The 55,028-nt window shown below is 69.2% G+C and carries 56 protein-coding genes and 2 tRNA genes (1 of these 58 running past the window's edge); 28 read left to right on the top strand and 30 right to left on the bottom strand.

Going from position 1 to position 55,028, the window contains the following annotated elements; all coding sequences use genetic code 11:
- The 10 genes from infB to QQJ79_RS04605 all read left to right on the top strand — a co-directional run.
- Positions 1-1,477 carry part of the coding region annotated (gene infB, locus QQJ79_RS04650; RefSeq protein ID WP_284221617.1) for a translation initiation factor IF-2 on the top strand (this coding region is incomplete at its 5' end). 568 nt of the annotated region lie to the left of the window's left edge, so 1,477 of the 2,045 annotated nt are shown.
- Between the two features lie 92 nt (positions 1,478-1,569).
- Entirely contained in the window at positions 1,570-2,082 is a 513-nt protein-coding gene (locus QQJ79_RS04645; protein WP_284221616.1) for a hypothetical protein, read from the top strand.
- Between the two features lie 58 nt (positions 2,083-2,140).
- Positions 2,141-2,821 carry a hypothetical protein gene (locus QQJ79_RS04640; protein ID WP_284221614.1) on the top strand — a complete coding sequence of 227 codons (681 nt, stop codon included), beginning with the start codon at positions 2,141-2,143 and terminating at the stop codon, positions 2,819-2,821.
- Positions 2,818-3,522 (top strand): DUF2459 domain-containing protein, encoded by a 705-nt coding sequence (locus QQJ79_RS04635; RefSeq protein WP_284221612.1) that lies wholly within the window; start codon positions 2,818-2,820, stop codon positions 3,520-3,522. The genes QQJ79_RS04640 and QQJ79_RS04635 overlap by 4 nt, the downstream gene beginning before the upstream one ends.
- A gap of 61 nt (positions 3,523-3,583) precedes the next feature.
- Positions 3,584-4,054 carry a 30S ribosome-binding factor RbfA gene (rbfA, locus tag QQJ79_RS04630; RefSeq protein WP_284221610.1) on the top strand — a complete coding sequence of 157 codons (471 nt, stop codon included), beginning with the start codon at positions 3,584-3,586 and terminating at the stop codon, positions 4,052-4,054.
- Positions 4,051-4,608, top strand: coding sequence for a hypothetical protein (locus QQJ79_RS04625; RefSeq protein ID WP_284221608.1), 558 nt, complete (start codon positions 4,051-4,053; stop codon positions 4,606-4,608). The genes rbfA and QQJ79_RS04625 overlap by 4 nt, the downstream gene beginning before the upstream one ends.
- On the top strand, positions 4,608-5,558 hold the full coding sequence (truB, locus tag QQJ79_RS04620) for a tRNA pseudouridine(55) synthase TruB (RefSeq protein WP_284221606.1): 951 nt from the start codon (positions 4,608-4,610) through the stop codon (positions 5,556-5,558). Before QQJ79_RS04625 ends, truB begins: the two co-directional genes overlap by 1 nt.
- 27 nt (positions 5,559-5,585) lie before the next feature.
- Complete coding sequence (rpsO, locus tag QQJ79_RS04615; protein ID WP_284221604.1) at positions 5,586-5,855, top strand: 30S ribosomal protein S15; 270 nt, start codon at positions 5,586-5,588, stop codon at positions 5,853-5,855.
- Between the two features lie 236 nt (positions 5,856-6,091).
- Positions 6,092-8,323 (top strand): polyribonucleotide nucleotidyltransferase, encoded by a 2,232-nt coding sequence (gene pnp / locus QQJ79_RS04610; RefSeq protein ID WP_284221603.1) that lies wholly within the window; start codon positions 6,092-6,094, stop codon positions 8,321-8,323.
- A 188-nt stretch (positions 8,324-8,511) separates the two neighbouring features.
- Positions 8,512-9,564: an alpha/beta hydrolase gene (locus QQJ79_RS04605; RefSeq protein WP_284221602.1), complete on the top strand. Its 1,053-nt coding sequence runs from the start codon at positions 8,512-8,514 to the stop codon at positions 9,562-9,564.
- 3 nt (positions 9,565-9,567) lie between these two features.
- Here the strand turns inward: QQJ79_RS04605 and QQJ79_RS04600 are convergent, their stop codons facing one another.
- Together QQJ79_RS04600 and QQJ79_RS04595 are read right to left on the bottom strand one after the other, a co-directional pair.
- On the bottom strand, positions 9,568-10,122 hold the full coding sequence (locus QQJ79_RS04600; protein WP_284221600.1) for an ActR/PrrA/RegA family redox response regulator transcription factor: 555 nt from the start codon (positions 10,120-10,122) through the stop codon (positions 9,568-9,570).
- Between the two features lie 70 nt (positions 10,123-10,192).
- The gene (locus QQJ79_RS04595; protein ID WP_284221598.1) at positions 10,193-11,704 is read right to left on the bottom strand and encodes an ActS/PrrB/RegB family redox-sensitive histidine kinase; all 1,512 of its coding nucleotides are present in this window, start codon (positions 11,702-11,704) and stop codon (positions 10,193-10,195) included.
- 55 nt (positions 11,705-11,759) lie between these two features.
- On the opposite strand from QQJ79_RS04595, the gene QQJ79_RS04590 reads away from it, so the two are divergent.
- Positions 11,760-12,386 (top strand): SCO family protein, encoded by a 627-nt coding sequence (locus QQJ79_RS04590; protein ID WP_284221595.1) that lies wholly within the window; start codon positions 11,760-11,762, stop codon positions 12,384-12,386.
- 24 nt (positions 12,387-12,410) lie between these two features.
- On the opposite strand, the gene QQJ79_RS04585 is transcribed toward QQJ79_RS04590, so the two are convergent.
- Positions 12,411-12,779, bottom strand: coding sequence for a DUF6768 family protein (locus QQJ79_RS04585; RefSeq protein ID WP_284221593.1), 369 nt, complete (start codon positions 12,777-12,779; stop codon positions 12,411-12,413).
- Positions 12,779-13,330: an RNA polymerase sigma factor gene (locus QQJ79_RS04580; protein WP_284221591.1), complete on the bottom strand. Its 552-nt coding sequence runs from the start codon at positions 13,328-13,330 to the stop codon at positions 12,779-12,781. The genes QQJ79_RS04585 and QQJ79_RS04580 overlap by 1 nt, the downstream gene beginning before the upstream one ends.
- 170 nt (positions 13,331-13,500) lie before the next feature.
- Here QQJ79_RS04580 and QQJ79_RS04575 point away from each other — a divergent pair, with 170 nt between their 5' ends.
- Both QQJ79_RS04575 and QQJ79_RS04570 read left to right on the top strand, forming a co-directional pair.
- Positions 13,501-14,781 carry a polyhydroxyalkanoate depolymerase gene (locus QQJ79_RS04575; protein WP_284221589.1) on the top strand — a complete coding sequence of 427 codons (1,281 nt, stop codon included), beginning with the start codon at positions 13,501-13,503 and terminating at the stop codon, positions 14,779-14,781.
- The gene (locus QQJ79_RS04570) at positions 14,747-15,457 is read left to right on the top strand and encodes a M48 family metallopeptidase (protein ID WP_284221587.1); all 711 of its coding nucleotides are present in this window, start codon (positions 14,747-14,749) and stop codon (positions 15,455-15,457) included. Before QQJ79_RS04575 ends, QQJ79_RS04570 begins: the two co-directional genes overlap by 35 nt.
- On the opposite strand, the gene QQJ79_RS04565 is transcribed toward QQJ79_RS04570, so the two are convergent.
- Both QQJ79_RS04565 and QQJ79_RS04560 read right to left on the bottom strand, forming a co-directional pair.
- Positions 15,454-17,577 (bottom strand): transglycosylase domain-containing protein, encoded by a 2,124-nt coding sequence (locus QQJ79_RS04565; protein WP_284221585.1) that lies wholly within the window; start codon positions 17,575-17,577, stop codon positions 15,454-15,456. The two genes, QQJ79_RS04570 and QQJ79_RS04565, sit on opposite strands and share 4 nt — an antisense overlap.
- Positions 17,578-17,694: 117 nt before the next feature.
- A complete protein-coding gene (locus QQJ79_RS04560; RefSeq protein ID WP_284221583.1) occupies positions 17,695-18,654 on the bottom strand; it encodes an alpha/beta fold hydrolase in 960 nt (319 codons plus the stop codon).
- 116 nt (positions 18,655-18,770) lie between these two features.
- Between QQJ79_RS04560 and QQJ79_RS04555 the strand changes: the two genes are divergently transcribed.
- Positions 18,771-19,892, top strand: a complete 1,122-nt coding sequence (locus QQJ79_RS04555; RefSeq protein ID WP_284221582.1) for an aromatic ring-hydroxylating oxygenase subunit alpha — start codon at positions 18,771-18,773, stop codon at positions 19,890-19,892.
- Between the two features lie 143 nt (positions 19,893-20,035).
- Here QQJ79_RS04555 and QQJ79_RS04550 read toward each other — a convergent pair whose 3' ends face one another.
- Positions 20,036-20,698 carry a TetR/AcrR family transcriptional regulator gene (locus tag QQJ79_RS04550; protein ID WP_284221581.1) on the bottom strand — a complete coding sequence of 221 codons (663 nt, stop codon included), beginning with the start codon at positions 20,696-20,698 and terminating at the stop codon, positions 20,036-20,038.
- A gap of 219 nt (positions 20,699-20,917) precedes the next feature.
- Positions 20,918-22,753 (bottom strand): cation:proton antiporter domain-containing protein, encoded by a 1,836-nt coding sequence (locus QQJ79_RS04545; protein ID WP_284221580.1) that lies wholly within the window; start codon positions 22,751-22,753, stop codon positions 20,918-20,920.
- Between the two features lie 153 nt (positions 22,754-22,906).
- Between QQJ79_RS04545 and QQJ79_RS04540 the strand changes: the two genes are divergently transcribed.
- A complete protein-coding gene (locus QQJ79_RS04540) occupies positions 22,907-25,045 on the top strand; it encodes a M13 family metallopeptidase (protein WP_284221578.1) in 2,139 nt (712 codons plus the stop codon).
- A 307-nt stretch (positions 25,046-25,352) separates the two neighbouring features.
- Here QQJ79_RS04540 and hisS read toward each other — a convergent pair whose 3' ends face one another.
- The 5 genes from hisS to QQJ79_RS04515 form a co-directional block, all read right to left on the bottom strand.
- Positions 25,353-26,852, bottom strand: a complete 1,500-nt coding sequence (hisS, locus tag QQJ79_RS04535) for a histidine--tRNA ligase (protein WP_284221577.1) — start codon at positions 26,850-26,852, stop codon at positions 25,353-25,355.
- Between the two features lie 100 nt (positions 26,853-26,952).
- The gene (locus QQJ79_RS04530; protein ID WP_284221575.1) at positions 26,953-28,203 is read right to left on the bottom strand and encodes a DUF418 domain-containing protein; all 1,251 of its coding nucleotides are present in this window, start codon (positions 28,201-28,203) and stop codon (positions 26,953-26,955) included.
- Positions 28,204-28,297: 94 nt separating this feature from the next.
- On the bottom strand, positions 28,298-28,867 hold the full coding sequence (locus QQJ79_RS04525; RefSeq protein ID WP_284221573.1) for a phthalate transporter: 570 nt from the start codon (positions 28,865-28,867) through the stop codon (positions 28,298-28,300).
- A 10-nt stretch (positions 28,868-28,877) separates the two neighbouring features.
- A complete protein-coding gene (locus QQJ79_RS04520; protein WP_284221569.1) occupies positions 28,878-29,756 on the bottom strand; it encodes a 3-hydroxybutyryl-CoA dehydrogenase in 879 nt (292 codons plus the stop codon).
- Positions 29,757-29,848: 92 nt separating this feature from the next.
- The gene (locus tag QQJ79_RS04515) at positions 29,849-30,169 is read right to left on the bottom strand and encodes a YggT family protein (protein WP_284221567.1); all 321 of its coding nucleotides are present in this window, start codon (positions 30,167-30,169) and stop codon (positions 29,849-29,851) included.
- A 169-nt stretch (positions 30,170-30,338) separates the two neighbouring features.
- Between QQJ79_RS04515 and QQJ79_RS04510 the strand changes: the two genes are divergently transcribed.
- Both QQJ79_RS04510 and trhO read left to right on the top strand, forming a co-directional pair.
- Positions 30,339-30,414 (top strand) — tRNA-Ala (locus QQJ79_RS04510).
- Between the two features lie 62 nt (positions 30,415-30,476).
- Positions 30,477-31,433, top strand: a complete 957-nt coding sequence (trhO, locus tag QQJ79_RS04505; protein WP_284221566.1) for an oxygen-dependent tRNA uridine(34) hydroxylase TrhO — start codon at positions 30,477-30,479, stop codon at positions 31,431-31,433.
- Here the strand turns inward: trhO and QQJ79_RS04500 are convergent, their stop codons facing one another.
- The 5 genes from QQJ79_RS04500 to chvI form a co-directional block, all read right to left on the bottom strand.
- On the bottom strand, positions 31,434-31,706 hold the full coding sequence (locus QQJ79_RS04500; protein ID WP_284221565.1) for an HPr family phosphocarrier protein: 273 nt from the start codon (positions 31,704-31,706) through the stop codon (positions 31,434-31,436).
- Positions 31,703-32,107, bottom strand: a complete 405-nt coding sequence (locus QQJ79_RS04495) for a PTS sugar transporter subunit IIA (RefSeq protein WP_284221564.1) — start codon at positions 32,105-32,107, stop codon at positions 31,703-31,705. Before QQJ79_RS04495 ends, QQJ79_RS04500 begins: the two co-directional genes overlap by 4 nt.
- Before the next feature lie 87 nt (positions 32,108-32,194).
- A complete protein-coding gene (locus tag QQJ79_RS04490; RefSeq protein ID WP_284221562.1) occupies positions 32,195-32,626 on the bottom strand; it encodes an HPr kinase/phosphorylase in 432 nt (143 codons plus the stop codon).
- Positions 32,623-34,263, bottom strand: a complete 1,641-nt coding sequence (gene chvG, locus QQJ79_RS04485) for a two-component sensor histidine kinase ChvG (RefSeq protein ID WP_284221560.1) — start codon at positions 34,261-34,263, stop codon at positions 32,623-32,625. Before chvG ends, QQJ79_RS04490 begins: the two co-directional genes overlap by 4 nt.
- Positions 34,232-34,936 (bottom strand): two-component response regulator ChvI, encoded by a 705-nt coding sequence (chvI, locus tag QQJ79_RS04480; RefSeq protein ID WP_284221558.1) that lies wholly within the window; start codon positions 34,934-34,936, stop codon positions 34,232-34,234. Before chvI ends, chvG begins: the two co-directional genes overlap by 32 nt.
- Positions 34,937-35,110: 174 nt before the next feature.
- On the opposite strand from chvI, the gene QQJ79_RS04475 reads away from it, so the two are divergent.
- A complete protein-coding gene (locus tag QQJ79_RS04475) occupies positions 35,111-36,829 on the top strand; it encodes a hypothetical protein (protein WP_284221556.1) in 1,719 nt (572 codons plus the stop codon).
- Positions 36,830-37,063: 234 nt separating this feature from the next.
- On the opposite strand, the gene QQJ79_RS04470 is transcribed toward QQJ79_RS04475, so the two are convergent.
- The 4 genes from QQJ79_RS04470 to QQJ79_RS04455 form a co-directional block, all read right to left on the bottom strand.
- A complete protein-coding gene (locus QQJ79_RS04470) occupies positions 37,064-37,396 on the bottom strand; it encodes a TFIIB-type zinc ribbon-containing protein (protein ID WP_284221554.1) in 333 nt (110 codons plus the stop codon).
- 80 nt (positions 37,397-37,476) lie between these two features.
- Complete coding sequence (locus QQJ79_RS04465; protein WP_284221553.1) at positions 37,477-39,342, bottom strand: DUF885 domain-containing protein; 1,866 nt, start codon at positions 39,340-39,342, stop codon at positions 37,477-37,479.
- Positions 39,343-40,027: 685 nt separating this feature from the next.
- Positions 40,028-40,636, bottom strand: a complete 609-nt coding sequence (locus tag QQJ79_RS04460) for a DUF6655 family protein (RefSeq protein ID WP_431307570.1) — start codon at positions 40,634-40,636, stop codon at positions 40,028-40,030.
- Between the two features lie 2 nt (positions 40,637-40,638).
- On the bottom strand, positions 40,639-41,079 hold the full coding sequence (locus tag QQJ79_RS04455; RefSeq protein ID WP_284221549.1) for a VOC family protein: 441 nt from the start codon (positions 41,077-41,079) through the stop codon (positions 40,639-40,641).
- 152 nt (positions 41,080-41,231) lie between these two features.
- On the opposite strand from QQJ79_RS04455, the gene QQJ79_RS04450 reads away from it, so the two are divergent.
- From QQJ79_RS04450 to QQJ79_RS04435, 4 genes are all read left to right on the top strand, one after another.
- Complete coding sequence (locus QQJ79_RS04450) at positions 41,232-41,807, top strand: YqaA family protein (RefSeq protein WP_284221547.1); 576 nt, start codon at positions 41,232-41,234, stop codon at positions 41,805-41,807.
- Positions 41,808-42,028: 221 nt separating this feature from the next.
- The gene (locus QQJ79_RS04445; RefSeq protein ID WP_284221545.1) at positions 42,029-42,562 is read left to right on the top strand and encodes a disulfide bond formation protein B; all 534 of its coding nucleotides are present in this window, start codon (positions 42,029-42,031) and stop codon (positions 42,560-42,562) included.
- Entirely contained in the window at positions 42,540-43,148 is a 609-nt protein-coding gene (locus tag QQJ79_RS04440; protein ID WP_284221544.1) for a demethoxyubiquinone hydroxylase family protein, read from the top strand. Before QQJ79_RS04445 ends, QQJ79_RS04440 begins: the two co-directional genes overlap by 23 nt.
- A gap of 71 nt (positions 43,149-43,219) precedes the next feature.
- On the top strand, positions 43,220-43,504 hold the full coding sequence (locus QQJ79_RS04435) for a hypothetical protein (RefSeq protein ID WP_284221542.1): 285 nt from the start codon (positions 43,220-43,222) through the stop codon (positions 43,502-43,504).
- A 68-nt stretch (positions 43,505-43,572) separates the two neighbouring features.
- On the opposite strand, the gene cobT is transcribed toward QQJ79_RS04435, so the two are convergent.
- Together cobT and ppa are read right to left on the bottom strand one after the other, a co-directional pair.
- A complete protein-coding gene (gene cobT / locus QQJ79_RS04430; RefSeq protein ID WP_284221540.1) occupies positions 43,573-45,444 on the bottom strand; it encodes a cobaltochelatase subunit CobT in 1,872 nt (623 codons plus the stop codon).
- A gap of 37 nt (positions 45,445-45,481) precedes the next feature.
- Positions 45,482-46,048 (bottom strand): inorganic diphosphatase, encoded by a 567-nt coding sequence (gene ppa / locus QQJ79_RS04425; protein ID WP_284221537.1) that lies wholly within the window; start codon positions 46,046-46,048, stop codon positions 45,482-45,484.
- 168 nt (positions 46,049-46,216) lie between these two features.
- Between ppa and QQJ79_RS04420 the strand changes: the two genes are divergently transcribed.
- Complete coding sequence (locus QQJ79_RS04420; RefSeq protein ID WP_284221535.1) at positions 46,217-46,903, top strand: DUF599 domain-containing protein; 687 nt, start codon at positions 46,217-46,219, stop codon at positions 46,901-46,903.
- Positions 46,904-47,110: 207 nt separating this feature from the next.
- On the opposite strand, the gene QQJ79_RS04415 is transcribed toward QQJ79_RS04420, so the two are convergent.
- Positions 47,111-47,977 (bottom strand): N-formylglutamate amidohydrolase, encoded by an 867-nt coding sequence (locus QQJ79_RS04415; protein WP_284221533.1) that lies wholly within the window; start codon positions 47,975-47,977, stop codon positions 47,111-47,113.
- 116 nt (positions 47,978-48,093) lie between these two features.
- Between QQJ79_RS04415 and cpdR the strand changes: the two genes are divergently transcribed.
- Positions 48,094-48,450 carry a cell cycle two-component system response regulator CpdR gene (gene cpdR, locus QQJ79_RS04410; protein ID WP_284221531.1) on the top strand — a complete coding sequence of 119 codons (357 nt, stop codon included), beginning with the start codon at positions 48,094-48,096 and terminating at the stop codon, positions 48,448-48,450.
- 157 nt (positions 48,451-48,607) lie between these two features.
- A tRNA-Val gene (locus QQJ79_RS04405) sits at positions 48,608-48,682 on the top strand.
- A gap of 58 nt (positions 48,683-48,740) precedes the next feature.
- Here QQJ79_RS04405 and QQJ79_RS04400 read toward each other — a convergent pair.
- Both QQJ79_RS04400 and QQJ79_RS04395 read right to left on the bottom strand, forming a co-directional pair.
- Complete coding sequence (locus tag QQJ79_RS04400; RefSeq protein WP_284221526.1) at positions 48,741-49,190, bottom strand: SRPBCC family protein; 450 nt, start codon at positions 49,188-49,190, stop codon at positions 48,741-48,743.
- 64 nt (positions 49,191-49,254) lie between these two features.
- On the bottom strand, positions 49,255-49,590 hold the full coding sequence (locus QQJ79_RS04395; protein WP_284221525.1) for an ArsR/SmtB family transcription factor: 336 nt from the start codon (positions 49,588-49,590) through the stop codon (positions 49,255-49,257).
- Positions 49,591-49,704: 114 nt separating this feature from the next.
- Between QQJ79_RS04395 and QQJ79_RS04390 the strand changes: the two genes are divergently transcribed.
- Entirely contained in the window at positions 49,705-49,947 is a 243-nt protein-coding gene (locus QQJ79_RS04390) for a hypothetical protein (RefSeq protein WP_284221524.1), read from the top strand.
- A 10-nt stretch (positions 49,948-49,957) separates the two neighbouring features.
- On the opposite strand, the gene QQJ79_RS04385 is transcribed toward QQJ79_RS04390, so the two are convergent.
- Positions 49,958-50,659, bottom strand: a complete 702-nt coding sequence (locus tag QQJ79_RS04385; protein ID WP_284221523.1) for a glutathione S-transferase N-terminal domain-containing protein — start codon at positions 50,657-50,659, stop codon at positions 49,958-49,960.
- Between the two features lie 128 nt (positions 50,660-50,787).
- On the opposite strand from QQJ79_RS04385, the gene QQJ79_RS04380 reads away from it, so the two are divergent.
- Positions 50,788-52,188: a methylmalonyl-CoA mutase family protein gene (locus tag QQJ79_RS04380; RefSeq protein WP_284221521.1), complete on the top strand. Its 1,401-nt coding sequence runs from the start codon at positions 50,788-50,790 to the stop codon at positions 52,186-52,188.
- Positions 52,185-54,341: a methylmalonyl-CoA mutase gene (gene scpA / locus QQJ79_RS04375; RefSeq protein ID WP_284221519.1), complete on the top strand. Its 2,157-nt coding sequence runs from the start codon at positions 52,185-52,187 to the stop codon at positions 54,339-54,341. The genes QQJ79_RS04380 and scpA overlap by 4 nt, the downstream gene beginning before the upstream one ends.
- Here scpA and QQJ79_RS04370 read toward each other — a convergent pair.
- Positions 54,338-54,748: a DUF6491 family protein gene (locus QQJ79_RS04370; protein ID WP_284221517.1), complete on the bottom strand. Its 411-nt coding sequence runs from the start codon at positions 54,746-54,748 to the stop codon at positions 54,338-54,340. The genes scpA and QQJ79_RS04370 overlap by 4 nt on opposite strands.
- Before the next feature lie 26 nt (positions 54,749-54,774).
- Positions 54,775-55,028, bottom strand: a 254-nt coding sequence (locus QQJ79_RS04365) for an FAD-dependent oxidoreductase (RefSeq protein ID WP_348521772.1), incomplete at its 5' end; no start/stop codon positions are given.

Genomic DNA, 55,028 nt, shown 5'->3' with positions numbered 1-55,028 from the left:
CCACGGCAAGACCTCGCTGCTGGACGCCCTGCGCACCACCGACGTCGCCTCGGGCGAGGCCGGCGGCATCACCCAGCACATCGGGGCCTATCAGGTCCGCCTGCCCAACGACGACCGCGTCACCTTCCTCGACACGCCCGGCCACGCCGCCTTCTCGGCGATGCGGGCGCGCGGGGCCAATGTGACCGACATCGTGGTTCTGGTCGTGGCCGCCGACGACGGCGTCATGCCCCAGACCATCGAGGCCATCCAGCATGCCAAGGCGGCCAACGCCCCGATCATCGTGGCGGTCAACAAGATCGACAAGCCGGACGCCAATCCGCTCAAGGTCGTCAATGAACTGCTGCAGTACGAAGTCATCGCCGAGAGCCTGGGCGGCGACACCCAGATCATCGAGGTTTCGGCCAAGAACCGCACCAACCTGGACGGCCTGATCGACGCCATCCTGGTGCAGGCCGAGATGATGGACCTGAAGGCCGACCCGGAACGCTCCTCGGAAGGCGTGGTCATCGAGGCCAAGCTGGACAAGGGCCGCGGTCCCGTCGCCACCGTTCTGGTCAAGCGCGGCACCCTGCGCCGCGGCGACATCGTCGTCGCCGGTTCGGCCTGGGGCAAGGTTCGCGCCCTGCTCAACGAGCGCAACGAACAGCTGACCGAGGCCGGTCCGTCGGTCCCGGTCGAGATCCTCGGCCTGAACGAGGCCCCCAGCCCCGGCGAGCCCCTCGCCGTCGTGGAATCCGAAGCCCGCGCCCGCGAGCTGACCGAATACCGCGACCGCGTGAAGCGCGAGAAGGCCACGGGCGGCATCAACCAGGTCAGCCTGGTCGACATGATGTCCAAGCTGCAGTCCAAGAAGGTCTCGGAATTGCCGGTCCTCATCAAGGCCGACGTCCAGGGCTCGGCCGAGGCCATCGTCGGCGCGCTCGAGAAGATGGGCAACGAGGAGGTCCGCGCCCGCACCGTCTATTCGGGCGCCGGCGGCATCACCGAGAGCGACGTCCAGCTGGCCAAGTCGGCCGGCGCGCCGATCCTCGGCTTCAACGTCCGCGCCTCGAAACAGGCCCGCGACCTGGCCGAGCGCGAAGGCGTCGAGATCCGCTACTATGCGATCATCTACGACCTGCTCGACGACATGAAGGGCGTGCTCTCGGGCATGCTGGCCCCGCTGCAACGGGAAACCTTCCTGGGCAATGCGGCGGTGCTGCAGGTGTTCGACATCTCCAAGACCGGCAAGATCGCCGGTTGCCGGGTGTCCGAAGGCGTCGTCCGCAAGGGCGCCAAGGTCCGTATCATCCGCGACGACGTCGTGGTTCTGGAACTGGGCACCCTCACGACGCTCAAACGCTTCAAGGACGAGGTCAACGAGGTCCCGTCGGGCCAGGAGTGCGGCATGCATTTCCAGGGCTTCCAGGACATCAAGGCCGGCGACTACATCGAGTGCTTCACCGTCGAAGAGATCAAGCGCACGCTGGACTAGGTTCGCACGAACCCCGTCTCCCTCCCCCTCCGGGGGAGGGAGACGGGGTCAGTCGCCGTCATTCCGCCCCATCCGCTGTGGATGAGTTCGCCATGCGCCCTTTCCTGATCCCCCTGCTCGCCTTCTCCGCCGTCGCCGGACCGGCCGCGGCCGAGACGCGCTATCTGGCCTATGACGCCTCCGACCGCGTCACCCAGGCCATGACGCGCGGCATCACGCTGGAGGCCGACCGCGGCCTGTTCGGCGCCATCAGCGTGCGGCGGATCATCTCGACCTCCAACCGCGGCTCGGCCGACATCCGGCGCGGCGGTCCCGACGCTGTGCGGCAGGCCCTGCCCGCCGGCTCGCGGGAAGCCTCGGTCTATACGATCGCGCCGGAAGGCGGCGGCCGGAGCCTGAGCCGGGCCCTGTGCCCCGGCGCGGACGAGGCCTGGATGGTGCTGGGCCGGGTCCGGCTGGGCCGGCCCATGACCGTGCACGCGGTCGGCCGCTGGCCGGACGGCGGCTACCGGCATTGCGTCCGGCTGGCCTACAATTGGCGCGGCGAATGGGCCATGCCGCCCGCGAGCGGCCCCGGCGACGACGTCCGCCTCCCCACTCCCTGAAGCACCTGTGGCGCGATAGTCATTCCCGCCGCTGCAGACACCCGCTAGGGTTGCGGCCATGACGGTCGCCGGGATCCGCAGCACCCCCCGCCAGACGGGTTTGAAGAGCCTCGCCGGCGGGCTGGCCTTCCTGTGCCTGGTGCTGTTCCTGCTGGCCATCGAACAGAAGCAGGCCGTGGCCGCCTGGGCCGCGATCCGCGACGATGCGGCGCCCGCGGCCGGGCGCGTGGCGGACTGGGCGGGGCGACTGGTCTCGGGCGAAGGCGACGGCATGACCGGCCTAAGGGCCGCCCTCGCCGACGACGGCAACCCGCTGGTCGCGGCCCCGACCGACGCGGTCCTGGCCGGCGAGTTCGGCCCGGCGGACGAGACGACGCGCGCGGCCCTGGGCGGCGCGACCTTCGCCGGCGCCATGGTGCGGTTCGACACGGGCGACAGTTACCGCACCTCGCCCCTGCGGATCGCCGCCGGGCGCGAGCCTTTCGTCTTCGGACAGACCTTCGCCGACCGGCTGGAAGCCCCCGCCGACGCCCAGATCGAGCTGCGACGGATCCTTCCCGTCTCGCGCGGCGAGCCGGTGAAACCCTCGGCGCTGTGCGGCGGCGAAACGCCGGGCCTGATCGCCCTGCTGCATCGTCGCGACCGGGTCGATCTGATGCTGTTCCGCTCCCCGGCCCGTCTGGGACCGGACGCGCCGGTCGCCACCCTGTGCGGCGCGTGGCGGCTCAAGGCTCGATGAGGCGCCGCTTCGAAGGATACGGCCTCGGGCCTCTGGTCGCCGCCATGGCTCTCGGCGCCGCGGCCGCCCTCTGGACCTGGACCGCGCCGGGCGATCCCGCCCTGTGGCCCGCGACCGACGCCGGGGTCGAGGTGCAGGTGCTCGACAACGGTTTCCACACCGATCTGGCCGTGCCGCGCGCCCTGCTCGAGGCGCGGACCGGACCTCTGGCCGAGGCGGTGCGCGGCCTGCCGCCGGGCGACTGGATCCTGATCGGCTGGGGCGACGCCAGATTCTATGTCGATCAAAGCCCGATGACCGACCGCCTGCCCGACGGGGCGCGGGCCTTCTTCCGCCCCGGCAACGCCTCGGTGATCATGCTCGACCCGACCCGGCGCGATCCCCGTGAGCTGGTCGCCGCCGACCGGCGCCGCGCGTTGCGCCTGTCCGCCGCCGGCTTCGAGGCCATGGCCGACCATATCGAGGCCTCACTGGACCTGCGGCACGGCCGCGCCCGCATCGCCGCCGCCCGCGCCGGCGACGACGCCCGCTTCTTCGCCAGCCATGAACATTTCTGGATCGGCCGGCTCTGCAACCACTGGAGCGCCGGCGTGCTCAACGCCGCGGGCCTGCCCGCCCGGCCGCTGCGCGCCGTCACCTCCTCCGAAGTGATGGCCACGGTCGAGCGCGCGCAATTGGACACAGAGGCCCCACGGGACTAGACGCCTCCCCTTCGCTTTTGAGAGCCGGGTCCGATCCCCGACAGGCGACGAGGACAGAGTGATGAGCAACCGCAAACCCCGAAAGCCCGCCGCCAAGGCCGGCACGGTCAGCCAGCGCCAGCTGCGCGCCTCCGAAATGATCCGCCACGCCCTGGTCGAGGTCATGCGTGAGAACGAGATCCGCGACCCGGCCCTGGTCGGCGTCTCCGTCACCGTGACCGAGGTGCGGCTGTCGCCCGACCTGAAACACGCCACCTGTTTCGTCGAGCCGCTGGGCGCCGGCGTCGAGACCGCGCCGGTCGCCGGCCATATCGACGAGATCGTCAAGGCGCTGAACGCCCACGCCAAATTCCTGCGCGGCGCGCTGGGGCGGCATATCGAGATGCGCTTCACCCCCGACCTGCGCTTCCGCCACGACGAGAGCTTCGCCGCCGCCGAACGCCTCAACCGCCTGCTCGACGACCCCCGCGTCCGCGCCGACGTCTATGTCTCGCCGTTCGCGGATGACGACGCGGACGAGGACCTGACGTGAAACCCGCCCTTCGGCTGGCGTTCGCGCTGGCCCTGCTGGCCCCGGGTCTCTCGGGTTGCCTGACCGCCGCCGCCGCGCTCATGGTGGTCGATCTGGCGGAGACGGATCGCAGGGCCCGGGAAGACTATCATCTCCCGCGTCTGGACATCTTCGCCCAGGACGGCGAGCAGGCTTTCGACGGCCCCTTCGGCCCGGCCCGCCTGCGCATCGAGGATGGCGTCGCGACGGTTGATCTGCCCGGCTGTGCGACATTCTCCGGACGACTGCGGAGTGAAACCACGACAACCTACGCCTGGTTTGTCTGGGACATCGGGGAGCCCCGGCCGGAGTGGCGCAGGGTTTGGGGACTGGAACCAGAGCGGGTCCAGGTCCTCGCTCCAGCCTGTGAGGGACTGGGCCGGGCCCAACGCATTCAGATGGTGACGGCGTACAGGGGGCGGGACCGGGGCGGCTACGGCTCGGCGCTGTTCGTCCAGGGGCTGCGCACGCCGGCTGCCGACCGGTTTTTGGTCGCCAACGAACAGGTTTTCGCCAAAGCGTTCGGGTCACCCTGATGGGCCGCCGCAAGAAGGGCGAGATCGTCAACGGCTGGGTCTGTCTCGACAAGCCGTTCGGCATGGGTTCGACCGAGGCGGTCTCGAAAGTCCGCCGCCTGTTCGACGCCCAGAAGGCGGGCCACGCCGGCACGCTCGATCCGCTGGCCTCCGGCATCCTGCCCATCGCCCTGGGCGAGGCGACCAAGACCGTCCCCTTCATGATGGAGGCGCAGAAGGTCTATCGCTTCACGATCAACTGGGGGATTTCGACCGACAGTCTCGACCGCGAGGGCGAGATCGTCGCCCGCTCGGACGTACGGCCCGATGTCGAGGCGGTGCGCGCGGCCTTGGAGGCCTTCGTCGGCGAGATCGATCAGGTCCCGCCCCAGTTCAGCGCCATCAAGGTCGACGGCCAGCGCGCCTATGACCTGGCCCGCGAGGGCGCCGAGTTCGAACTGGCCAGCCGCCGGGTGATGATCCATGAGGCCGCTGTAAGCGACGCGCCCGACGCCGACCATGTCGAGCTGACCATCCGCACCGGCAAGGGCGTCTATGTGCGTTCGCTGGCCCGCGATCTGGCCGCGGCGCTCGGCGCCGAGGGGCATGTTTCGGCCCTGCGCCGCGAGCGGGTCGGGCCGTTCTCGACGGAAAACGCCGTCACGCTGGATTTCCTGACCGATCTGGTGCATAGGGACGCCGCCTCGGAAGGCTTGCTTCCCGTCGCGACCGCCCTGGACGACATCCCGGAGCTGGCCGTGACGGATCAGGACGCCTTCTCGCTTCGTCAGGGACGACCGATCGTTCTGCTCCCCGGACAGGTCGAAACGCTCAAGAGCCGCCTTCGGGACGGCTCCAGAACCGTTTCAGCCTTTCAGGGTCAGACCCTCGTCGCTCTCGGTCAGTTGCGGGCCGGCCGGCTAGAACCCGACCGCGTATTTAACCTCCAACTGCCCTCAAGTAGCGCTTAGCGCGGTAGGGCAAGGAAAGGATACCCGATGTCGATTACGCCCGAGCGTAAGAACGAAGTCATCACCGAGAACGCCCGCTCCGCCGGCGACACCGGTTCGGCCGAGGTCCAGGTCGCGATCCTTTCGGAACGCATCGCCAACCTCACCGACCACTTCAAGACCCACAAGAAGGACAACCACTCGCGCCGCGGCCTGCTCAAGATGGTCTCGCAGCGTCGTCGCCTTCTTGACCACCTCAGCAAGGTCGATCGCGAGCGCTACACCGCTCTGATCGGCAAGCTGAACCTGCGCCGCTAGGCGCGGAACGCGGATGAGATTTGGGGCGCGGGCCATGTCCGCGCCTCTTTCCGCATCCAGAGACCAGCCGCGCGCCGCGGTACGATCGGCGCATGACGCGAGGGCCATACCGGTCCTCTTCTCCCGGGTTTTCCGCGATGGCGCGGTGACCCATGGACCGAAGGACTGAACGCCCGACGCTCCACCCACTGATGGGACCCCGCGCGGAATCCGCCCGCGGGATATGAAAGACGAAAATGTTCGATATCAAACGCAAGACGATCGACTGGGCCGGACGCCCGCTGACCCTCGAAACGGGCCGCATCGCCCGTCAGGCTGACGGCGCCGTTCTGGCCACCTACGGCGAGACCGTCGTCCTCGCCACCGTCGTCTACGGCCGCGCGCCCAAGCCGGGCCTGGATTTCTTCCCGCTGACCGTCAACTACCAGGAAAAGACCTTCGCCGCCGGCAAGATCCCGGGCGGCTATTTCAAGCGTGAAGGCCGTCCGACCGAGAAGGAGACGCTCGTCTCCCGCCTGATCGACCGCCCGATCCGCCCGCTGTTCGTCAAGGGCTTCAAGAACGAGACCCAGGTCGTCATCACCGTGCTGCAGCACGACATGGAGAACGATCCGGACGTCGTCGGCATGGTCGCCGCCTCCGCCGCCCTGACCATCTCGGGCGTGCCCTTCATGGGCCCGATCGGCGCCGCGCGCGTCGGCTATATCGACGGCGAGTTCGTGCTGAACCCGACCCTCGACCAGCTCCCGGCCAGCCAGCTCGACCTCGTCGTCGCCGGCACCCAGGACGCCCTGATGATGGTCGAATCCGAAGCCAAGGAGCTGTCGGAAGACATCATGCTGAACGCCCTGATGTTCGGCCATCGCGGCATGCAGCCGGTGATCGAGGCCATCATCGAAATGGCCGAGCACGCCGCCAAGGAGCCCTTCGACTTCCAGCCCGACGACGTGTCGGACATCGTCACCTCGATCCAGTCGCTGGTCGGCGAGGACATCAAGGCCGCCTACACCCACGCCGGCAAATACGATCGCCGCACGGGCGTCGACACGGCCAAGAAGGCCGCCGCCGCCAAGCTGGTGAAGACCGATGAGAACCCCGACGGCGTCGACGCCTCGCGGTTCGGCGTGGCCTTCAAGGAATGCGAAGCCCACGTCCTGCGTCGCGACATCATCGACAACGGGCACCGCGTCGACGGCCGCGCCCTCGACAAGGTCCGCGACATCGTCTCGGAAGTCGGCGTCTTCCCACGCACCCACGGTTCGGCCCTGTTCACCCGCGGTGAGACCCAGGCCATCGTGGTCGCCACCCTCGGCACCGGCGAGGACGAGCAGTACGTCGACGCCCTGAGCGGGACGTACAAGGAGAAATTCCTCCTCCACTACAACTTCCCTCCCTATTCGGTCGGCGAGACCGGCCGGATGGGCGGCGCGGGCCGTCGGGAAATCGGTCACGGCAAGCTGGCCTGGCGGGCGATCCGTCCCATGCTGCCGTCGTCGGAAGACTTCCCCTACACCATCCGTCTGGTGTCGGAGATCACCGAGTCCAACGGCTCCTCCTCGATGGCCACGGTCTGTGGTTCGTCGCTGGCGCTGATGGACGCGGGCGTGCCGCTGGTTCGCCCCGTCTCGGGCATCGCCATGGGGCTGATCCTCGAGCCCTCGGGCGAGTTCGCCATCCTGTCGGACATCCTGGGCGATGAAGATCACCTCGGCGACATGGACTTCAAGGTGGCCGGCACGCGCGAAGGCATCACCTCGCTGCAGATGGACATCAAGGTCGCGGGCATCACCGAAGAGATCATGCGCAAGGCGATCGCCCAGGCTTCGGCCGGCCGCCTGCACATCCTCGACGAGATGGACAAGGCCATCGACGGCGCCCGCAGCGAGCTGGGCGAGTACGCGCCCAAGATCGAGTCGATCAAGGTTCCGACCGACAAGATCCGCGACATCATCGGCACCGGCGGCAAGATCATCCGCGAGATCGTCGAAAAGACCGGCGCCAAGATCAACATCGAGGACGACGGCACGGTGAAGATCGCCGCCTCCGACCAGGAGAAGATCGACGCCGCCAAGAACTGGATCTCGTCGATCGTGTCCGAGCCCGAGCCCGGCATGATCTACACCGGCAAGGTCGTGAAGGTCGTCGACTTCGGCGCCTTCGTGAACTTCTTCGGCGCCAAGGACGGCCTGGTCCATGTGTCCCAGATCTCCCTGGAACGCGTCGCCAACCCGGCCGACGTCCTGACCGAAGGCCAGGAAGTGAAGGTCAAGTTCCTGGGCATGGACGATCGCGGCAAGACCAAGCTGTCGATGAAGGTCGTCGATCAGACCACCGGCGAGGACATCACCGACAAGATCAACGCCGAGCGCGCTGAACGCGGCGAAGCCCCGCTGTCCGACGACACCGGCGGCCGTCCCAAGCGTGAAGGCGGCGGCGGTGATCGCGACCGCGGTCGCAGCCGTCGTTAAGACGCGGCGTCACGTCTGAAAAGCAGAAGGCCCCGGTGGAAACACCGGGGCCTTTTCCTTGCTCCCCGGCCGGGGCTTGCCGGGGGGCCTCGATTGACGGGCGATCATACCGCCTGACAAACATCGCACAGGCGTTCGACCGGATCGCACTGACGCGCGCAGCGTCGTCACACGACAGGAGGCATCAGGTGTCGCGACTGCAGCTTACCTCGTCCTCCCTTCTGCTCGCCCTTGTCGTCACCCTGACCGCCTGTGGTCAGGCGAACGACGCCGACGGCGCCCAGGCCGCCGTCGAGGCTCCGACGGCCGGCGTCCAGGGGGCCACCGCAAGGGTCGAGGTTCCCAAGGTCGAGCGGGAAGGCGTCTGGCGCCCGACCCCCGGCGGGACGCAGGAGCCGCTCTGGCCCGCAAACGTCCCGCTGGCGAAGCCCGACAGCGGTGATCGTCCCGAGATGACCGGCAATGGCTCGCCCACCGTGGGCGGCAGGCCTTGGCATTGGGCGACCTATGTCACCCGGCCGACCATGACCGTCTATCGGCCGAAGGGGCGCAACACCGGAGCCGCGATGCTGGTCCTGCCCGGCGGTGGATTTCGCGCCGTGGCCATGGACCTCGAAGGCACGGAGATCTGCGACTGGGTGATCCGGCAGGGCATGACCTGCGTCGTGCTCAAATACCGGACGCCGCAGGTCTGGCCGTCGGTGAACGGCCGCCAGCAGCGGCCGGAGGTGCTTCTGGGTCTGGAAGACGCCCAGCGCGCCATGGCCCTGCTGCGCCATCGCGCCTCTGATTACGGGATCGATCCGCGGAAGGTCGGTGTGATCGGCTTCTCGGCCGGCGCCTATCTCGTCGCCAACATCAGCAATACGGATGCGCGGACCTATCCGCTGACCGACGCCGCCGACCGGCAATCCTCGCGGCCTGACTTTGCGATCGTCGCCTATACCGCCCGCATGCTGGACAACAGCGAAGGCAGAAACAACCTTCAGCTCCAGCCCTGGGTGACGATCAGTCCGGACGCGCCGCCGACGCTGATCATTCACGCCATGGACGACCCCGTCGACGATATCCGGCAGCCGATGGCCTATGCGCTGGCGCTCAACGACGCCGGCGTGCCGGTGGACATGCGTCTCTATGCGAGGGGCGGCCATGCCTTCGGGATGCGGCCGACAGCCGATCCGGTCACCACGGACTGGCCGGTGCAGGTCAGGAACTGGCTGCTCAGCACCGGGGTGTTGTGACCCCTACCGCGGCGCCCGCTTGGCCAGGATCCGCTGCAGCGTCCGCCGGTGCATGCCCAGCCGCCGCGCCGTTTCCGAGACATTGTGGTCGCACAGCTCATAGACGCGCTGGATATGCTCCCAGCGCACCCGGTCGGCGCTCATCGGATTGTCGGGCGGCTCGGGGGCCTCGCCGGTGGCCAGCAGGGCCTTGACCACATCGTCGGCGTCGGCGGGCTTCTGCAGATAGTCGACCGCCCCGGCCTTGACCGCCGCGACCGCCGTGGCGATGGCGCCGTAGCCGGTCAGCATGACGATGCGGGCGTCCTCGCGCCGGTCGCGGATGGCCTCGACCACCTTCAGCCCGTTGCCGTCCTCCAGCCGCATGTCCAGCACGGCGAAGGCGGGGATGGAGGTCTTCAGCGCCTCGAAGGCCTCGGCCAGCGACGCCGCGAGGGTCACCTCGAACCCGCGACTCTCCAGCGCCCGACCCAGACGGGTCCGCAGGGCGTTGTCGTCGTCGAGCACCAGCAGCGTCTTGTCGGCGAGGGCGGCGATCCGGTCTTCGGCGTCAGGCATCAGGCGTCTCCAGCGGGCTCAAGTCGGTAACGATACGCCGACGGTCAAGGTTCAGACGGGGGGTGCGACATCACGACGAGACCTCCAGCGCCGGGCGCGGCCAGCGCACGGCGACGCGCGCGCCCTTGGGCTGACCCTTCACCGGCGTCGGCCCGCCGTCGCCGGGACCGACAAAGACCTTGCCGCCCGTCCGCTCCAGCAGGGTGCGGGCGATGAAGAAGCCCAGCCCCATGCCGCCCTGGCTGGGGGCGATGGTTTCCGGCGCGGGCTCGGACTTCGTCGTCTTCTTCCCCTTGCGGCCGGGGGTGGCGGCGGCGACCGAGGCGGCGATCTGGGCCGACAGGGCCCGGCGCGCCTTGCCCTGGGGCCGGCTGGTCACATAGGGCTCGCCGAGGCGGGGCAGGATGTCTGCGGGGAAGCCGGGGCCGTCGTCCACGACCTCGATCTCGATGAAGCCGGCGTCGATGATGGCCCGTACCCGCACCCTCCCCGCGGCGAAGTCGGCGGCGTTCTCGACCAGGGTCGACAGGCCGTGCACCACCTCGGGCAGGCGGCGGACGCGGGGCGCGGGCTCTCCTGACGCCGTGCGCACGGAGACCTCGAAATCGAGGTCGAAGCCGCGGTGCGGCTCCACCACCTCTTCCAGCAGGGCCTTCAGCCCGACCTCGGCGAAGGCCGTCTCGCCCTCCTCCGGCTGTTGCGACAGGCGTTTGAGGATGTCGCGGCAGCGTTCGGCCTGCTGCAGGATCAGGGCCGCGTCCTCGGCCGCCGGTCCGTCCTTGGCCGAGCCGCGCAACAGCTCGCGGGCCACCACCTGGATGGTCGCCAGCGGCGTGCCCAACTCATGCGCCGCCGCCGCCGCCAGCCCGCCCAGCGCCGCCAGCCGCTGCTCGCGCTGCAACACGTCCTGGGTGGTGGCCAGGGCCAGCTCCAGCTTCTCGGCGTCGGCGGCCACCCGCCACGCATAGGCCGAGGTGAAGATAACGCCCGTCACCAGCGCCAGGCCGATGCCGAATTTGTAGAGCGGCGGCAGGTTCAGCTCGGTCCCCGCCTGCCACGGCAGCGGCAGGGAGACGAAGAACAGACTGACCGTCGCGGCCAGCACCAGCAGCCCCATCAGCGCCGCCTGCCGCCCCGGCAGCGAGGCCGCCGCCACCGTCACCGGCGCCACCAGCAGCAGGCAGAAGGGGTTCTGCAGCCCCCCTGTCAGCCCCAGCAGAACCGACAGCTGCAGGATGTCGAAGCCGAGGTGAGCCGCCGTCATCCGTCCGTCGGGCAGGGAGCCGTCGCTGCGCTTGAGCCGGGCGGTGGCGTTCAGGTTCATCGCCACGCTGGCGGCGATGGCGGCCAGACACCCCCACAGCGGCAGGTCGAAATGGAAATAGAGGGTCGCGATCCCGATGGTGGCAGTCTGCCCCGCGATGGCCATCCAGCGCAGAATGACGAGCGTGCGCAGGGACAGGCCCCGGCTGCGGCGCGGCAGGTTGCGCCAGCCCGGGAAACGGCCCGGATCGTCCGGCGCGAACTGCGACGGGGACCGCGGCGCCGGCTGCGGCTTTTGAGGCTCTTGGGACAGGCTCACGCCTCTTCTATAGACCGGCTGCGCGCGGGCGTGCGCGTTTTCGAGAGGGGCCATGATGCCGCGCCGATCCATCCTGCTGTTCGCCGGTCTCTGTATCGTCCTGGCCGCCGTTCTCGCGGTCGGAACCATCGTGGTGGTGACCGGCCGCGGCGACGCCGGGTCAGCCTCGCGCCAGATCGGCTCCACGGGTCAGCCCAGCGTCGGCGGCCCCTTCCAGCTGGTGAACCAGAACGGTCAGGCGGTCGACCAGACCCTGCTGGACGGGAAATGGTCCCTGGTCTTCTTCGGCTTCACCTATTGTCCGGACTACTGCCCCACCACCCTTGGCATGCTCGAGGCCACAAAACGGGCGCTGGGCGACCGGGCCGACGACGTCCAGATCATCTTCATCTCGGTCGATCCCGGGCGCGACACGCCCCAGGCGCTGAAGGACTATCTGTCCTCGGACGGCTTTCCCGAGGGGGTCATCGGCCTGACCGGCACGCCGGAACAGATCCGGGCCGCCGCTGACGCGTATCGCGCCTCCTATCAGAAGGTCGGCGAGGGCGAGGCCTATACGATGAACCACTCGCTGACGATCTATCTGATGGGCCCGGACGGCCGCTTCCGCAGCGCGCTGGGCCACGACCTCGGGCCGGCGAACGCCGCCCGGATCATCGAACAGGCCATGGCGCGCGGATGACGGCGTCACGGCCCGTTCGTTTCCCTATCCCTTGCGGCCCACCACCGCCTGAAGCTGGAGCCGCTTGAGTTCCCGCATCAGCCGGTTGGCCTGCAGTTCCGGCATCATCCCCAGTTTGATGATCAGGGCCATCAGCACCAGCACGGCGGCCGGCAAGCCCCAATGCAGGGCCGACAGAGGCGTCTCGGCCTCAAAAAACCGCCACCACGCCCACAGGCCGCCGACGAACAGCGCCGCCTGCACGACCATCATGACGACATTGACCCAGCCGTTGGGTCCCCCGAGCAGGCCGAAGGCCTGTTCGAAGAAACCCGGCTCACGCGCCGTCTCGCGAAACAGGGCCTGTTCCTCGCCGTCGAGGGCTTCCTCGATCATCCGGTCGATATCCTGCATCACACGTCTCCTTCCAGAACCGCGCGCAAGGTGCGGCGGGCATGCATCAGGCGGGTCTTCACCGTGCCCGCCGGCACGTTCAGGGCGATCGCCACCTCGGCGATGTCCATGTCCTCGAGATAAAACAGGCCGACCGCGGCGCGCTGCGCCTCCGGCAGGGCGGCGAGGGCCGTCCGCAAGCGGGCGGATGCGCCGGGATCGCCGCCTTCCGGCGACGCGATATCCACGACCGGCTCGATCGCGACGGCCGCCGTCAGGGCGCGGTCGCGACGCACCCGGCCGATCTGCCGGGCGCAGCGGCGCGTCACGATCTGATAGGCCCAGGCTGGAAAGGCGCGCTCGTCGCGCAGCCGGTCCACGCCGCGCACGATCTCGATCCAGCCGTCCTGGGCGGCCTCACGCGCCAAATCGACGTCGCCGGTCAGACGCCAGGCGTGGGCCAGCAGTTTCCTGCCCCAACGCTGCGCCAACAGGTCGAACGCCTTGCGATCTCCGGTTCGCGCGGACGCGACCAGATACTCGTCAAGAAGCTGCTCCCTGGTCCTGTCCATCTGCCGCCAATTCCGTTTCATATGAGAGGTGCGGACAAGTCGTCAGGCGGTTCAAGGAAATCGTGCGGTTGCCCAAACCCGCGGTAATTTCGCCCCTCAATAATCTTTTTGCAGTGCGATGCGTTCTATGGTGCTCTGCCGCGTAACGGCTGGGCCGTATCAAGGATTCCATGCTCTATTCGCTTCACGAGCTCGCCTATCATTCGGCGACGCCGTTCCGGTTCGGGGCCCAGATGGCCCGGCAGTTCTGGACCTCTCCCTTCAATCCCGCCTCGGAGACCGCGATCGGCCGCACGGCCTTCGCCTCGGCCGGTCTGTTCGAGAGCGTGACGCGCCGCTACGGCAAGCCCGCCTGGGGCGTTGAGACGATCACCATCGGCGACAAGCCGGTGCGGACCACCGAACAGGTGATCTGGTCCTCGCCCTGGTGCCGGCTGGTGCGGTTCGCGCGCCATCTCGGCGACCTGAAGCGCGCGGACAAGCCCACATCGGCGCCGGCGGTGCTGATCGTCGCCCCGCTGTCCGGCCACTACGCCACCCTGTTGCGCGGCACGGTCGAGGGCTTCCTGCAGGACCACGACGTCTATGTCACCGACTGGGTCAACGCCCGTCAGGTGCCGATGCTCGAGGGCCGGTTCGACTTCTTCGACTATATCGACCACGTCCGCACCATGCTGGGCCAGATCGGCCCGCGCGCCCACGTCGTCGGCGTCTGCCAGCCCGGACCGCCGGTGCTGGCCGCCTGCGCCATGATGGCCGAGGACAACGACCCCAACCGGCCCGCCTCCATGACCTTCATGGGCTCGCCGATCGACGCGCGGCTGTCCCCGACCGTGACCAACCAGCTGGCCGAGGCCAAGCCCTTCACCTGGTTCCGGTCGAACATGATCCACACCGTGCCCTGGCCCTATCCGGGCTTCGGGCGGCGCGTCTATCCGGGCTTCGTCCAGCTCTACAGCTTCATGTCCATGAACGAGGACAAGCACGTCGACGCCCACCGCGACTATTTCGGCCACCTGGTCTCGGGCGACGGCGACGCCGCCGAGAAGCACGAGGCCTTCTACGACGAATACCTCTCGGTGCTGGACCTGACCGAGGAATTCTATCTCCAGACCATCGACATCGTCTTCCAGCAGCATCTGCTGGCCCGCGGCCTGCTGGAGCATCGCGGGCGCAAGGTCGACCTGACCCGCATCACCGACATCGGCCTGATGACGGTCGAGGGCGGACAGGACGACATCTCCGGCGTCGGCCAGACCCAGGCCGCCCATACCCTGTGCACAGGCCTGCCGGACGCCAGACGGGTGCTGTATGTCCACCCCGATGTCGGCCACTATGGCGTCTTCAACGGACGCCGCTTCCGCGACGACATCTATCCGCGGGTGCGCGACTTCATCGCCAGGAACGAGGCCATAGTTGCAGTACCGGAACGGGCAGCGGCTGCCGCTTGAGGGTCTGACAGCCCGGCTGTCGGTCAATCCGCGCGCGCGCCGGCTGTCGATCCGCATCGACGCCCGCGCCGGCGAGGCGGTGCTGATCGCCCCGTCCGAGCGCAAACTGGCCGAGGTCGTCGCCTTCGCCCGCACCAAGACCGGCTGGATGCGTGAACGGCTGGCCGACCGGCCGCAGGGCACGCCGATCGAACCCGGCGCGCTGATCGACCTGTTCGGCCAGCCGACCCGGCTGACGGCCACCGGCGGCGCGGGGGCGGCCCGCCTGACCGAGGACGCCGACGGCCCCCTGATCGCCTCGGGCGGCGAGGGCGAGGCCTATGCCAGACGGGTCGAAAACCTGTTCAAGAGGGTGGCGAGAGAAACGCTCCAGACCCGAACCGATTTCCATCTCCGCACCCTCGGCCAGCGCCCGGTGAAGATGTCGATCGCCGATCCGAAATCCCGCTGGGGCTCGTGCAGCCCGCACAATCGCTCGATCCGCTACAGCTGGCGCGTGGTCATGGCCCCGCCGACGGTGATCGACTACCTCGCCGCCCATGAGGTGGCCCACCTGGTCCACGCCGACCACAGCCCGGCCTACTGGGCCGTGGTCCAGCGCCTGATCGGCGACCACCGCCCGCACCGCAAATGGCTGCGCGACAACGGCCCGGCGCTGCACGCGGTGGGCCGCTAGAAGAACAGCGGCTCGGACTTCTTCTCCGGCGGCGGAGCCGGTTCCGGCCGCTGGTCCGGCGGGTCGCGCTGCGGCTGGGGCGCGGTCGGGCGCACGATGGCCGGTCCCGGCTCGTTGCGGCGCGGCGGCGCCGGCTGGCGCGGCAGCGGCTCCAGCAGGGATTCGTCGAGCGGATCGATCTCGGAGCCGCCCGGCGGATTGTCGCCGAACAGGTCGCCGATACGGCCGATCAGGCTTTCGACCGGGCTCGGCGGCTGCCAGCCCTCGGGCATGGCCGGGCCGTTGGGGATGGCCGGGGCGTTCAGGCGCGGCAGGGCCGCCTCCATGAAGCCGCGCCAGATGGCCGCCGGCGACGAGCCGCCGGTGACGCCGCGCATCGGCGTATTGTCGTCCTTGCCGACCCAGACCGCGGTGACGAAGCCGCCGGTGTAGCCGACGAACCAGGCGTCCTTGTAGTCCGAGGTGGTGCCCGTCTTGCCGGCGATGTCGCGTCCGGCGATGGCCGCCGAACGGCCGGTGCCCGAGGTCATGACCCCGCGCAGCATCTGGTTCTGGTAATAGAGGAAGGGGTTCGAGATGGCCTGGATCGGCCCGTCGGCGCGGGAGGCGCGCTGGTAGATCACCCGGCCCTGCGGCGTGCGGATGCGGCTGATGCCATAGGCCGTCACCCGCTTTCCGCCGTTGGCGAAGGCGTCATAGGCCTGGGCCATTTCCAGCGGCGAGACCTCGACGGCCCCCAGCGCCATGGCCGGCTCCAGCCCGATCCGGCTGGTGATGCCGAGGCGGCGGGCGGTGCGGGCGACATTGTCGCGGCCGATCTGGTCCGCCATGCCGGCGGCGATGGTGTTGGTCGACTGGGCCACGGCCTGGGCCATGGTCATCTCGCCCGCGAACGAGCCCGAATAGTTGCGCGGCGACCAGTTGCCGATGCGGATCGGGGCGTCGTTGACCATGGTCTCCGGCGTGAAGCCGCTCTCCAGGGCCGTCAGATAGACGAACGGCTTGAACGCGGACCCGGCCTGGCGCCGCGCGTCGGTCGCGCGGTTGAATTGGCTGTCGGCATAGGAGGCGCCGCCGATCATGGCCCGCACCCGGCCCTCGCCGTCCAGCGCCACCAGGGCCGCCTGCTGCACGCCCTTGGAGCGGTCGCGGTCGAGGATGCGGCGCACCGACCGTTCGGCCTGGGTCTGCAGGGTCAGGTCGAGGGTCGTCTCGACGATCATGTCCTCGGTCGGCTCGCCGACCAGTTCGCGGATCTGCTTGTCCAGCCAGTCGATGAAATACTGGGCGTGCTGGGTGGCCAGGGTGCGGGAGACGCGGACCGGCTCGGTCACGGCGGCGGCGCGTTGTTCGGGCGTGATGACGCCGGCGTCGACCATCTCGTTCAGCACGACGGTTGCGCGGGTGGCGGCGCGCTCGCTCTCGGACACCGGCGAATAGCGCGACGGCGCCTTCAGCAGCCCGGCCAGAAGCGCCGCCTCGCCGACGGTCAGCTGGCGGGCGCTCTTGTCGAAATAGCGCTGCGAGGCCGCCTCGATGCCATAGGCGCCGGCGCCGAAATAGACCCGGTTCAGATACAGGGCGAGGATTTCCTCCTTGGAGAATTTCATCTCCAGCCAGACCGCCAGCATCAGCTCCTGGACCTTGCGCTTCATGTTCTGGTCGGGAGACAGGAACAGGTTCTTGGCCAACTGCTGGGTCAGGGTCGAGCCGCCCTGGACCACCCGCCCGGCGCGCATGTTGGCGGCCATGGCCCGGCTCATGCCGATCGGGTCGAAGCCGGGGTGGTGATAGAAGCGCCGGTCCTCGATGGCGATGAAGGCCGCGGGCACATAGTCGGGCAGGGCGTCCAGATCGGCGGGGGGGGCCTGTTGCGTCCCGCGCACCGCGATCAGGGCGCCGTTGCGGTCCAGATAGGTGATCGAGGGCTGGCGATCGACATTGTAGAGGGTCGAGGTGTTGGGCAGGTCGCGCGCGAAGACGGCGAAGAACACGACGAGGAAAATCAGCCCCCAGACCGCCAGCACCGCGCTCCAGTACATGACGCGCTGCCACGGCGTGCGCGCGGATTTCGGGCCCGCGCCGCCGCCACGTCCGAAGTTGAAGCCGGAACCCGCCATCGAAACCTCATCAAGCCGTACCCGGTCTTAGCCGGTCGCGCCGCGCGCGGAAACGGCCCCGCACAGTTCACGCGACTGTGAGGGGCCTTTCCGCCGAAACCATGACGCTCCGGACGCCTATTCTAAAAACGCGTTCACCTCGGCGGCGAACCGGGCGGGCTGGTCCAGCATGATGAAATGGGCGCTGTCGTCGATCCGGGTCAGGGTCGCGCCGGGCAGGTTGGCGAATGAGGCGCGGTAGATGCCGTCGACCATGTCGTTGGTCATGCGGGGATCGTTGAACCGGACGTAGAGCACCGTGGTCGGCGCGGTGATCCGGCCGAGCTCCGGCCGCAGGTCGGTGACGATCAGCTCGCGGAAGGCCGCGGCGGAGACCTTCTGGTCGCTGCTCCGGCTGTCCTCAAGGGGCTTGGCGCGCTGGGACTCGGTGTTGATCATCGCGACGATCTGGGCGTCCGCCTGCGCCTGGTATTGTTCGCGGGGGGAGTTGGCCATGCCCTGGTGCATCATGTCGGCCATGGGCGTGACGCTCTCGGCCGTCGGGACCGTGCCCGGCTGGGCGAACATCGCCCCCATGAAGGGCACCATGTCGACGACCATCAGCTTGCCGACGCTGTCCGGATGCCGCGCGGCCAGCATCATGCCGATGGTGCCGCCCATGGAGTGACCGATCACGGCGGGCTTGTTCAGGCCCTGTTCGGCGATGTAGCGGGCCAGATCCTCGGCGACCGGGGCGGAGACGTCGCCCGTGGCGTTGTCCTCGGGCGGCGCGCCGGCGAATCCCTGGATGTGCACGCGATGAACGCGGTAGCGGCCCTTCAGCTGTTCGGTCAGCCCGTCCCAGACCTCGGGCGAGGAGCTGAGGCCCGGAATCAGGATGACGTCGCCGACGGGATGCTCCGGCCCGTCGACGCGGACGTGGAAACGGCCCGATTCAAAGTTGGCGTGGGCATGGCCGTGGCCCGCGGCCGCCTCGGGCGCCTGGCCATGGTCCCCGTGCGCCTGGGCCAGGGCCGGCGCCGCGGCGGCGAAGGAAAGGGCCGCGGCGAGGGCGGCGAGGGCGGTCATGGTCTTCATGGTCTGTATCCCCGGTGCGCGGGCGAAACGCCCGCTTCTGTCCCTAGTCGTCGCAGAGGGCGCGAATGGATGCAGCCGGTCAAGACTTCACCGCTGCGGCTCGCTAAACTGTCCGCATGACCCCCGCCGACAGCGCCCCCGTCTCCCCGAAATCGCCCGAGGCCAAGGCCCCGCCGACGGCCTTCGGCAAGGGATTCGTGCTGGACGCCTGGTATTTCGTCGCCCTGTCCCGCGATGTCGCCCCCGCCTCATTGAAGCGCCATGAACTGCTCGGCGAGCCGGTGCTGATCGGGCGGACCCGGGCGGGCCAGGTCTACGCCATGCGCGACATCTGCCCCCACCGCGCCGCGCCCCTGTCCGCCGGACGGCTGGTCGAGAAGCCCGGCGAGGGCGAGACCATCGAATGCTGCTACCACGGCTGGCGTTTCCGGCCCGACGGCGTCTGCGCCGCCATCCCCTCCCTGGTGGAGGACCAGCCCTATGAGGCCGACCGCATCCGGGTGCGGAGCTATCCGGTCCGCGAAAGCCAGGGGATGGTCTTCGTCTGGATGGCGTCCGATCCCCGCACCGCGCCCGATCCTGACCATGAGCCGCCGCTGTTCCCCGGGGTGGTCGGGGGCGGGGCGAAGATGGTCGAATGGATGGATTTCGACGCCCATGTCGATCACGCCGTCGTCGGCCTGATGGATCCGGCCCACGGCCCCTATGTGCATCAGCAGTGGTGGTGGCGGTCCGAGACGTCGATGCACGAGAAGGCCAAGGCCTTCGAACCGCGCGAGCACGGCTTCGCCATGGTCCGGCACGCCCCGTCGTCGAACAGCCGGGCCTATAAGATCCTCGGCGGCGCCCCGGCGACCGAGATCTCGTTCCGCCTGCCCGGCTATCGCTGGGAGCATATCCAGGTCGGCGAGAAACAGGTCCTGGCCCTGACCTGCCTGACCCCCCGGACAGAAACGAAGACGACGATCACCCAGATCTTCTGGTCCGACCACTGGGTGTTCGCGATCGCCAGGCCGTTCCTGCGCATGGGCGTCATCGCCTTCCTGAAACAGGACGGCGGCATGGTGAACCTGCAGAACGAGGGCCTGCGCTACGATCCCGCCCTGATCTGGATCGACGACGCCGACAAACAGGCGAAATGGTACCAGCAGCTGAAGCGCGAATGGATCAAGTCCCGCGCCGAAGGCCGCCCGTTCGTGAACCCGGTCAAGGCGGCGACATTACGCTGGAAAAGCTGAGTCTCCTCCCCGTCGCGGAGCGATGGGGAGGGGGACTATGCGAAGCATGGTGGAGGGGGGCCGCGCCGCGGTCCTGCCCCTCCCTCACGGCGCGAAGCCGCGCCACCTCCCCATTCGCTCCGCGAACAGGGAGGAGACGATCTTTACTGCCGGCTAATCTGCCCCGCCAGGATCACGTCGATCTGCTTGCCGATCTGCGTCGTCAGCTGCTGCATGGTCCAGCCGTCGTAGGCGGCGCGGCGGTAGTTCGACAGGAAGGCCTCGTAGATCAGCTCGCTGAGCAGACGCACGTCCGCATCCTGGCGCAGCTCGCCCTCCCGCACTCCGGCCTGCAGGGCGTCGGAGACGACCATGACCAGCGGCTTGATGGCGGTGCGGGTGCGCATCTCGGCGGCGACCGGCTGGAACCATGAGCGGGCCACGACCGCCTGGACCAGCGGCAGCTGCTCCAGCGAGCTGTGATAGCCGGCGGTCAGGGCGGCCAGCAGACGGGCGCGCAGCGAGGTTTCAGCGGCGGCGGCGGTCTTCAGCGTTTCGGCCAGTTTCGCCAGATCTTCCGACAGGACGGCCTCGAACAGTTCGGCCTTGTCCTGGAAATTGGCGAAGACGGCGCCCGTCGACATCCCCGCGCCCTTGGCGATGTCGCGAATGGTGGCGGGCTCATAGCCACGCTCGGCGAACAGGGTGCGCGCGGCGTCCAGCACCTTCTGGCGGGTGCGGACCTTGGCGGCCTGGCGGCGGTTCAGCCGGGGGGTCTCGGACTCGGCGTCGTTGGTCTTGGAGGGGGTCAAGGCGATATCTCGCATGAAACGGGTACTCACTGGGCGGCGGCGGCGGGCCGTCGTTGGAACTGGACGCCGAAGCGATGGAAAATCCGGAGCGGGCGCGAAGGCACGCAGACACATCGCCTGTCAGGCGAGAACGGGGCAATCATCACGCAACGATGACCAAAATGGGGTAGCGGGATTAACAGTCGGGATAGTCATGCGGTTAACGTCCCCGCACGGACCCTCCGCCGATGCGTCTCAGCGCCGCAGGGTGGAGCGCAGGGCGCGCGGGCTGCGGACGGCGTCGCTGCCGGGCATGGCCTCCTGAAAGATCTTGCGGAACCGGTCGCGACGCTCGTGAATCGACGCCAGCACCAGACCCATGGGCACCCCCAGATCGACGAGGGTGTTCTCGGCCAGTTGCAGGCTGGCCTCCGTGGTCTCGGGGACGGCGTCCGTGACGCCCAGGGCGTACAGGCGGGCGGCGTGTTTGTGATCCCGGGCGCGGGCGATCAGGATCAGGTCGGGCCGCAGCGAGCGTGTGGCGATGACCACCTCATCGACCTTGATCGGCGCATCCATGGTCACCACCACAGCCCGCGCCGTGTCGATGCCGCAGCGCTCCAGCATCTCGGTCCGCCCCGCGTCGCCATAGAAGACATTGGCCCCCTCGGCCCTGCCCTTGGCCACGGTGGAGGGATTGGCGTCGATGGCCAGGAAGGCCTGTCCATGCTCGGTCAGCATCTCGCCGACCAGACGTCCCACCCGTCCGAAGCCGACGATCAGCACCTGTCCGGACGTCGCTGACGGCGTCTCCAGGGCCTCGGGCGGCAGTTCGGCGACGGCCGGGGCTACGCGTTTCACCAGCCGGTCCGCGATCAGGGCCATCAGGGGGACCGTGAAAATGCTGATCGTCGCCGCCATGAGCACCGTCTGGGTGAAGGCGGGCGAGGCGATCCCCTCGACCAGACCGGCGCCCAGGATGACGAAGGCGAACTCCCCTGCGGGTCCCAGCACCAGCGCCGTCTCGATGGCGGTGCGGTTGTTCAGGCCCCACAGGCGGGCGGCGGCGTATATCAGGCCGGCCTTCAGCAGGGTCAGCATGGCGGCCAGGCCGAACACGGCCACGGGATCGGCGGCCACGGCGTCGAGGTCGAGGCTGATGCCGACCCCCACGAAAAAGACCCCGAGCAACAGGCCCTTGAACGGCTCGATCGAAATCTCGACCTCGCGTCGGAACTCGGTCTCGGCCAGCAGCAGGCCGGCGATCAGGGCGCCGAGGCTCATCGACAGGCCGGCGGCCTGGGCCGCCACCCCGGCGCCGACCACCACCAGCAGGCTGGCGGCGATGAACATCTCCTGCCCCTGCCCCCGGGCCTTGGCCCGGGCGACCGAGCGGAACATGGGCCGCAGCACCAGCCGGCCCAGCACGACCAGCAGCGCCAGACCGATGGCGGCCGGGATCAGGGTGAACAGCGCGGGGCCCAGAACCGCCGGGTCGAAATCGCCGCCGCCGACGCCGCTCCCGGCGAGCGCCGCCAGAACCGTGACGGTGATCAGGATCGGCGCCACGACCAGATCCTGGGCCAGCAGGATGGAAAAGGTCGCCCGTCCGGCGGTGGTCTTGATCCGCCCCCGCTCGGCCATCACCGGCATCACCACGGCTGTCGAGGACAGGGCCAGCCCCATCCCCAGCACGGCCGCCGAGACCAGCGGCTGGCCCATGAACACAAAGACCGCCGCCAGCGCCACCGTACAGGTCGCCACCTGGGTCAGGCCGAGGCCGAAGACCAGCTTGCGCATGGCCCGCAGCCGCTCCCACGACAGCTCCAGCCCGATCATGAACAGCAGGAAGGCGACGCCGAGCTCGGACAGGGACCGGATCTGGGTGGCGTCCGAAATGGTCAGCCACGACAGCCAGGGCGCGGCGTCCGACATCCGGGCCAGTCCGTCGGGACCCAGCAGCACGCCCGCGGCGAGGAAGCCCAGCACCGGACTGATCTTCAGACGGTTGAACAGCGGCACGACCACGCCCGCGGCCGCCAGAAAGACCACCAGATCCTTGTATTCGCCGCCGCCGCCGTGAGTCGCCATTCGTCCTCCGTCGGGGGTCAGCCTACAGGCTGAAACGCCGCCCCGTCTGGGTTTCCGTCGCACATGACAAATAATTCAGGCGACAGGACGGGCCCGGGGCGTAGGGTCGCCGACGACGCTGTCCGACAGAGAAGCGAAGTCGAGGAAATCCCCATGAAGAAATTGCTCATCGGCGCCGCGCTCGGCGCCCTGCTCCTGCCCGCGTCCGTCGCGGTCGCCCAGGTCGGCGGCGAAGATCACGGCCATGGCTGCATCGACGAAAGCTGCTCCATCTACGAGCTCTTCCAGACCCCGCCCGACGGCGGAACGGTCCTGGGCTACCAGGGCACGGAAGCGCCGAGCTACGGAACCTGGGGCTTCAACCTCGACGGTCGCGACACCTCGGTGCGGCCCGGCGAAAGCTTCATGCGCTACGCCAACGGCGCGGCGCTCGACCGGCTCCAGATTCCGTCCGACCGCACCTCATACGGCTCGTTCAATCTGCTGCGCGAGCTCTCGGACAACCGCGTCAAGGTGATGATCGACGCCCTCGTCGCCCGCACCGACCTGGTCCCCGGCTCCGACGAGCAGAAGATCGCCGACGCCTATCGCGCCTATATGGACGAGGACCGGATCGAGGCGCTGGACGCCCAGCCGCTGCAGCCCTACCTGGCTGCGATCCGCGCCGCGAACACCCATGAGGCGATGGCCGTCTACATGGGTCAGACGCAGGGCCGTGTGGGCGCCTCGATCTTCGGCACAGGCATCACCACCGACCAGAAGGCGCCGACCCGCTATGTCGTCTCGACCGGCCAGGCCGGCCTGGGCCTGCCCAACCGCGACTACTATCTGGCGGACCGCTGGGCCGAGAAGAAGGCTCTGTACCGCGCCTATGTCGAGCGGATGCTGACCATGGTCGGCTGGGAAGACCCGGCGGCCAGCGCGGACGCCATCCTCGCCTTCGAGAACCGGATCGCCGAGGCGCACTGGACGCCGGAGCAGAACCGCAATCGCGACGAGACCTACAACGAATACACCATCGCCCAGCTGGCGGCGGAGGCCCCGGGCTTCCCGTGGCAGGCCTATTATACAGCGGTCGGCGTCGGCGACGTGCCCCGCCTGATCGTTCGCCAGGACACGGCGATGCCGACGATCGCCGCGATCTTCGCGGACACTCCTGTCGCGACTCTCCAGGCCTGGGAGGCCTTCCACACCACCGACCAGGCCGCGCCGCGCCTGTCGCGCCGCTTCTCGGACGCCCAGTGGGAGTTCCGTTCGCGCGATCTGCAGGGCCAGCCGATGCAGCGCCCCCGCGACAAGCGGGGCATCAGCTTCGCCGAGGGCATGCTGGGCGAGGCCGTCGGCCGCCAGTATGTGGCCGAATACTTCCCCGCCGCGTCCAAGGCGCAGATGGAGGAGCTGGTCGCCAACCTGCGCATCGCGCTCAGCAACCGCATCAACACCTACGACTGGATGGGCGACGCCACCAAGGCCGCGGCCCAGGAGAAGCTGGCCAAATTCACCGTCAAGATCGGCTATCCGAACAAGTGGCGCGACTACTCCGCTCTTGAAATCCGTCCGGACGACCTGTTCGGCAACGGCGAGCGGGCCGGTCTCTTCCGCTGGAACTACCAGCTCAACCGCCTGAACCAGCCGGTGGACAAGGACGAGTGGGGCATGACCCCGCAGACCGTGAACGCCTACTACAACTCGACCAATAACGAGATCGTCTTCCCGGCCGCCATCCTGCAGCCGCCCTTCTTCGATCCGGATGCGGACCCGGCCGTCAACTACGGCGGCATCGGCGGCGTCATCGGCCACGAAATCGGCCACGGCTTCGACGACCAGGGCTCCAAGTCCGATGGCGACGGGGTGCTGCGCAGCTGGTGGACGGCCGAGGACCGGGCCAATTTCGACGCCCTGACGGCCCGCCTCGGCGAGCAGTACGGCCAGTTCGAGCCGCTCCCGGGGTTCCGGGTCCGCCCGGCCCTGACCATGGGCGAGAACATCGGCGACGCCGCCGGCAACGCCGTCGGGCTTGAGGCCTATCACCTGTCGCTGAACGGCCAGCCCGCGCCGATCCTCGACGGCACGACCGGCGACCAGCGCTTCTTCTACGGCTGGGCCCAGGTCTGGCAGTCGAAATATCGCGACGACGCGCTGAGGCAGCAGATCGACACCGACTCGCACAGCCCGGCCGAGTTCCGGGTGATCGGCCCGGTCCGCAACGTCGACGCCTGGTACGACGCCTTCGACGTCCAGCCCGGCGACCGCTACTACCTGGCCCCGGCAGACCGGGTTCGCATCTGGTAGGACAGGCCTGAAAGACGGGAAGGGGTCGGAGCCAACGCTCCGGCCCCTTTCTTGTGGCCACTAGCCACTAGCCACCGGCGCGCAGCGCCAGGCTCCAGGCGCAAAAAAGCCCGCCGCGGGGGATACATTCGCGGCGGGCTTTCTTTCGCTCTTTGACGAGCGGACGTTTCCTCCCCGAAACGCCTCCGGGCCGCTGCTGCGCCGAAACGCTGCGCTTCCCGAGTACGTCAGAAAGACGACATTTACCGTCTCAAGTCAATGAACGGGCGGGCGAAACCCGGATTTTTCAAGACTTATCAGTGATAACTCACGAAGCTGTGCGCGCCTGTTTGACGATCCGGGCGACGGTGGCGACCAGCTCGGATCGGGGGACGATCTGCTGGCCCGGGCGTTCGGATTTCCAGGCCTCGTTGTCGCTGACGCCGGCGGCGAGCGCCCGGCCGGCGTCCAGATCCTTGACCGTGACCTGGCCGGCCGCGATCTCGTCTCCGCCCAGGATGACGGCGGCCGGCGCGCCGCGGCGGTCGGCGTATTTCATCTGCGCCTTCATCCCGGCCCGGCCCAGATAGAGCTCGGCGGCGACGCCGGCGTTGCGGAGTTCGGACACGGCGTCGAGATAGTGCTGCATGTCGGCGTCGGAAAAGACGATGACCACGACCGGCCCGCGCACCGCGTCCTCGTCGCCCCGTCCGGCGGCGCGCAGGGCCGAGGCCAGGCGCGACACCCCGAACGAGAAGCCGGTCGCCGGCAGCCGCTCGCCGGTGAACCGCGCCACCAGATCGTCATAGCGTCCGCCGCCCCCGATCGAGCCGAAGCGCACGGCCCGGCCCTTGTCGTCGACCGTGTCCAGCAGCAGCTCGGCCTCGAACACGGCGCCGGTGTAATATTCCAGCCCGCGCACGATGGTCGGGTCGAAGCGGACCGCGTCCTGGCTCACCTTCATGGCGTTCAGCGCGGCGTCGATGGCGGCCAGCTCGGTCAGGGCCGCCTCGCCGATCTCGCCCAGCCCCCCGACCCGCGCGACGGCGTCCAGCGTCCCGGCGCGCGTCAGCCCCTCGTCCGCCACCGACGACAGGAAGCCCTCGATCGTCGCGATCACGCCGGCCGGCAGACGCGCCCCCCGGGTGTAGTCGCCCGAGTCATCGAGCCGGCCCTCGCCCAGCAGGGCGGCGACGCCCTCCCAGCCCAGCCGGTCGAATTTGTCGATGGCCCGCAGGGCGGTCAGCCGCTGGCCCGCATCCTCGATCCCGCCCGCCTGGAACAGGCCGTCGAACAGTTTGCGGTTGGAGACGCGCACCACCGCCTGACCGGCGTCCAGACCGGCCGCGCGCAGGCCCTCGCAGGCCATGGCGATGATCTCGGCATCGGCCTCGGGCCGGTCCGAGCCGACGGTGTCGGCGTCGCACTGGACGAACTCGCGGAACCGCCCCGGGCCCGGCTTCTCGTTGCGCCACACCGGGCCGAAGGCGTAGCGGCGGAACGGCTTGGGCAGGGTCTCCCACCCCTGGGCCGCGAACCGGGCCAGCGGCGCGGTCAGGTCGTAGCGCAGCGCCATCCACTGGTCGTCGTCGTCCTGAAGGGCGAAGACCCCCTCGTTGGGACGGTCGGCGTCCGGCAGGAATTTGCCGAGCGCATCGGCGTATTCGAACGCGCCCGTCTCCAGCGGCTCGAAGCCCCAGCGCTCATAGACCTCGGACACCCGCTGCACGAGACGGCGCTCGGCGATCAGGTCGCGACCGCGACGGTCGGCGAACCCCCGCGGATTGCGGGCTTCAGGGCGGGCGGGAGCGGCGGCGTCGGTGGTCATGCCGCGTCTTTAGAGGGACAAGGGATTAGGGACCAGAGGTTAGGGCGGCGACGGTGCGGTGCGATGCGTCCCTCTTCCCTGATCCCTGACCCCCGACCCCTCAGGCCTTCCTCAGCGGAACCATCCGCTTGTACGTCAGGCAACGCCAGGCCCATTCCAGCGGGCCCAGCTGGAACACCGACAACCACAGCGGCGACCAGATCAGCTGCGCCGCCCAGACCCCGCCGATGATAATCCACATCTCGGGCCAGCCGATCTGGCCGTACCAGCCCAGCCCCCGGCCGCCGTAGAAGATGGTGGTCATGATCAGGGTCTGGCTGAGGTAGTTGGTGAAGGCCATCCGCCCGGCGCAGGCCAGCGGCGTCAGGATCAGCTTCAGCCCGAACCGCGCCAGCAGGATCAGCAGGCTGGCGTAGCCGAGCGAAATGAAGGGGGCGAGGAAGCTGTTGTACGGCTTGGTCATCGTCTCGATGAAGGGGAAGCCCGCCGCGATGAAGGCCGAGGTCTCCTGCCAGACCAGCCACAGCGATCCGCCCCCGGCGGCGATGAACAGGCCATAGACCCAGGCCGGCGAACGGCCGGCCAGGAAGCCTGACTTGAACAGACCCATGCCGATCAGCATCAGGGCCGACGTCGCCGGCAGGAAGAAGATCAGCATGGCGGGGGCGGTCTGCAGCCAGTTTCTCACCTGGGCCAGGCTGACCGACAGGGCGTCGCCCTGGAAGGCCGCGATCGACCGGGCCAGCTTGGCCGGGTCAGCGCCCCAGCCGGAGCCTTCCATCGCGCCGGCCAGAGCTTCCGGAGGGGCGAAGGCCAGCAGGGACATCATGCCCACATAGAGGGCCGAACAGATCAGGTTCAGGCTGACGCCCGCGATCAACAGACTGCGGGCGCTCCACGACCGCACCAGCATCACGAACAGGCCGGTCCAGGCGTAGAGCAGCAGGATGTCGCCGAACCAGAAGGCCAGACCATGGATCAGGCCGAAGACGGCCAGCCAGAACAGGCGGCTGCGCAGCAGCTTGCCCCGCGCTGCGTCCGCGCGTTCGCCGCCGATCAGGAAGATCGAGACGCCGAACAGCATGGAGAACAGGGTGCGCATCTTGTCCTGGAAGAAGACGTGCATGATCTGCCAGGCCTGCGCGGCCTCGGCGTCGAAGCCTGTCTGCAAGGGCGGATTGGACACGACCGCCCAGGGCCAGGCGAAGGTCATGGCGTTGACGGCCAGAATGCCCAGAACGGCCAGACCGCGGACCATATCCAGACTGAACAGGCGATCCGACGTGGCGACGGGCGCCAGTTTCGCGAGCGGCGCGGGCGCCTCGGCCCCGGTTGTTTCGGCGACGGCCATGACATCTTCCCCCATCCGGCAGGGGCAAGCTTGGCCGAAGCGGCGCGGTCTTGAAACTGAATTCTGCGTAACGGCCCGGCCGGGCCGGAGAGCGTCAGGCTTCGTCGGGTTCGCTCATCAAGCCCAGCCGGTCCCGCACCTCGGGCTGAAGCCTGAAGGCGATGAAGGCGGCGCACAGGCCCGCCCACAGGGCATAGCTGACCCCCACCATGACGGCGACGGGAAGCAGGCCGACGCCATAGATGAGCAGGGTGGTTTCCGTGGCGCCCGCGGCCTGGGCGATGCCGCCCGCCTCGAACCAGCCGAAGATGCACAGGATGAGGGCGAACAGCGCCTGAAGCCCGGCGGCCAGCAGACCGCCGTAGAACATGAACCGCCAGACCACGCCCAGCCGCGTCGACGGCCGTCCGGTCCGCTCACGCTCCCGCCGCAGCAGCCACAGGCCCGCCGGCACGGCCATCAGCCCGATGACCAGGGCCACCAGCCGCGGATCGATCTCCATCGACGGCGCCCAGTTGTTCGGCGGCCAGATCAGCAGGGTGATCGGGATCGGCGGCCACAGGGCCCCGGCGAGCGCCGCCAGCACCAGCCGGTGCGGCTCCCGCCGCCAGGCCACCCGCTCCTGTCCGGGGAAGTCCTCGGCTCTTTCCGGGATCGGGATCATCGCGCCGGACTCACCGCGTGGGCGCCGGCGTGTCGCCGGAATAGTCGTAGAAGCCGCGCCCGGACTTGCGTCCCAGCCAGCCGGCCTCGACATATTTCACCAACAGGGGACAGGGCCGGTATTTGGTGTCGGCCAGGCCCTCATGCAGCACGTTCATGATCGCCAGAACCACGTCCAGCCCCATGAAGTCCGCCAGTTCCAGCGGCCCCATCGGATGGTTGGCGCCCAGCTTCAGCGCCTTGTCGATCGAGGCGACGTTCCCGACGCCTTCGTACAGGGTGTAGATCGCCTCATTGATCATCGGCACCAGGATGCGGTTGACGATGAAGGCGGGGAAGTCCTCGGCGTTGGTGGTGGTCTTGCCCAGCGACTCCGCAAAGGCCACCGCCGTCTCATAGGTGTCGGCCGAGGTGGCGATGCCGCGCACGATCTCGACCAGTCTCATCACCGGCGCCGGCTTCATGAAATGCAGGCCGATGAACCGCTCGGGCCGGTCGGTGACCGAGGCCAGCCGGGTGATCGAAATCGAGGAGGTGTTGGACGCCAGCAGGGTGTCGGGCCCCAGATGCGGGACCAGTTCGGTCAGTATCGACTTCTTGACCGCCTCGTCCTCGACCGCCGCCTCGATGACGAGATCGGCCCGGGCCGCGGCGGCCAGCGAGGATGCGGCCGTGATGCGCGAAAGGGCGGCGTCGGCCGAGGCCGGGTCGATCAGGCCGCGATCGATCTGGCGGGCCAGGCTGGCGGCGATGGCGGCCTGGGCCTGCGGCACGCGGTCCGCGGCGGCGTCGTACAGCAGCACCTGATAGCCGCCGGCGGCCACGGCCTGGGCGATGCCTGCGCCCATCTGGCCTGCGCCGACGATGGCGACGGATCGGATCGTGGTCATGAATTCCGGTTGGCTGGCGGGCGGGAGGCCCGGTCGGAGCGGCACCTTAGGACCCTCGCCGGACGGTGCAAGGCCCGATGACAGGCGGTCGGTCAGTAAGCCCCGAAGAGTGTCAGAAGCGCCGCGTGCGAGGCAGGCAGGAGATAGACCCGCACGCCGTGGATCAGGATCAGGACGATGATCGGCGTGATGTCCATGCCGCCCAGGGACGGAATGACCTTGCGGAACGGCAGCAGCACCGGACCGGTGACCCTGTCGAGGAAATCCGCGAGCTGGTTCACGAACCGATTGCGATGGTTGATGACATCAAAGGCGAACAGCCAGCTCAGAATCGCGCTGACGATGATGGCCAGCACCAGCAGCCCCAGCAAGGCATCGATGACGAAGAAGATGAAACCGATGATCGCCGCCATGCTTTCCGATGCTCCCGAAACCTGATCTGTCCCGCTTCTACCTTGACCGCGCCGTCCGTCCAACGATTCCGGCGTCGCAGGCCCCGGCTGCGCCAACCCCGTTGACACTCCCGCCCCGCCCCTCGTATGTCGCGCCCTCGCCTGCGCCCCATTGTCCAACGGGGTAAGGGGGGCCGTAGCTCAGTTGGTAGAGCGCGTCGTTCGCAATGACGAGGTCAGGGGTTCGACTCCCCTCGGCTCCACCACCCTGCTTCGCGCGGCGCGCTTCGCAGGGCAGGCCCGGTAGCGCGAAGCAGGATGCCCTTCTGTGGCCGTTTCCCACGACCCATCCCCCGTCCGCGTCGCCGCCCTCTACCGGTTCGCGGCCATCGCCGACTGCAAGGCCGTGCGCGCCCGGCTCGAGGCCCTGTGCCGCCCGGATGTGCGCGGCACCCTTCTGGTCGCGCATGAGGGGCTGAACGGCACCATCGCGGGACCCGAAGCCTCCATCGACCGGGTGCTGGCGGAGATCCGCGCCCTGCCCGGCTTCGCGGCCCTCGAGGTGAAATTCGCGGACGCCGCCGCCATGCCGTTCCACCGCATGAAGGTCCGGATCAAGCCCGAGATCGTCACCATGGGGCAGCCGGATCTCGATCCGGTCGCCAACGCCGGGACCTATGTCGCGCCCGCCGACTGGAACGCCCTGATCCGGCAGCCGGACGTGGTCGTGATCGACACCCGAAACGACTATGAGGCCGCCGTCGGCGCCTTCGAGGGAGCGATCCAGCCCAATACGCGGGCTTTTCGCGACTTCCCCGACTGGTTCCGGACCGAAGGCCGCGCCCTGCTCGACGGGCCGACGCCGCCGAAGGTAGCCATGTACTGCACCGGCGGCATCCGCTGCGAAAAGGCCACCGCCTTCCTCAGGGCCGAGGGCGTGCAGGACGTCTTCCATCTGGAGGGCGGCATCCTGCGCTATCTCGAGACGACCCCGGAGACGGACAGCCTGTGGCGGGGCGAGTGTTTCGTCTTCGACGAGCGGGTCGCCGTCGGCCACGGCCTGACCCCGGGCAGCCACAGCCTTTGCCGGGGCTGCCGCATGCCGGTCAGCGAGGCCGGCCGGGCGTCGCCGCGTTATGTCGAGGGGGTCTGCTGCGACCGCTGCGCCGACAGCCGGACCGAGGCGGACCGCGCCCGCTATCTCGAACGGGCGAAACAGGTGGAGATCGCCGCGCTTCGCGGCCTGGCGCACATCGGGGCGGTCCAGACGCCGTCCGAAGACTGACTACTGGTCCTCGTCGAATTTCCGCTCGACCAGCTCGGCCAGGGCGGCCACGGCGGCCTCGGCCTCCGCGCCCTCGGCGGAGATGTCGATGGTGCAGCCGTTGCCGGCGCCCAGCATCAGCAGGCCCATGATCGACAGGGCGTTCACCGTGACGCCGTCACGGGTGACATGGACCTCGGCGTCGAAGGTCGAGGCCAGTTTGACGAATTTGGCCGAGGCGCGGGCGTGAAGGCCGCGGGTGTTGCAGATGTTGGCCGTGGCGCTTGCCGTCATTTCTCGCCCTGAAGCACCCAGCTGGCGACCGAGATGTATTTGCGACCGGCGTCCTGGGCATGGGCGACGCAGGCTTCCAGCGGTTCGCGGCCGCGCACGCTGGCCAGTTTGATCAGCATGGGCAGGTTGAGCCCGGCGATGACCTCGGCGCGGGTCTCTTCCATCACCGATATGGCCAGGTTGGACGGCGTGCCCCCGAACATGTCGGTCAGCAGGATGACGCCGTCGCCGTCGTTGACGGCCGCGGCGGCGTCGACGATGTCGCGGCGGCGCCGTTCCATGTCGTCCTCGGGCCCGATGCAGATGGCCGCGACCCCGCGCTGGGGTCCCACCACATGCTCCATGGCCGCGAGAAATTCGGAGGCCAGGCCCCCGTGGGTGACGATCACCAAGCCGATCATGAAGGCTTCACCAAGACTTTCGCCCCCGCGTCCGGCCGCCCTTGAGCGCGCCGCAAGCCGGGCGGAATAGCCCAAGTCCGCGCCGGGTTAAAGCGGGGCGATGGCCGCCGCGACCTTTTCGACCGCCGAGGCCTCAAATCCCCTCAGCCGGAGCAGCGGCACGCACCGGCCCGCGAGGCGCCGCTCATCCGGGTCCGGCAGCCGCTCCGGAGTCGGGTCTGTCAGCTCGACGGCGAGGACCAGCCGCACCACGCCCTGCACGCAGGCCCCGATGATCCCGAGGCCGCGGGCCTCGATTCGTCCCCGGATCGTATCCGGCGCCGTGGCGTAGAGCGCCTCGCCCGAGGCGAAGACATGGACATAGTCGTCCGCCACCAGCCGCCAGCCGCGCCCGATCAGCCGCAGCGCCAGGTCGCTCTTGCCCGCGCCCGACGGTCCGCTGATCAGGATGGCGCGCCAGCCGATCCCGGGTCGCCATTGCGCCACGGCGGTGGCGTGCAGCGGCTGGGCGGCGGTCATGTGCGCCGGCCCGATCCCGGCGCCGCGGGCAGGGCGACCTCGAAGCGAGCGCCGGCGACGCCGCCCGCCGCATCCGGCCGGTTGGCGGCCCGGACATGGCCGCCATGGGCCTCGACGATCTGACGCACGATCGACAGCCCCAGCCCCGAATTGGCCCCGAACGCCGTGCCCCGCGGGCGGGCGGTGTAGAACCGTTCGAACACCGTCTCGAGATTCTCCGGCGGAATGCCCGGCCCATCGTCATCGATTCGCACGCGAACCGGCCGCTCCGGATCCATATCGTCGCGGCCCAGCGACAGCCGCACCACGCCGCCGGGGGGGCTGAACGAGCGGGCGTTGTCGATCAGATTGCGGAACACCTGCCCCAGCGGCCCGTCGCGGCCCATGATCTGGACGTGACCGCCGGTCGGGGCCTCAAAGGTCACATGCGCCTCGCCCGGCTTCAGCCCGGCCTCATAGACGCCGACGATCTCGGTCAGCAGCTGGGTCAGGTCGATGGCGCGCGGCCGGTCGCGGTTCAGCTCGGCGTCCAGCCGCGAGGCGTTGGAGATGTCGGTGATCAACCGGTCCAGCCGCCGCACATCCTGTTGCAGCAGATTGGTCAGCTTCTCGCGCTGGGCCGCCGTCTTGACCAGCGGCAGGGTCTCCAGCGCCGAACGGATCGAGGTCAGGGGATTCTTGATCTCATGAGAGACGTCGGCGGCGAAGGCCTCGATGGCGTCCATCCGGTCCGACAGGGTCTCGGTCATCGTCTCCAGCGACCGGGCCAGGTCGCCGATCTCGTCCTTGCGGCTTTCGAGATCGGGCAGGGAGATGGCCCGGGCCCGCTGCAGCCGGACCTCGTCCGCCGCCGCCGACAGCCGCATCACCGGCCGCGCCACGAACAGATGCATCAGCAGCGACCCCAGCAGGTTCACCGCCAGCGCCACCAGGGCGAAGGGCATCAGGGCGCGGCGCTGGGCGGACAGGGTCTCGTCCACGTCCCCGGCCTCGAGCGTCAGAACGCCCAGCACCTGTTGCACATGGCGGACGGGAATGGAGACGGACACCACGCGATCACCGCTTTCGGACGGCCGCACCGTCGCCTGCGGCTCACCGTCCAGCGCGCGTTCCACCTCGGCCGCCAGGGTCGCGCGGGCCTGCTCCAGTTCCGCGACGTTTCGGCTTTCGGCCTTGGGGTCCGGGCGCGGAAGCGGGCTGCCTGCCGGGCGCGCGGGCGGCAGCGCCTGGCCCGGAATGACTTCGGTCACCGCATAGCTGTCGGCGACGATGATGCCGTCGATGTCGAACAGACGGGCCCGCTGTCCCACGGGAATGAAATTGTCGCGCAGCAGCAGCGGCGCCTTCTCGACGTTGAACTGCGGCGTCGGTTCGCCGACCGTATATTCCTTGTCGGCCAGCACATTGGCCAGCAGTTCGGCCTGGGCGAGCAGCGTCTCCTGACGCGCCTGGATCAGGCCCCGGCTCCACTCGTTGAGCAGCAGGGCGCCGACGAACAGGATCAGCAGGCTGAGCAGGTTGAGGGCGAGAATCAGCCCGCCCAGCCGCGACCCGCCGAAGCGTTTCAGGCGTCGGCGGGGTTCAGCGTCTCCCGGCGGGAGCGGTTCAGCTTTCGCGATAGCGGTATCCAACGCCATACAGGGTCTCGATGGCGTCGAACTCGGGGTCGACCACCCGGAATTTCTTCCGCATGCGTTTGACGTGGCTGTCGATAGTGCGGTCGTCGACATAGACCTGATCGTCGTAGGCGGCGTCCATCAGGTTGTCGCGGCTCTTCACGAAGCCGGGCCGCTGGGCCAGGGCCTGGAGCAGCAGGAACTCGGTCACGGTCAGCTTGACCGGCTTGCCCTCCCAGGTGCTCTCGTGGCGGGCCGGGTCCATCGACAGCTTGCCGCGCTTGATCGCCTTGGTGGAGCCTTCGCCCGAGGGCTCGGGCTCGCCGCCGTCGGCGCCCGTGCGGCGCAGCAGGGCCTTGACCCGCTCGATCAGCAGACGCTGGCTGAACGGCTTGTGGATATAGTCGTCGGCGCCGAGGTTGAAGCCGAGGATCTCGTCGATCTCCTCATCCTTGGACGTCAGCATGATCACGGGAATCTGCGAGGTCTGACGCAGGCGGCGCAGCACCTCCATCCCGTCCATGCGCGGCATCTTCACATCAAGGATGGCCAGATCGGGCGGGCTGGCTTCCAGCGCCTCGAGGCCCGAGGCCCCGTCGTGCCAGGCCGTGACCTTGTGGCCATGGCTTTCCAGCGCCAGCGAGACGGAGGCGACGATGTTCTCGTCGTCGTCAACCAGGGTGATGTTGGCCAAGTCGGGCTCCTTGCAGACGGATCGTTCGCCATCTCAACGCGCGGCAAGCGGTACCGTTCTAAAACATCGTGGAGAGATTACGGCGCAAAACATGGGCTGCGCCGCGACAATGCGCAACGAAACCTGACCTTAAACCCTTGGCGTCATGGTGGAGGCTCAAACTGTGAGCGTTCCATGGCCGGCCCTGTCCACTACGAAGTCTATATCCGCAAGACCGCGCCGGCGCCCTGGAGTCTCCAGATGGCGACGGAGGACCGCGCCCACGCCGTCCAGACCGCCGAGGACATGCTCTCCGACGACCGCGCCGCCGCCGTGCGCGTGACGAAGGAGACGCTCGACCCGGACACAATGGAATTCAACAGCGTCACCGTGCTCACGCGCGGCGCGCCCGAGGTCCAGCGCAAGCGGGTCGTGCCCGAGGACCAGGCCGGACCGCGCTGTTCGGCGCCGCAGGATTTCTACGCCCCCCATGCCCGCGAGACGATCAGCCGGGTGCTGGAGGACTGGCTGGGGCGCAACGGCGTCACCGCCTTCGAACTGCTGCACCGTCCCGACCTGGCCGAAAAGCTGGAAGCCTCGGGCGTCGAGCTTCAGCACGCCATCCAGAAGATCGCCGTGCCCGAGAGCCAGGACGTGGGCCAGCCGGTCCATGATCTGATGCGGCACTATCAGAAACTGTCGGATCAGGCCGTGGAGCGTGTCGTCGCGGCCGGGCGGCGCAACCTCTTCCCCAGCCTCGAAGACTGTTCGATCGCCGACATCGCCCATCGCATGGCCGGCCAGCCGGATCGCGCCTTCATCATGGGCGGGGTCGTTTGCGGCGCCCTGAAGGGCCTGCGCGGCGGACGGCCGCGCCTCGACCGGCTGATGGATCTGGCGGAACGCGCGCCCATGGACGGCGCCCCCCGCGCCATGGTCATGGTGCCGATCGAACAACTGCTGTGCGAGATGCTGGGGGCCCGGACCAGCCTGGCCGACATGCTGGGGCCCTCCCTTGACCAGGGGGCCTCCCTGGCCGCCGTGGTCCGCATGGTGGCGCCGCGCGAGATCAACGCCCTGATCGCCCAGGATCCCCGACTGGCGCTGCAGGTGCCGGCCGTCGACGGCCCCGCCGCCCGTCTCGGGGCCCGGCTCGAGGCCGGTCACTTCCCCCTGCTCTCGGCCGCCCTCGCCCGCATGGTCCTGCGCGAGCTGATGAGCCCCCGCCGCCTGCGCCCCAACGACGCCGCGGGCGAGATCGACATCCTGCGCACCCTGGCGATGACCCTCACCGTCACCGCCGGTCGGCTGCTGACCCTCGACGAGGTGCAGACGGCCTTCAACGAGCGCTCCAAGGCCATCGTCACCGCCGACTTCGTCGCCGCCTACGTCAAGAGCTGCACCACCGTCCTGTGCGAGGCCGAGGCCCTGACCCGGCTGTGCGAGAACGTCACCGGGGTCGCCAACAAACGCTCCGCGGCCCGCTGGCTGTCGGCCTGCGTCGGGTCGCTGCGTTTCGAGAGCGAGATGCGGGCTCAATCGACCACCCAGACGGCGGCCCAGAAGCTGGGCGTGCTGGCCGGGCTGCAGCGCGCCGTCCGCGCCTGCGGCCTGACGGAACGGGACGATGAGGAGATCAACACCGCCATCGGCGCCGTCGGGGGCGTGGTCGAGGCCGAGGCCCGGATCGTCATGATGCTGGCCCGCTCGCCCGCCCCGCTGTTGCAGAAACTGTCGGTGCTGCTGCGCCTCGCCGCCGGGGAGACCGCGCCCCTGGGCCCGGCCGCCGACCGCGCCAAGGCCGAGGCGGTCAAACTGTTCCGCGCGCCGGAATCCCGCGCCGTCCTGTCCGCCGCGCCGGAAACCCTGGCCCCGCTGAAGGGCCTGATGCAGGCCGCCGGCCTCGCCGCCTGACAAACCCCTCGGCGCCTTGTCATCCCGGAGGCCGCGACGCGGCGATCCGGGACGCCGGAGCCCGCACACCTCTTTCTCCCGGAAGCGGCGTCAGCCTCTATCCGGGATACAGGTCAGGACGCGCGCGAACGCCACCCGTCTCCAGGACAATCGCGTTGCGATTTCCGGGAGGCTGCAGAGGAAGAGCCACCCCGTCCCGGCTCTGCGCTTCGCTTCGGCCGGGATGACAAATTCTCAATCAAAAATGTCGAAGATGCTGTCGCGCTTCTTCTTCTTGTAGCGGTAGTCGTCGTCATCGCGGCTGCGATAGCGCTCGTCGCGATAGGCGGGCTGGGCGCCCCACGGCTGCTGCGGCGGCTGCTGCGGCGGATAGGGCTGGGCCTGGGGCGGGGGCGCGGCCTGGGGCGCGGACGCCCGTCCGTCCTGGGCCGCCGAGTCCATCAGCTTCTCCAGCTCGCCGCGGTCCAGCCAGACGCCGCGGCAGGTCGGGCACATGTCGAACTGCACGCCGCCCCGCTCGAGCGTCTGCATGGCGGCGTTGTCGTTGGGGCACATCAAGAGCGGCATCGGCGTCTCCTACAGAGGTCGAACTCTAGAGCTAGGGGGCCGGACCGGTTCCGCCAACGCGGCGATCAGCCGCGCCGGCCTCAGCCGGGCGCCCCGCCGCCCGCCGCGATCCAGGCGTCGACCTGGTCTTCCAGCACGTCCAGCGGCACCGAGCCCGAACCCAGCACCACCGCGTGGAAGTCGCGGATGTCGAACCGGGCGCCCAGGGCCGCCCGGGCTCTCGCGCGCAGTTCCATGATCTTCAGCTCGCCGATCTTGTAGCTGGTCGCCTGCCCCGGATTGGTCAGATAGCGCTCGACCTCCTTGACGATGTCGCGCTCGCTGAGCAGCGAGTTCTGCTGGAAATAGGCGATCGCCTGTTCGCGGCTCCAGCGTTTGGCGTGCAGCCCCGTATCGGTGACCAGCCGGACCGCGCGCCACAGCTCCAGCGACAGCCGGCCGAAGTCGGAATAGGGGTCGTCGTAGAAACCCATCTCCAGCCCGAGCCGCTCGGCGTACAGCCCCCAGCCCTCGGCGTAGGCGCCGTAACCGCCGAAGCGGCGGAAGCGGGGAAGATCCTCCATCTCCTGCGCATAGGCGATCTGGAAATGGTGGCCCGGCGCGCCCTCATGATAGCTGATCGCCTCGATCTGGGGCTTCAGCACCTGGGTCATGTCCGACAGGTTGACGTAATAGATGCCGGGCCGCGACCCGTCCGGCGACGGGGAATTGTAGAAGGCGACCGAGGCCGTCGCCTCGCGCCACGGCTCGACCGACCGCACCTCGAGCGCCGCCTCGGGCAGGTCGTGGAACAGCCCCGGGGCCGCCGCCATCACCTGGGCGATGAAGGCGCGCGAGTCGGTCAGATAGGCTTCCTTGCCCTCCGGCGTGTTCGGATACTGGAAGCGCGGGTCCGTCTTGAGGAAGGCGAACATCTCCTGCAGCGAGCCGGTGAAACCCACCCGGGTCATGATCTCCCGCATTTCGCCGTGCAGCCGCGCCACCTCCGACAGGCCGATCTCGTGGATCTGGTCCGCCGTCAGGTCGGTCGTCGTCGAGAGCCGCAGACGGGCATTGTAGAAGGCCTCGCCGTCGGGCAGCCGCCAGACGCCGCCGTCGCGGTCCGGCATGGCGGCGGCCTGGATCTGGACCTCGGCCAGGGCCGTCAGCACGGTCTCATAGCCGCGCCTCCACTCGCCGGTCAGGGCCGCCCGGCCCTCGGCCAGCAGCCGCTCCCTGGTCGCGGCGTCGGCGTCCAGCGCGCCCACCTTCCGCTGGAAATCGGCCCAGACCGGATTGTCGGCCCCGCCGTCGAAGGGCGCGCCGGTGATGATGTTGCGGGTGTTGGCGATCGAGGGCCCGAACACGAAATGGGGCGAGATCACCCCCGCCGCGGCCCGCGCGCGCAGGGTGGTGGAAATCTCGCCCATGACCCGCTCGGCGTCGCGCAGCCGCGCCACATAGGCCTCCGCGTCGGAGACGCTGTCGACGCGGTGGTTGTTGATCATGAACACCGGCAGGCTTGTGGTCGGATTGCCGTTCGCCGCGAACTGGTAGTTCCGGTCGCGCCACCGGTTCGACAGCCGCGCCTGCTCCACCCCGTATTCGAACAGCCGCCACGACAGCCGGCTCTCGGCGCTCAGGGTCCGCGGATTGAACTGGTCGTTCAGCTGCAACAGCTGCCGCTCGGCCAGGGCCAGCGCCCGCTCGGCCGCCGCGTCGGTGGCGTCGTCCAGCCGGTCGTAGTCGGTCTTGATCCCCAGCGAGGTCATCTGCTGCGGCGACAGGGCGATCCGTTCCTGAAACGCCTGTTCAAAAAACGCCGCCAGCCGCGCGTCCTCGCTCTGGGCGGCGGCGGGCGGGGCGGCGTCCCCGGCATGGCCGGCGTGCGGGTCCTGCGCGGCGGCGGCGGACGCGCCTGCCGTCAGGGCGAGAAGGGCGGCGGACGAGACGAGCAGACGGCGCATGGAAACCCCCGGAAACACTGAGGCCGCGACCATCCCCGAGCGAGCGCCGGGGCGCAAGGGACGGCATCGCCTGAGCCGTGTCTTCCCGCCCCGTATAATCTCGCCCCTCCCGACCCTGTTTTCACCCTTCCCGACCCGCGCCCCCGGAAATCAGCCAGCGTCCCCCACAACGGCGGTAAAATGACCCGTCGCCTTCTGGGGAAAGCGGCGCGGGTCTTTGACAACAGGGTTTCACGGCGGCTCCGGCGCAGGAGCGGTCGACAGGAATGGTCAGCGGAAGGGGGCTCAACCCGCGCATTTCCGGAGCAGCGTCACGCCTTTCCGGGGAACAGTATCTTTTCGACCCTGAGAACCGGGAGCGTTCCACATTCGACAGGGGTAGTCCCCTTGTCATCCCCGACGGAGCGAAGCGGAGATCGGGGACCGGAGATGACCCCCTTGTGGACCCTCCCGGACAGCCTGCTCGGGCTGAGCCGGGAGACGGGCGGGAACCGCTCCCCTCCCTGGATTCGCGACGCCGCCCAAGGGGACAAGCCCCTGCCTTCTGTGCAGCGGCGGCCTTGCTCCCGGCTCAGCCCAAGCGGGCTGTCCGGGAAGCCGGAGAAGGAGGGTGCTTCAACCGTCCCGGATGGCCGCCTTGCGGCGTCCGGGATGACAAGGACCGCAACATCGGCGCCCCTCGGGCCTAGAACTCCCGCCAGCTGTCCCCCGGATCGCGCTGGCCCGGGTCGATGCTCTGCTGGCCCCAGGCGACGATCATCAGCAGTTTGTGGCTGCGGATGCGGAATTCGCCGGTCATCGGCACCACGGCGCCCAGGGGCGCGCCGGTCTTCGGCTCGTAGAGGAAGCCCGAGAACTCGGCCACGCCGACCCGGTCGCGGCGGCTGTAGATCGACAGTTCCGGCACCGAAACGACGTTGAAACTGTCGTTGATCGGCACCCGCATCTCGGGCAGGCCGAAGACGCGGCGCATCTGCTCCAGCGACAGGGCGCCGGCGCGCAGTTCGAACACGGCGTCGGCCTCGGTCTTGGAGGAAACCAGGGCGTAGCCGGCGTCGGACAGGGCGGCGCGGATGGCGCTGACGGCGTAGCTCGCGGTCTCGGCGCGGAAATAGGCGTCGTCCACGAAGACGCGCGAACCGGACGGGATCGGCAGGGTCAGGCCCTCGACGGCGCGGTCGGCGGCGCGGCTGACCAGCAGCTGTTCGGTGGCGGTCCGCGACGGATAGGTCTCGGAGGTCGAGGCGCAGGCGCCCGCCAGCAGGGCCAGAGCGAGGATCGGATACGCTCTCAAGATCACCAGCTCCCGGTGTTGGGCATGGAGACCCAGGGCTCGGCGGGGGCCAGGGCGGCCCCCTCCTGCAGCAGTTCGACGGAGATGCCGTCCGGCGAGCGGACAAAGGCCATGCGGCCGTCGCGGGGCGGCCGGTTGATGACCACGCCGCCGTCCATCAGCCGCTGACAGGCGGCATGGATGTCGTCGACCTTATAGGCCAGATGGCCGAAATTCCGGCCGCCGTCATAGGTCTGCGGGTCCCAGTTGAAAGTCAGCTCGACCTCGGGCGACCGCTCCGCTTCCGAGCGCGCGCGGTCCGCCGGCGCGGCGAGGAAGACCAGGGTGAAACGCCCGGCCTCATTCTCCATCCGCCGCATCTCCTGGAGACCCAGCAGGTCGCACCAGAAGCGGAGCGAGGCGTCGAGGTCGGTCACCCGGACCATGGTGTGCAGATAGCGCATGGGGATTTCCGTCCTGGGGAGGCGGGAGGCGGGAGGCGGGAGGCGGCCTCTATAGCGACGGTTCGCCGCGACCGCGACTCACGGAGGGTTTCAGCGGGTGCGCGGGCCGCCCGCGCCTGCTAGACGCCACCTTCGGCCTTTCCGGAACACATATGCTTCGCAAGCTCTACGACTGGGTTTTCGCCCTCGCCCGCAGCAAGCACGCCACGCCGGCGCTGGCGGTGGTGTCCTTCACCGAAAGCTCCTTCTTCCCCATCCCGCCCGACGTCATGCTGGGGCCGATGATCCTGGCGCGGCCGGACCGGGCGTATTTCTACGCCGGCGTCTGCACCGTCGCCTCGGTGCTGGGGGCGATGCTCGGCTACGCCATCGGCTATTTCCTCACCGATGTCGGGATGATGATCCTGGCCTGGCTGGGCAAGGCCGACACCTTCGAGGCGTCCAAGGCCCTGTTCCAGCAGCACGGCGCCTGGGTGATCCTGATCAAGGGCCTGACGCCGATCCCGTTCAAGCTGATCACCATCGCCTCCGGCATCTTCCAGTTCAACTTCCCCCTCTTCGTGGCCCTGTGCGCCGTGACCCGCGGCGGCCGCTTCTTCGCCGAGGCCTGGGTCCTGAAGCGCTGGGGCCCGGCCATGCTGGAAATGGTCGAGAAGCGGCTGGCCATGTGGAGCATCATCGGCCTGGCGGTGATTGTCGGCGCCATCGTGGCGGTCAAGATGCTCTGAGTGGCCCGTGGCTGGTGGCTAGCGGCTAGCGGCTGGTGGCTAGTGGCTAGCGGCTAGCGGCTAGCGACTAGTGGACGAGGGAAGAATTTACACAGCAGCCGCAACCGCGGAGCTCTTGTTCCATCCCGACGAGCCACTGCGCTCCTCTAACCACTGGCCAGCCACTAACCACTAACCACCCACTCGCCACTCGCTTCAGGCCCCGCTATGAACGTCGTCCGATGAGAGGCCTGTATCGACTCCTGACGCGGTGGTGGACCGCCTTCGCCCTGGCGGCCTCCCTGGCCCTGCTGGGCGCGGCGCATGCGTTCGAGCGATTCGGCGGCCTTGCGCCCTGCAACCTCTGCCTCAAGCAGCGCGAGGTTTACTGGGGCGCCGTCGCCGTCGCCCTGGTCGCGACCCTCTGGCACCTGGTCAGCCGGGGCAGCCGGGGGACGCCGCGCATCGCCGCCTTCCTGCTGGCGGTCGTCTTCGCCACCGGCGCGGTCACCGCCGTCTTCCACATGGGCGGCGAGATGAAGTGGTGGGACCTGCCCGCGACCTGTTCCGGCGGCGGCGACATCAACCTCGAAAGCCTGGCCGCCCTGGCCCTGGGCACCGGTCCGATCGAAAAGGTCGTCATGTGCGACGCGGTGACGTGGCGCTTCCTCGGCCTGTCCATGGCAGGGTGGAACGCCCTGATCTCGACCGCCCTGGCCGTGTTCAGCCTGCTCGCCGCCAAGAGGCCCAAGGATGCCCGCGCTCCCCGAAACTGAGGCTCCCGAAACGGATCCGACCGACAATCGCCGCATCCCGCTGGGCCGACCCGGCCGGGGCGCCAGCCGTCGCCGGCGCGCCGAGATCCTGCGCGTCGATCACGCCGGGGAATACGCCGCCGTCCACATCTACCGCGCCCAGCGGGCCGTGTTCGAGGGTCGCGCCGGCCGCGAGGCCGTCGCCGCGGACATGGGCGAGATGCAGGCCCAGGAAGCCGTCCACCTGGCCCGGTTCGACGCCCTGCTGAACGCCGAACGGGTGCGGCCCACGGTGATGACGCCGGTCTGGCGACTGGCCGCCCTGGCGCTGGGAACCGGCACGGCCCTGATGGGCGAGAAGGCCGCCCACGCCTGCACCGAGGCGGTCGAGAGCGTGATCGAGGAACACTACGCCGACCAGATCGCCGAGTTGAAGGACCGCGACCCGGCGCTGGCCGCCGAGCTCTCGGCCTTCCGCGACGAGGAACTGGCCCACCATGATCACGCCGTCGCCCACGGCAGCCGCGAGGCGCCCGGCTATGACCTGCTCAGCGCGGTTATCAAGGCGGGCTGCCGCGCCGCCATCAAGGTCAGCGAACGAATCTGATCTCCCGCCGGGGTTGCGAAGCCCGGCCCTTCCGGCATTATGTCGCACCCAAAGCCCCACAGGAGAGCCTGGTGTTGTTTCCCGTCGTCGTGTTCGCGTCCCTCGCATTGATCCAGCAAACCCCCGCGACCGCGCCGACGCAGCGCCCCGCGGAAACCGAAGTCGCGGCCGTTCCCGCATCCAGCGCGACGCAACCGGCCTCGGAGACCGCCCAGGTCTGCCGGACCGAGCCCGTCACGGGCTCGCGCTTCGGCCGTCGGGTCTGCCGCAGCGCGGTCCAGACCGAAGAGGACCGCGCCGCCAGCCGCGAGATGCTGCGTCAGATGCAGGGCGCCCGTACGCCGCCGGCGGGCTGACCCTCAGCGGGCGAGTCTGAGGTCGAACGCCCCGGCGCAGCCGGACTTAAGCAGAGCTGTGGACCGCCTCACGCGGCCTTCCGGCGTCGCGCCGGCGCCGCCTTGGGCTCGCCCTCGAACAGCTCGGCCAGCTTCTCGATCATCACCCCGGCCAGTTGCTCGACGTCGACGATGGTGACGGCGCGGCGATACCAGCGGGTCACGTCGTGGCCGATCCCGATCGCGATCAGCTCGACCGGCGAGCGGGTCTCGATCCCGGCGATGACCTCGCGCAGGTGCTTGTCCAGATACAGGGCGGCGTTGGCCGACTGGGTCGAGTCGTCGACCGGCGAGCCGTCGGAAATGACCATCAGGATGCGCCGAGCCTCGGTCCGGCCCAGCAGCCGCTCATGCGCCCAGGTCAGGGCTTCGCCGTCGATGTTTTCCTTGAGCAGCCCCTCGCGCATCATCAGGCCGAGGTTCTTCTTGGCCCGCCGCCACGGCGAATCCGCCGCCTTGTAGATGATGTGGCGCAGGTCGTTCAGCCGGCCCGGGTTGGCCGGCTTGCCGGCGCTGATCCAGGCTTCGCGCGCCTGCCCGCCCTTCCAGGCCCGGGTGGTGAAGCCGAGGATCTCGACCTTGACCCCGCAGCGCTCCAGCGTCCGCGCCAGGATGTCGGCGCAGACAGCCGCGACCATGATCGGCCGTCCGCGCATCGAGCCGGAATTGTCGAGCAGCAGGGTCACGACGGTGTCGCGGAAGGGGCTCTCGCTCTCGGCCTTGAAGCTGAGCGGACTGGTCGGGTCGGTGATGATCCGGGTCAGGCGGGCGGTGTCCAGCACGCCCTCTTCCAGATCGAAATGCCAGCTGCGGTTCTGCTGCGCCATCAATCGGCGTTGAAGCTTGTTGGCCAGCCGCGCCACCACCGAGGACAGGGCCGTCAGCTGCTGGTCCAGCAGGGCCCGCAGCCGCTCCAGTTCGTTCGGATCGCACAGGTTGGCGGCGTCGACGACCTCGTCATAGGCGGTGGTGAAGACGCGGTAGGCGTCGACGGCGCGGCCGTCGTCGGCCGTCTGCTGGCGATTGGGCAGGGCGCCTTCATTGACGTCCGGCCCCTCGTCCGAGGCCTCCCCTTCGGGATCGCCGGCCGAGCCGTCCGGCCTGGCGTCGCGCTCCTCGCCCTGGCTCTGGTCGTCCGCCGAACCGTCCATGGCCTGGCCTTCGCCGCCCCCGGCGTCGTCTTCCTCGTCCTGATCATCGGCGGCGTCGGGCGACTCGGGATCGGCGTCGTCCTCGCCCTGTTCGTCCGAGGCGTCGTCGCCGCGCCCGTCGCCGGGATCGAGGTCGAGCGCGCGCAGGACGTCCTTCAGCCGGTCCGCGAACATCGCCTGGTCTTCAGCGGCCTCGGCCAGGGCGTTGAGCTTGGCGCCGGCCTTGTCCTCCATGGCGGTGCGGACGAGGTCCAGCATGGCGGCGGCCCCGTCGGGGGCGCGCTGGCCGGTCAGTCGTTCGCGCACCAGCAGGGCCACGGCCTCGGCCACCGGCACCCGCTCGGCCTCGGTGGCGCGCAGGGCCCCCATCTTCTCCAGCCGCGTCAGCAGGGCCGCGCCCATATTGGCCCGCACCCCGGCCAGCGACTGCGAGCCGACGGCCTCGGCCCGCGCCTGTTCCATCGCCTCGAAGACCTCGGCGGCGCGGCTGTCGAGGGGCCGCAGGCGCGCGTGCAGGGCCTCGTCGTGATTGGCCAGGCGCAGCGCCAGCCGGTCGGCCTGGCCGCGCAGGGTCGCGCTCTCGGGCCCGCCCGGGTCGCGCGGCGGATGCGGCAGGGTCAGGACGCCGTTGGACAGCTTCGGCCCGTCGGAGCCGAACACCACCTCAAGCTCGGACTGCTCCGCCAGCGCCCGCGCCGCATGGGCAAGGGCGCGTTTGAAGACGTCGGAGGGGGTCTCGGCGGCGGCCATGGGTTTCCCTAGCCGGTCGCTATCCGTCGGGAAAGGCTCAGGCCGCGTTGGCGGCCTTGCCGGCGGCGGCCTTCAGCTTTTCCTGATGCGCGCGCATGCCCGCGGCGATCAATTCGGCGGCTTCGCCGGCGTCGCCCCAGCCCTTGACCGTGACCGACTTGTTCTTCTCCAGATCCTTGTAGCGGGTGAAGAAATGCTCGATCTGCTCGACCATGATGGTCGGCAGCTGCCGGTAGCTGGCGATGTCGGTGTAATAGGGGTTCAGCTTGTCGACCGGCACGGCGAGGATCTTCTCGTCGCCGCCCGCCTCGTCTTCCATCTTCAGCACGCCGATCGGGCGCGAGCGGATGATGCAGCCGGGCACGACCGGCGTCGGGTTCAGCACGATCACGTCGCAGGGGTCGCCGTCATCCGACAGGGTGTGCGGAATGAAGCCGTAGTTACCCGGGTAGTACATGGCGGTGTGCAGGAAGCGGTCGACGAACAGCGCGCCGGACGCCTTGTCCATCTCGTATTTCACCGGCAGGCCGCCCTGCGGAATCTCGATGATGACATTGACGTCCCAGGGCGGGTTGGGGCCGACGGGAATGGCGTCGATATTCATGGCGCGCTCGATTATTGTGCAGTGCGATACGAAAGTGGCGGGCGTGATAGGCTCGCATGGCGTCGGAAGCAAGGCGGGACGGGTTGCGCGCTATCGCTCGCGACGCGGTCGCTCGCGGCTTGAGCGCGGGCCCGACGCGCGCGACCATGGACGACGAAGGAGCATCCCATGACCCTGTTCGACTGGCTGGCTCTCGCCCTCTTCATCGTGTGCTGGCTGGGCTATGGCCCGCTTCTGACCCTGCTGGCCCGGCGCAGCGGCACGCTGAACGACGACATGCTGATCATTCGCCGGGTGTGGATGACGGCCATGACCCATCGGGAAATCCGCCTCGTCGACAGCAATCTGATGGGCCACACCATCAATTCGGGCGGCTTTTTCGCCTCGACCAACCTGCTGCTGATCGCGGCGGTGGCCAGCGTGCTGTTCGGCGGCGAACAGGCCATGGCGGGGTTCGCCTCGGTCGGCGCCGAGGACGTTCCGATGAAACTGCTGGAGGCCAAGCTGGCGCTGGTGCTGGTCTGTCTGGCGCGTGGCCTTCTGGATTTCATCTGGTCGATCAGACAGTTGAACTACGCCCTGGCCTTGATCGGGGCCGCGCCGGAGGTGCACACCGAAGCGGACCGGGCGGCGCTCGGCGAGGCTGCGGCCAACCTGCTGAACCCGGCGTTGAGCGCCTTCAGCCAGGGCGTGCGGGGCTATTATTTCGCCCTGGCGGCGGCGGCCTGGCTGTTCGGCCCGCTGTGGCTGGCCGCCGGCGTGACGGCGGTCTTCTGCCTGATGGTCTGGCGTCAGGCCGGCTCGCCGGCCGCTCGCGCCATCCGCAGCGCGCGCCGCCTGCTGGAGCGGCCCTGACGGGATTTGGGCGCTGGCGCTCGCGGCGCAGCCGCGCGCTGCCTGAGCGAATGAAAGCGGTTACATTGCGTGAACGCAGTTGCGAGATAGCTGCTTGACGATTTGTGCGCTGCAACCTAGCTTCGGTTCTGACGCCTCCGGGCGTCATGCCCTTCTGGGCGTTTCCTCCCTATAGACTTCATGCCGCGCCTTCGGGCGCGGCTTTTTTTATGTGCCGTCGAGCAGGTCGGCGATGACCCGCGCCACGCCCTTTTCGGTGCGCGACCAGCCGGGTCCCGGCGACCGGGCGGCCTCGTCGAAATACAGCGCCCGGTTCAGCTCGATCTGCACGGCGTGGAACCCCTCTGACGGACGGCCCCAGCTCTGGGTGGTCCAGCCCCCCGCATAGGGCTGGTTCAGCGCCACCCGCCAGCCCAGCGCCTCGAACGCCCGTCGCAGCCGCCGCGTCAGCTCCGCCGAACAGGACGAACCGTGCCGGTCGCCCAGAACCACGTCCGGCCCCCGCGCGCCGCCGGCCCCCTGGGTCGCCCGCGCGGGCATGGAATGCCAGTCCACCAGCACCGCCTCGCCGTGCCGCGCGCGCGCCGCCTCCATCCTGTCGGTCAGCGCCTGGTGATAGGGGGCATGGGTGCGGGCGATCCGGCCTCTCGCCTCGTCCAGCGTCAGACGCCGGTCGTACAGGGGCCGCCCATCGCCCGTGAGGCGCGGAATCACGCCGTATCCGGCCGCCGTCCGCGCCGAAATCGGCCCGTCGGCCACCCCCTCGATCAGCACCGGGTCCAGATCGGCCGGATCGCGGTTCAGGTCGACCCAGGCCCGCCCCAGCCGGGCCAGCACCACCGTCGCGCCCAGATCGACGCCGGGCGCGATCAGCCGGTCGACCAGCGCGTCCTCGGCGCTGTGCAGACTGGCTCCGGACAGGGCCGGATCGGCCCCCATCCCGGGCGGATAGACTGTGCCTGAATGGGGCGAGGCGAAGACGAAACGGCCGGGCGTTTGCGGGCGCAGAACGACGAAGGCGTCGTCATCGCTTCCCCCAGCCCCGGCCCCGTCCTGATCCATGGGGCCAGCCATAGCCTGTTTCGCCGAACCATCCACAAGACACCGCTGGCGAGGCCCGCCTGATTTTCATGGCGGGTTTACCAGTCGCGGCGTAGCGTTCCCGAAAGACGACCGGGGCGGACGACGACATGGCGCGCATTCTACTGGCGGAAGACGATCACTCGCTTCGCGGCTTCCTGACCCGGGCGCTGGAACGCGCGGGCCATTCCGTGGTCGATTGCGAGAATGGCGACGACGCCATCGACGCCCTCGACCAGGGCCCGTGGGACCTGCTGCTGACCGACATCGTCATGCCCGGCGCCGACGGCATCGAGGTGGCGCGGGTCGCCGCCGCCCGCCAGCCCGGCATCCGCATCATGTTCATCACCGGCTTCGCCGCCGTGGCCCTCTCGGCCGCCCAGGCCAGCCCCCAGGCCAAGGTGCTGGCCAAGCCCGTTCATCTGCGCGACCTCGTCGGCGAGGTCGAGCGGATGGTCGCAGCCTGAAGTCGGGGCTCGCACTCTCGGCGCCGTCGCTCGCCGCCGGGGGGCGAGACGGGATTTGACACAGACTTACCCCGGTTTCGCCCTTGCGGTCCGCGCCCTCAAGGGGTTATAGACCGCGCCTTCCCGCCCCGGAGTTCGGCTCCAGGGCCGTTTCGGCGGACGCGTAGCTCAGCGGGAGAGCACCTCGTTGACATCGAGGGGGTCACAGGTTCAATCCCTGTCGCGTCCACCATTCCTTCCTGAAACCAGCGCGAAACGCACCTGCGGCGCGGGCCGGCCATGCCCGCCGGCTAGCCAGCCGCGGTCTGCCCTCTGTCCTCGACATGCCGCGCGAGTTTCTCAAGCGTCTGGTGGCCCAGCTCGACAGCCCCGAACGCGATCCCGGCCTCGCGCCGCGCCGTGGTCGGATGCAGCTGGCGCAAGGTGACGACCGTCTTGCCGTTCGCCTGCTCATCGAAGGTGACGAGGGTTCTGAACGCGTTCGGGTCGTCGTCCACGTCGGCGCCATGGTGAAACTCGAGCAAATTCGAAGGCTCGATCCGCAGGAACACCATGCGATTGGTGTAGCGCGCGCCGTCCGGGCCGGTGAAGACAAAGCGCCACCGGCCGCCGACGCGAATGTCGATCTCCCGGGTTTCGACCCGGAACCCTTCGGGGCCGAACCACGCCGGCAGGTGCTGCGGGTCGGTCCACGCGCTGAACACCAGCTCACGCGGCGCGGCGACGACCCGTGAAAGCACGATTTCGCGGTCGTGGTCCCATCGTTCGAGAGGCCTATTTCCGGTCCTTGCGTCCGCCACTCTTCTACTCCCTTGTCTGCAGATCGAGGACGTAGGCTTCCATCCGGTCGAGCCTTGCGTCCCAGACGGCCCGTTGTTGCGCGAGCCAGGCGTCGGTCGCGCGCAAGGCGTCCGGCTGCATTTCGCAGATCCGTTCGCGGCCGACCTTTTTCGTGGCCACCAGCCCGCAGTCCTCAAGCACGCGGATGTGCTTGAGCAGGGTCGGCAAGGCCATCGGCATCGGCGTGAACAGTTCGCCGACCGCGGAAGGCCTCGCGCTCAGCCGCATCACGATCGCCCGGCGGGTTTGATCCGACAGGGCGTGAAAGACACGATCGATCGCCGGCGAATTGTTAGCCATTTGGCTTACTATAGGAGCCGACGCATCGGTGTCAAATGATCGTCCCGATCCCTTCGCCGAACCCGGGATTGACCCTGGCCGGAAACCTTTTCGTCGCTGGCGGATTGGGTTCCAATGGCACTCACCCTTGAAACCCTTCTCGAAGGTGCTCCGGCTTACGGCGTCGTGGACGCCAGGGACGGGGTCTTGCTGTACGGACGTCCCGGCCATGAGGCGGCTTTTGAGGCCCTCGCCGCGGAGGTGCTCGACGCCTCGGGTGATGATTTCGAGGTCATCCTCCTCACCGACGCCGCGGAGCGCTGCGACCGGTTGTTCGTCGCCCCGGTGGGTGAGCCCGGGCCGTTCGATCCGCGCTGACGGGATCGCGTCATCCCCGCCCCGGGATTTCCAGTCCGCGCTGAACCGCCGGCCGCGCCAGACCGCGCTCCAGCCATGCGGGGACATTTTTCAGGCTGTCGAAATCGACCAGATCGCGCGCGCCGTAGTAGCCGATCAGGTTCCGCACCCAGCCGAGCGTCGCCACATCGGCGATCGAATAGTCGCCCATGATCCAGTCGCGACCCTCGAGCCGGGCCTCCAGCACGCCCAGAAGTCGTTTTGATTCCGTGACGTAACGCTCCAGCGGACGCTTGTCCTCGTACGCCCTGCCGGCGTATTTGTGGAAGAAGCCGACCTGTCCGAACATCGGGCCGATGGCGGCCATCTGGAACATCACCCACTGCAGGGTCTTGTAGCGGGCAGCGGGATCGGTCGGGATCAGCTTGCCCGTCTTCTCGGCCAGATAGATCAGGATGGCCCCGGATTCGAACAGGGCCAGCGGCCGACCGCCGGGTCCGTCGGGATCCAGAATGGCGGGAATCTTGCCGTTGGGATTCAGCGACAGGAATTCCGGCGTCCAGGTCTCGTTCGCGCCGATATCCACAAGGTGCGGCTCATACGGCAGGCCGATCTCTTCCAGCATGATCGAGACCTTCACGCCGTTGGGCGTGTTCAGCGAATAGAGCTGAAGGCGGTCGGGATGCTGCGCGGGCCAGCGCTGCGTGATCGGAAAGGCGGAAAGGTCGGCCATGGGGGCTCCGGGCGTGAGGGGGACGCTCCGCATGTTGGAAGCCGTCCAAGGAACCGCAACAGCACGGGTGACGGAACAGGCCGGTCCGGGGTCTGGACCGACGCGCGCCCGCGATGCATTGGAGGCGGATGTCCGACCTGTTTCCGATCCCGTCCCCCGCAGATTGGCGCGTCCTGGCCGAAAAGGCGCTGAAGGACCGGCCGCTTGAAAGCCTGGTGCATCTGGACGCCGACGGCCTCGCGATCCGCCCTCTCTATGCGGCGGCGACCGGCGGCCAGCCGGTGTCCGCGCCGCGTCCGTCGGACGCCGACGGCCGGGCGTGGGACGTCCGCACCCTGGTCGAGGGCGATGACGCGGCGGCGGTCAATGCCGCGGTGCTGGCCGATCTGGAAGGCGGGGCGGCCTCGATCCTCCTCAAAGGCGCGGTTCTGGCCGATTCCGAGCCGCTGGCCCGCGCCCTGGACGGCGTGGCGCTGGAGCTGGCGGCGGTCGGGCTGGACGCCGGGCTGGACGGGCCGGAAGCCGCCAATGCGCTGGCGGTGTCCGCCAAGGGCTCGCCGCGCGCCCGGCTGATGTTCCACATGGACCCGCTCTCAGCCTTCGCCGAAACGGGCGCCGCGCCGCGCGCGATCGACGAACATCTGATGCTGGCGGCCAATACGGCCGCGCGCCACGCCGGCGCCTATCCGGAAGCGTCCTTCTTCCTCGCCGGCGGCCGGGTCGTGCATGAGGCGGGCGGCTCGATCGCCCAGGAACTGGGCTTTGCGGCGGCCAATGCGGCGGCGCTGGTCAGGGCGGCGGTCGCGGCGGGGATGACGGCCGAAGCGGCGCTGAAGGGGACGGTGCTCGGCGTCTCGCTGGACCAGGAATATTTCGACGGCCTCGCCAAGGTCCGGGCCCTGCGCCTGATGTGGCGCTCGTTGAGCCGGGCCTTCGGGTTCGAGACGCCCGCCGTGATCGAGGCCCGTTCCTCACGGCGGATGCTGGCGGCGCGGGATCCCTGGCCGAACCTGCTGCGGCTGACGGCGGCGGGCTTCGCCGGGGCGGTCGGCGGGGCTGACGCTGTGGTTCTGGACGGCCTGTCGCGCGCCAACGGCCGCTCCGACGCCTTCGCCCGGCGGCAGGCTCGCAACACCCAGGCCGTGCTGATGGAGGAGGCCCATCTGGGCCGGGTCGACGATCCGGCGGCCGGATCGTGGTTCCTCGACGCCCGCACCCGCGATCTGGCCGAGGCCGGCTGGGGCGAGTTCCAGCGCATTGAGGGCGAGGGCGGCCTGATCGTCGCCCTGCGCACCGGCGACATCCAGGACCGCGTCGCCGCCGCCCGCGCCGAACGCGAGGCGGCGCTCGCCAGCGGCGCCGCGCAGCTGGTCGGCGTGACCAAATTTGTCGATCCCGATCCCCGACCCGCGCCATTCGAGGCCGAGCCGCCCCGGCCGGCGCAGACCGGCGGCGACGCCTGCGACCCCCTGATCCCCGTTCGGCTCGCCGCCCCCTTCGAAACCCAGACCTGGGAGGCCGGCCGATGAGCGCCCCCGACTTCACCCGGGTCGCCCTCGACCTCGGCCCCACCGGCGCCGGTCCCGTGCGCGACGTCTGGAACACCCCTGAAGGCCTCACCGTCCAGACCGCCTACGGTCCCGACGCCGTCGAGGGTCTCGACTTCATCCACGGCCTGCCCGGCATCGCCCCCTATGTCCGGGGCCCCTATCCGACGATGTACGCCGGCAACCCCTGGACCATCCGCCAGTACGCCGGCTTCTCGACCGCCGAGGCGTCCAACGCCTTCTATCGTCGCAACCTCGCCGCCGGGCAGAAGGGGCTGTCGATCGCCTTCGACCTGGCCACCCATCGCGGCTACGACAGCGACCACCCGCGGGTGAAGGGCGACGTCGGCATGGCGGGCGTGGCCATCGACAGCATCTATGACATGCGCACCCTGTTCGACGGCATCCCGCTGGACCAGATGTCAGTGTCCATGACCATGAACGGCGCCGTCCTGCCGGTCCTGGCCCTCTATGTCGTCGCCGCCGAGGAGCAGGGCGTGCCGCACGCGGCCCTGACCGGGACCATCCAGAACGACATCCTCAAGGAATTCATGGTCCGCAACACCTACATCTATCCGCCCGAACCCTCGATGCGGATCGTGTCGGACATCTTCGCCTGGACCGCCGAGCACACGCCGAAATTCAACTCCATCTCGATCAGCGGCTACCATATGCAGGAGGCCGGAGCCTCCGCCGATCTGGAGCTGGCCTACACCCTCGCCGACGGGGTCGAATATCTGAAGGCCGGCGTCGCGGCGGGCATGGACGTGGACCGGTTCGCCCCGCGCCTGAGCTTCTTCTGGGCCATCGGCATGAACTATTTCATGGAGGTGGCCAAGCTGCGCGCCGGCCGCCTGCTGTGGGCCGAGGCGGTGTCGAAATTCGGCGCGAAGGATCCGCGCTCGCTTTCGCTGCGCGCCCACTGCCAGACCTCGGGCTGGTCGCTGGCGGCCCAGGACGTGTTCAACAATGTACCCCGCACCATGGTCGAGGCCATGGCCGCGGCGGGCGGCCAGACCCAGAGCCTGCACACCAACGCCCTGGACGAGGCCCTGGCCCTGCCGACCGACTTCTCGGCCCGGATCGCCCGCAACACCCAGCTGCTGCTGCAGATGGAAACCGGCCTGACGAAGGTCATCGATCCCTGGGGCGGCAGCTTCTACGTCGAACGCCTGACCCACGAACTGGCCGAGAAGGCCCGCGTCCTGATGGCCGAGGTCGAGGCGCTCGGCGGCATGGCGAAAGCCATCGAGGCCGGCGTGCCCAAGATGCGGATCGAGGAGGCCTCGGCTCGCACCCAGGCCCGCATCGACACCGGCCAGCAGACCGTCGTCGGGGTGAACCGCTACCTGTCCGACGCCGTCGACGACATCCCCATGCTCAAGGTCGACAACGCCGCCGTCCTGACCGCCCAGATCGACAAGCTGAAGCGGCTGCGCGCCGAACGTGACGAGGCGACGACGCAAGCCGCCCTCGACGCCCTGACCGCGGGCGCGAAAGGGAACGCCAACCTGCTTGAATTGTCGGTGCAGGCGGCCCGGGCCTACGCCACCGTCGGCGAAATCTCGGACGCGCTGGAAGCTGCCTTCGGCCGCCATGTGGCGACGGTGAAGACCGCCCGCGGCGTCTATGCCCGCGAGGCCGGCGACGACCCGAAGATCAGCCGCGCCCGCGACATGGTCGCCGCCTTCGTCGAGAATGACGGCGGCCCGCCGCGCATCCTGATCGCCAAGCTCGGTCAGGACGGGCACGACCGCGGCCAGAAGGTGATCGCCACCGCCTATGGCGACCTCGGCCTCGAGGCGACCGCCGGCTCGCTGTTCCAGACGCCGGAGGAAGCCGCGCGCGAGGCCGTGGAGCGCAATGTCCACGCCGTCGGCGCCTCATCCCTGGCGGCCGGCCATCTGACCCTGGTGCCCGAGCTGAAGGCCGCGCTGGAGAAGCTGGGCCGCCCCGACATCATGATCGTGGTCGGCGGGGTGATCCCGCCGTCGGACGTCCAGACCCTGATCGACATGGGCGCCGCGGCCGTCTATCCGCCCGGCTCGGTCATCGCCGACACGGCCATCGACCTGATCGAGAAACTGAACCAGCGGCTGGGCTACGCCCAGAAGACCCAGGGCCAGAAAATCTAGGGTCTGTGGTTGGCCGGCAGGGCGGCGATCTCCTCGGCGGTCAGCTTTCGGCTGACCCGCACGCGGCAGACCGAGGTCTGGGAGGTCGATCCGGGCACCACGATCCGGGCCCAGTCGTCGGTGCACAGACGCGTGCCGACCATGCCGCCGTCGGGGATCAGGGCCATGCGGTTGGCGAAATCCATGTCGGGGCACCCGCCGGCCGCGTTGAGCTCATAGACGTCCTGGCGGCCCACGCGCAGGAAGACCTGATCGGGACGGCCCTGTTCGAAATTGTCCACCTGACGGACACTGAAACACTGGCGCGCCCGCGGCGGCGCGTCGCCGGCCATGCCGCCGCTGTCGACGGGCGCGCAGGAGGCCAGAAAGGTGAGGGCGCCGAGGGCGGCGAAGGCGAGGGTGCGCATGGAAATCTCCTCGAGGGACCGGTACCTCAACCGTCCGCCTTACGGACCGGTTGCACAAGAGTTCCGGCGGTAGCGTTTCGTAACGGATCGACCCGCGCCGCCAGGTCCGCCGGCAGCGGCGACGGCGCCCCGGTCGCCAGCGCCGCGACATGCTCCGCCAGCAGGGGCGCGACGCAAAAGCCGCGCGAGCCCAGCCCGCCGAGCACGAACAGGCCTTCATCCCCGGGCACGGCGCCGGCCAGAGGCAACCGGTCCGGCGTTGTCGCGCGTGTCGCCGTCC

The organism is Brevundimonas denitrificans, assembly GCF_030160755.1.
Taxonomy (GTDB): domain Bacteria; phylum Pseudomonadota; class Alphaproteobacteria; order Caulobacterales; family Caulobacteraceae; genus Brevundimonas; species Brevundimonas denitrificans.
Note: the sequence above shows the minus strand (reverse complement) of the source record. Positions and strands in the feature narration are given on the sequence as shown.

Bases quoted from the DNA above. Each gene is read 5' to 3' on its own strand.
- QQJ79_RS04575 (WP_284221589.1), top strand. From the start codon at position 13,501: ATGCTCTATTCGCTTCACGAGCTCGCCTATCATTCGGCGACGCCGTTC.
- QQJ79_RS04590 (WP_284221595.1), top strand. From the start codon at position 11,760: ATGCCGCGCCGATCCATCCTGCTGTTCGCCGGTCTCTGTATCGTCCTG.
- QQJ79_RS04555 (WP_284221582.1), top strand. From the start codon at position 18,771: ATGACCCCCGCCGACAGCGCCCCCGTCTCCCCGAAATCGCCCGAGGCC.
- QQJ79_RS04585 (WP_284221593.1), bottom strand. From the start codon at position 12,779: ATGCAGGATATCGACCGGATGATCGAGGAAGCCCTCGACGGCGAGGAA.
- truB (WP_284221606.1), top strand. From the start codon at position 4,608: ATGGGCCGCCGCAAGAAGGGCGAGATCGTCAACGGCTGGGTCTGTCTC.
- QQJ79_RS04380 (WP_284221521.1), top strand. From the start codon at position 50,788: ATGTCCGACCTGTTTCCGATCCCGTCCCCCGCAGATTGGCGCGTCCTG.
- QQJ79_RS04600 (WP_284221600.1), bottom strand. From the start codon at position 10,122: ATGCCTGACGCCGAAGACCGGATCGCCGCCCTCGCCGACAAGACGCTG.
- QQJ79_RS04475 (WP_284221556.1), top strand. From the start codon at position 35,111: ATGGCCGGCCCTGTCCACTACGAAGTCTATATCCGCAAGACCGCGCCG.
- QQJ79_RS04550 (WP_284221581.1), bottom strand. From the start codon at position 20,698: ATGCGAGATATCGCCTTGACCCCCTCCAAGACCAACGACGCCGAGTCC.
- QQJ79_RS04390 (WP_284221524.1), top strand. From the start codon at position 49,705: ATGGCACTCACCCTTGAAACCCTTCTCGAAGGTGCTCCGGCTTACGGC.
- hisS (WP_284221577.1), bottom strand. From the start codon at position 26,852: ATGACCACCGACGCCGCCGCTCCCGCCCGCCCTGAAGCCCGCAATCCG.
- QQJ79_RS04470 (WP_284221554.1), bottom strand. From the start codon at position 37,396: ATGCCGCTCTTGATGTGCCCCAACGACAACGCCGCCATGCAGACGCTC.
- QQJ79_RS04415 (WP_284221533.1), bottom strand. From the start codon at position 47,977: ATGGCTGGCCCCATGGATCAGGACGGGGCCGGGGCTGGGGGAAGCGAT.
- QQJ79_RS04560 (WP_284221583.1), bottom strand. From the start codon at position 18,654: ATGAAGACCATGACCGCCCTCGCCGCCCTCGCCGCGGCCCTTTCCTTC.
- QQJ79_RS04635 (WP_284221612.1), top strand. From the start codon at position 2,818: ATGAGGCGCCGCTTCGAAGGATACGGCCTCGGGCCTCTGGTCGCCGCC.
- QQJ79_RS04520 (WP_284221569.1), bottom strand. From the start codon at position 29,756: ATGACCACGATCCGATCCGTCGCCATCGTCGGCGCAGGCCAGATGGGC.
- QQJ79_RS04385 (WP_284221523.1), bottom strand. From the start codon at position 50,659: ATGGCCGACCTTTCCGCCTTTCCGATCACGCAGCGCTGGCCCGCGCAG.
- QQJ79_RS04545 (WP_284221580.1), bottom strand. From the start codon at position 22,753: ATGGCGACTCACGGCGGCGGCGGCGAATACAAGGATCTGGTGGTCTTT.
- QQJ79_RS04440 (WP_284221544.1), top strand. From the start codon at position 42,540: ATGCCCGCGCTCCCCGAAACTGAGGCTCCCGAAACGGATCCGACCGAC.
- QQJ79_RS04500 (WP_284221565.1), bottom strand. From the start codon at position 31,706: ATGACGGCAAGCGCCACGGCCAACATCTGCAACACCCGCGGCCTTCAC.
- QQJ79_RS04455 (WP_284221549.1), bottom strand. From the start codon at position 41,079: ATGCGCTATCTGCACACCATGGTCCGGGTGACCGACCTCGACGCCTCG.
- ppa (WP_284221537.1), bottom strand. From the start codon at position 46,048: ATGAATATCGACGCCATTCCCGTCGGCCCCAACCCGCCCTGGGACGTC.
- QQJ79_RS04640 (WP_284221614.1), top strand. From the start codon at position 2,141: ATGACGGTCGCCGGGATCCGCAGCACCCCCCGCCAGACGGGTTTGAAG.
- QQJ79_RS04420 (WP_284221535.1), top strand. From the start codon at position 46,217: ATGACCCTGTTCGACTGGCTGGCTCTCGCCCTCTTCATCGTGTGCTGG.
- QQJ79_RS04370 (WP_284221517.1), bottom strand. From the start codon at position 54,748: ATGCGCACCCTCGCCTTCGCCGCCCTCGGCGCCCTCACCTTTCTGGCC.
- rbfA (WP_284221610.1), top strand. From the start codon at position 3,584: ATGAGCAACCGCAAACCCCGAAAGCCCGCCGCCAAGGCCGGCACGGTC.
- QQJ79_RS04540 (WP_284221578.1), top strand. From the start codon at position 22,907: ATGAAGAAATTGCTCATCGGCGCCGCGCTCGGCGCCCTGCTCCTGCCC.
- scpA (WP_284221519.1), top strand. From the start codon at position 52,185: ATGAGCGCCCCCGACTTCACCCGGGTCGCCCTCGACCTCGGCCCCACC.
- QQJ79_RS04580 (WP_284221591.1), bottom strand. From the start codon at position 13,330: ATGGACAGGACCAGGGAGCAGCTTCTTGACGAGTATCTGGTCGCGTCC.
- pnp (WP_284221603.1), top strand. From the start codon at position 6,092: ATGTTCGATATCAAACGCAAGACGATCGACTGGGCCGGACGCCCGCTG.
- QQJ79_RS04445 (WP_284221545.1), top strand. From the start codon at position 42,029: ATGAGAGGCCTGTATCGACTCCTGACGCGGTGGTGGACCGCCTTCGCC.
- QQJ79_RS04565 (WP_284221585.1), bottom strand. From the start codon at position 17,577: ATGGCGGGTTCCGGCTTCAACTTCGGACGTGGCGGCGGCGCGGGCCCG.
- cobT (WP_284221540.1), bottom strand. From the start codon at position 45,444: ATGGCCGCCGCCGAGACCCCCTCCGACGTCTTCAAACGCGCCCTTGCC.
- QQJ79_RS04395 (WP_284221525.1), bottom strand. From the start codon at position 49,590: ATGGCTAACAATTCGCCGGCGATCGATCGTGTCTTTCACGCCCTGTCG.
- QQJ79_RS04450 (WP_284221547.1), top strand. From the start codon at position 41,232: ATGCTTCGCAAGCTCTACGACTGGGTTTTCGCCCTCGCCCGCAGCAAG.
- QQJ79_RS04490 (WP_284221562.1), bottom strand. From the start codon at position 32,626: ATGACCGCCGCCCAGCCGCTGCACGCCACCGCCGTGGCGCAATGGCGA.
- QQJ79_RS04495 (WP_284221564.1), bottom strand. From the start codon at position 32,107: ATGATCGGCTTGGTGATCGTCACCCACGGGGGCCTGGCCTCCGAATTT.
- cpdR (WP_284221531.1), top strand. From the start codon at position 48,094: ATGGCGCGCATTCTACTGGCGGAAGACGATCACTCGCTTCGCGGCTTC.
- QQJ79_RS04525 (WP_284221573.1), bottom strand. From the start codon at position 28,867: ATGATCCCGATCCCGGAAAGAGCCGAGGACTTCCCCGGACAGGAGCGG.
- QQJ79_RS04645 (WP_284221616.1), top strand. From the start codon at position 1,570: ATGCGCCCTTTCCTGATCCCCCTGCTCGCCTTCTCCGCCGTCGCCGGA.
- chvG (WP_284221560.1), bottom strand. From the start codon at position 34,263: ATGGCGTTGGATACCGCTATCGCGAAAGCTGAACCGCTCCCGCCGGGA.
- rpsO (WP_284221604.1), top strand. From the start codon at position 5,586: ATGTCGATTACGCCCGAGCGTAAGAACGAAGTCATCACCGAGAACGCC.
- QQJ79_RS04515 (WP_284221567.1), bottom strand. From the start codon at position 30,169: ATGGCGGCGATCATCGGTTTCATCTTCTTCGTCATCGATGCCTTGCTG.
- QQJ79_RS04530 (WP_284221575.1), bottom strand. From the start codon at position 28,203: ATGGCCGTCGCCGAAACAACCGGGGCCGAGGCGCCCGCGCCGCTCGCG.
- QQJ79_RS04465 (WP_284221553.1), bottom strand. From the start codon at position 39,342: ATGCGCCGTCTGCTCGTCTCGTCCGCCGCCCTTCTCGCCCTGACGGCA.